The sequence below is a fragment of the Acinetobacter sp. WCHAc060033 genome (genome assembly GCF_004209125.1).
Taxonomy (GTDB): Bacteria; Pseudomonadota; Gammaproteobacteria; order Pseudomonadales; family Moraxellaceae; genus Acinetobacter; species Acinetobacter wuhouensis.
Window position 1 is genome coordinate 1 of sequence record NZ_SGSW01000016.1, and the last position, 57671, is coordinate 57671.

General features: G+C 37.4%; 52 protein-coding genes, 3 tRNA genes and 1 pseudogene. 19 read left to right on the plus strand and 37 right to left on the minus strand.

Annotated elements, in window-relative coordinates:
- Nucleotides 1-583 (plus strand): sensor histidine kinase (locus EXE10_RS08895; protein ID WP_130113119.1); only part of this gene is annotated, 583 nt, incomplete at its 5' end.
- Nucleotides 584-1324: 741 nt separating this feature from the next.
- On the opposite strand, the gene EXE10_RS08900 is transcribed toward EXE10_RS08895, so the two are convergent.
- From EXE10_RS08900 to EXE10_RS08930, 7 genes are all read right to left on the minus strand, one after another.
- Nucleotides 1325-2203: a SphA family protein gene (locus EXE10_RS08900; RefSeq protein ID WP_130113120.1), complete on the minus strand. Its 879-nt coding sequence runs from the start codon at nucleotides 2201-2203 to the stop codon at nucleotides 1325-1327.
- A gap of 191 nt (nucleotides 2204-2394) precedes the next feature.
- Nucleotides 2395-3456, minus strand: coding sequence for an NADH:ubiquinone reductase (Na(+)-transporting) subunit F (locus tag EXE10_RS08905; protein WP_130113121.1), 1062 nt, complete (start codon nucleotides 3454-3456; stop codon nucleotides 2395-2397).
- Between the two features lie 12 nt (nucleotides 3457-3468).
- Nucleotides 3469-3831, minus strand: a complete 363-nt coding sequence (locus EXE10_RS08910; RefSeq protein WP_130113122.1) for a phenol hydroxylase subunit P4 — start codon at nucleotides 3829-3831, stop codon at nucleotides 3469-3471.
- 98 nt (nucleotides 3832-3929) lie between these two features.
- Nucleotides 3930-5471 (minus strand): aromatic/alkene/methane monooxygenase hydroxylase/oxygenase subunit alpha, encoded by a 1542-nt coding sequence (locus EXE10_RS08915; RefSeq protein WP_087549520.1) that lies wholly within the window; start codon nucleotides 5469-5471, stop codon nucleotides 3930-3932.
- A 44-nt stretch (nucleotides 5472-5515) separates the two neighbouring features.
- A complete protein-coding gene (locus tag EXE10_RS08920) occupies nucleotides 5516-5785 on the minus strand; it encodes an MmoB/DmpM family protein (RefSeq protein WP_087549519.1) in 270 nt (89 codons plus the stop codon).
- 21 nt (nucleotides 5786-5806) lie between these two features.
- Nucleotides 5807-6796: an aromatic/alkene monooxygenase hydroxylase subunit beta gene (locus tag EXE10_RS08925; protein ID WP_130113123.1), complete on the minus strand. Its 990-nt coding sequence runs from the start codon at nucleotides 6794-6796 to the stop codon at nucleotides 5807-5809.
- Nucleotides 6797-6814: 18 nt separating this feature from the next.
- Nucleotides 6815-7099, minus strand: coding sequence for a phenol hydroxylase subunit (locus EXE10_RS08930; protein ID WP_061524791.1), 285 nt, complete (start codon nucleotides 7097-7099; stop codon nucleotides 6815-6817).
- 425 nt (nucleotides 7100-7524) lie between these two features.
- Between EXE10_RS08930 and mobR the strand changes: the two genes are divergently transcribed.
- Entirely contained in the window at nucleotides 7525-9201 is a 1677-nt protein-coding gene (gene mobR, locus EXE10_RS08935) for a phenol degradation transcriptional regulator MobR (RefSeq protein ID WP_130113124.1), read from the plus strand.
- A 583-nt stretch (nucleotides 9202-9784) separates the two neighbouring features.
- Here mobR and EXE10_RS08940 read toward each other — a convergent pair.
- Complete coding sequence (locus tag EXE10_RS08940) at nucleotides 9785-11011, minus strand: pyridoxal phosphate-dependent aminotransferase (protein WP_130113125.1); 1227 nt, start codon at nucleotides 11009-11011, stop codon at nucleotides 9785-9787.
- A 221-nt stretch (nucleotides 11012-11232) separates the two neighbouring features.
- Here EXE10_RS08940 and EXE10_RS08945 point away from each other — a divergent pair, with 221 nt between their 5' ends.
- Nucleotides 11233-11415 (plus strand): hypothetical protein, encoded by a 183-nt coding sequence (locus EXE10_RS08945; protein WP_068974356.1) that lies wholly within the window; start codon nucleotides 11233-11235, stop codon nucleotides 11413-11415.
- A 301-nt stretch (nucleotides 11416-11716) separates the two neighbouring features.
- On the opposite strand, the gene EXE10_RS08950 is transcribed toward EXE10_RS08945, so the two are convergent.
- Together EXE10_RS08950 and EXE10_RS08955 are read right to left on the minus strand one after the other, a co-directional pair.
- Nucleotides 11717-13132, minus strand: a complete 1416-nt coding sequence (locus EXE10_RS08950; RefSeq protein WP_130113126.1) for a GGDEF domain-containing protein — start codon at nucleotides 13130-13132, stop codon at nucleotides 11717-11719.
- Nucleotides 13133-13195: 63 nt separating this feature from the next.
- On the minus strand, nucleotides 13196-13978 hold the full coding sequence (locus tag EXE10_RS08955; protein WP_130113127.1) for a hypothetical protein: 783 nt from the start codon (nucleotides 13976-13978) through the stop codon (nucleotides 13196-13198).
- Nucleotides 13979-14156: 178 nt separating this feature from the next.
- On the opposite strand from EXE10_RS08955, the gene uvrB reads away from it, so the two are divergent.
- From uvrB to EXE10_RS21715, 3 genes are all read left to right on the plus strand, one after another.
- On the plus strand, nucleotides 14157-16178 hold the full coding sequence (gene uvrB, locus EXE10_RS08960; protein ID WP_130113128.1) for an excinuclease ABC subunit UvrB: 2022 nt from the start codon (nucleotides 14157-14159) through the stop codon (nucleotides 16176-16178).
- 163 nt (nucleotides 16179-16341) lie between these two features.
- On the plus strand, nucleotides 16342-16896 hold the full coding sequence (locus EXE10_RS08965; RefSeq protein WP_228256806.1) for a lipocalin family protein: 555 nt from the start codon (nucleotides 16342-16344) through the stop codon (nucleotides 16894-16896).
- Nucleotides 16897-17123: 227 nt separating this feature from the next.
- A complete protein-coding gene (locus tag EXE10_RS21715) occupies nucleotides 17124-18035 on the plus strand; it encodes a hypothetical protein (RefSeq protein WP_171478498.1) in 912 nt (303 codons plus the stop codon).
- A 149-nt stretch (nucleotides 18036-18184) separates the two neighbouring features.
- Here EXE10_RS21715 and EXE10_RS08975 read toward each other — a convergent pair whose 3' ends face one another.
- Both EXE10_RS08975 and EXE10_RS08980 read right to left on the minus strand, forming a co-directional pair.
- The gene (locus EXE10_RS08975) at nucleotides 18185-18622 is read right to left on the minus strand and encodes a PaaI family thioesterase (RefSeq protein ID WP_130113130.1); all 438 of its coding nucleotides are present in this window, start codon (nucleotides 18620-18622) and stop codon (nucleotides 18185-18187) included.
- Nucleotides 18623-18767: 145 nt separating this feature from the next.
- Nucleotides 18768-19013, minus strand: coding sequence for a hypothetical protein (locus EXE10_RS08980; protein ID WP_087552777.1), 246 nt, complete (start codon nucleotides 19011-19013; stop codon nucleotides 18768-18770).
- A 175-nt stretch (nucleotides 19014-19188) separates the two neighbouring features.
- Between EXE10_RS08980 and EXE10_RS08985 the strand changes: the two genes are divergently transcribed.
- A complete protein-coding gene (locus EXE10_RS08985) occupies nucleotides 19189-19602 on the plus strand; it encodes a GFA family protein (RefSeq protein ID WP_130113131.1) in 414 nt (137 codons plus the stop codon).
- A gap of 204 nt (nucleotides 19603-19806) precedes the next feature.
- Nucleotides 19807-20637: a DMT family transporter gene (locus EXE10_RS08990; protein WP_130113132.1), complete on the plus strand. Its 831-nt coding sequence runs from the start codon at nucleotides 19807-19809 to the stop codon at nucleotides 20635-20637.
- A 90-nt stretch (nucleotides 20638-20727) separates the two neighbouring features.
- Here EXE10_RS08990 and EXE10_RS08995 read toward each other — a convergent pair whose 3' ends face one another.
- From EXE10_RS08995 to EXE10_RS09020, 6 genes are all read right to left on the minus strand, one after another.
- Nucleotides 20728-22737: a lipase family alpha/beta hydrolase gene (locus EXE10_RS08995; protein ID WP_130113133.1), complete on the minus strand. Its 2010-nt coding sequence runs from the start codon at nucleotides 22735-22737 to the stop codon at nucleotides 20728-20730.
- 120 nt (nucleotides 22738-22857) lie between these two features.
- Entirely contained in the window at nucleotides 22858-23784 is a 927-nt protein-coding gene (locus EXE10_RS09000) for an ABUW_2363 family tetratricopeptide repeat lipoprotein (protein ID WP_068974347.1), read from the minus strand.
- A 244-nt stretch (nucleotides 23785-24028) separates the two neighbouring features.
- Nucleotides 24029-24862: a serine O-acetyltransferase gene (gene cysE, locus EXE10_RS09005; protein ID WP_130113134.1), complete on the minus strand. Its 834-nt coding sequence runs from the start codon at nucleotides 24860-24862 to the stop codon at nucleotides 24029-24031.
- On the minus strand, nucleotides 24862-25695 hold the full coding sequence (locus EXE10_RS09010; protein WP_130113135.1) for an RNA methyltransferase: 834 nt from the start codon (nucleotides 25693-25695) through the stop codon (nucleotides 24862-24864). Before EXE10_RS09010 ends, cysE begins: the two co-directional genes overlap by 1 nt.
- Before the next feature lie 43 nt (nucleotides 25696-25738).
- A complete protein-coding gene (gene dnaE / locus EXE10_RS09015) occupies nucleotides 25739-29311 on the minus strand; it encodes a DNA polymerase III subunit alpha (RefSeq protein WP_130113136.1) in 3573 nt (1190 codons plus the stop codon).
- A 205-nt stretch (nucleotides 29312-29516) separates the two neighbouring features.
- Nucleotides 29517-30389, minus strand: coding sequence for an ATP-binding protein (locus EXE10_RS09020; protein WP_130113137.1), 873 nt, complete (start codon nucleotides 30387-30389; stop codon nucleotides 29517-29519).
- A 209-nt stretch (nucleotides 30390-30598) separates the two neighbouring features.
- Here EXE10_RS09020 and EXE10_RS09025 point away from each other — a divergent pair, with 209 nt between their 5' ends.
- The 6 genes from EXE10_RS09025 (at nucleotide 30599) to EXE10_RS09050 (ending at nucleotide 33946) form a co-directional block, all read left to right on the plus strand.
- A complete protein-coding gene (locus tag EXE10_RS09025) occupies nucleotides 30599-32110 on the plus strand; it encodes a DUF3336 domain-containing protein (protein ID WP_068974342.1) in 1512 nt (503 codons plus the stop codon).
- A complete protein-coding gene (locus tag EXE10_RS09030; protein ID WP_130113138.1) occupies nucleotides 32107-32919 on the plus strand; it encodes a protein kinase domain-containing protein in 813 nt (270 codons plus the stop codon). Before EXE10_RS09025 ends, EXE10_RS09030 begins: the two co-directional genes overlap by 4 nt.
- Nucleotides 32920-33027: 108 nt before the next feature.
- A tRNA-Leu gene (locus EXE10_RS09035) sits at nucleotides 33028-33112 on the plus strand.
- Nucleotides 33113-33153: 41 nt separating this feature from the next.
- Nucleotides 33154-33227 (plus strand) — tRNA-Trp (locus EXE10_RS09040).
- 37 nt (nucleotides 33228-33264) lie between these two features.
- Nucleotides 33265-33349 (plus strand) — tRNA-Leu (locus tag EXE10_RS09045).
- Nucleotides 33350-33523: 174 nt separating this feature from the next.
- Nucleotides 33524-33946 (plus strand): hypothetical protein, encoded by a 423-nt coding sequence (locus EXE10_RS09050; RefSeq protein ID WP_087552769.1) that lies wholly within the window; start codon nucleotides 33524-33526, stop codon nucleotides 33944-33946.
- A gap of 119 nt (nucleotides 33947-34065) precedes the next feature.
- Here the strand turns inward: EXE10_RS09050 and EXE10_RS09055 are convergent, their stop codons facing one another.
- From EXE10_RS09055 to gloB, 3 genes are all read right to left on the minus strand, one after another.
- Nucleotides 34066-34269: a hypothetical protein gene (locus tag EXE10_RS09055; protein ID WP_068974339.1), complete on the minus strand. Its 204-nt coding sequence runs from the start codon at nucleotides 34267-34269 to the stop codon at nucleotides 34066-34068.
- Between the two features lie 330 nt (nucleotides 34270-34599).
- Nucleotides 34600-35337 carry an alpha/beta hydrolase gene (locus EXE10_RS09060; protein WP_130113139.1) on the minus strand — a complete coding sequence of 246 codons (738 nt, stop codon included), beginning with the start codon at nucleotides 35335-35337 and terminating at the stop codon, nucleotides 34600-34602.
- A gap of 75 nt (nucleotides 35338-35412) precedes the next feature.
- Entirely contained in the window at nucleotides 35413-36144 is a 732-nt protein-coding gene (gene gloB / locus EXE10_RS09065) for a hydroxyacylglutathione hydrolase (protein ID WP_130113140.1), read from the minus strand.
- A 149-nt stretch (nucleotides 36145-36293) separates the two neighbouring features.
- Here gloB and EXE10_RS22140 point away from each other — a divergent pair.
- Nucleotides 36294-36386, plus strand: a pseudogene (locus EXE10_RS22140) (DUF4951 domain-containing protein); the annotation flags it as partial.
- A gap of 95 nt (nucleotides 36387-36481) precedes the next feature.
- Here EXE10_RS22140 and EXE10_RS09070 read toward each other — a convergent pair.
- The 6 genes from EXE10_RS09070 to EXE10_RS09095 all read right to left on the minus strand — a co-directional run bounded on the left by EXE10_RS09070 (nucleotide 36482) and on the right by EXE10_RS09095 (nucleotide 41981).
- Complete coding sequence (locus EXE10_RS09070; protein WP_130113141.1) at nucleotides 36482-37108, minus strand: hypothetical protein; 627 nt, start codon at nucleotides 37106-37108, stop codon at nucleotides 36482-36484.
- A 92-nt stretch (nucleotides 37109-37200) separates the two neighbouring features.
- The gene (locus EXE10_RS09075; protein ID WP_130113142.1) at nucleotides 37201-37779 is read right to left on the minus strand and encodes a hypothetical protein; all 579 of its coding nucleotides are present in this window, start codon (nucleotides 37777-37779) and stop codon (nucleotides 37201-37203) included.
- Between the two features lie 111 nt (nucleotides 37780-37890).
- A complete protein-coding gene (locus EXE10_RS09080; protein WP_068974334.1) occupies nucleotides 37891-38586 on the minus strand; it encodes a methionine ABC transporter permease in 696 nt (231 codons plus the stop codon).
- On the minus strand, nucleotides 38583-39608 hold the full coding sequence (locus EXE10_RS09085; protein ID WP_068974333.1) for a methionine ABC transporter ATP-binding protein: 1026 nt from the start codon (nucleotides 39606-39608) through the stop codon (nucleotides 38583-38585). Before EXE10_RS09085 ends, EXE10_RS09080 begins: the two co-directional genes overlap by 4 nt.
- 73 nt (nucleotides 39609-39681) lie before the next feature.
- Nucleotides 39682-40557, minus strand: a complete 876-nt coding sequence (locus EXE10_RS09090; protein WP_130113143.1) for a MetQ/NlpA family ABC transporter substrate-binding protein — start codon at nucleotides 40555-40557, stop codon at nucleotides 39682-39684.
- A 542-nt stretch (nucleotides 40558-41099) separates the two neighbouring features.
- Nucleotides 41100-41981, minus strand: coding sequence for a MetQ/NlpA family ABC transporter substrate-binding protein (locus EXE10_RS09095; RefSeq protein ID WP_130113144.1), 882 nt, complete (start codon nucleotides 41979-41981; stop codon nucleotides 41100-41102).
- A gap of 338 nt (nucleotides 41982-42319) precedes the next feature.
- On the opposite strand from EXE10_RS09095, the gene EXE10_RS09100 reads away from it, so the two are divergent.
- A complete protein-coding gene (locus tag EXE10_RS09100; protein WP_130113145.1) occupies nucleotides 42320-42799 on the plus strand; it encodes a hypothetical protein in 480 nt (159 codons plus the stop codon).
- 70 nt (nucleotides 42800-42869) lie between these two features.
- On the opposite strand, the gene EXE10_RS09105 is transcribed toward EXE10_RS09100, so the two are convergent.
- Nucleotides 42870-43427: a GNAT family N-acetyltransferase gene (locus EXE10_RS09105; protein ID WP_130113146.1), complete on the minus strand. Its 558-nt coding sequence runs from the start codon at nucleotides 43425-43427 to the stop codon at nucleotides 42870-42872.
- 124 nt (nucleotides 43428-43551) lie between these two features.
- Here EXE10_RS09105 and EXE10_RS09110 point away from each other — a divergent pair, with 124 nt between their 5' ends.
- Nucleotides 43552-44262: a hypothetical protein gene (locus tag EXE10_RS09110; protein WP_130113147.1), complete on the plus strand. Its 711-nt coding sequence runs from the start codon at nucleotides 43552-43554 to the stop codon at nucleotides 44260-44262.
- A gap of 24 nt (nucleotides 44263-44286) precedes the next feature.
- On the opposite strand, the gene purD is transcribed toward EXE10_RS09110, so the two are convergent.
- The 7 genes from purD to EXE10_RS09145 form a co-directional block, all read right to left on the minus strand.
- Nucleotides 44287-45570: a phosphoribosylamine--glycine ligase gene (purD, locus tag EXE10_RS09115; RefSeq protein WP_130113148.1), complete on the minus strand. Its 1284-nt coding sequence runs from the start codon at nucleotides 45568-45570 to the stop codon at nucleotides 44287-44289.
- A gap of 178 nt (nucleotides 45571-45748) precedes the next feature.
- Nucleotides 45749-47323: a bifunctional phosphoribosylaminoimidazolecarboxamide formyltransferase/IMP cyclohydrolase gene (gene purH, locus EXE10_RS09120; RefSeq protein WP_130113149.1), complete on the minus strand. Its 1575-nt coding sequence runs from the start codon at nucleotides 47321-47323 to the stop codon at nucleotides 45749-45751.
- Nucleotides 47324-47418: 95 nt separating this feature from the next.
- Nucleotides 47419-47688, minus strand: a complete 270-nt coding sequence (gene fis, locus EXE10_RS09125; RefSeq protein WP_001086304.1) for a DNA-binding transcriptional regulator Fis — start codon at nucleotides 47686-47688, stop codon at nucleotides 47419-47421.
- Nucleotides 47689-48063: 375 nt separating this feature from the next.
- Nucleotides 48064-48924: a DUF3426 domain-containing protein gene (locus EXE10_RS09130; protein WP_130113150.1), complete on the minus strand. Its 861-nt coding sequence runs from the start codon at nucleotides 48922-48924 to the stop codon at nucleotides 48064-48066.
- A gap of 21 nt (nucleotides 48925-48945) precedes the next feature.
- Entirely contained in the window at nucleotides 48946-49848 is a 903-nt protein-coding gene (gene prmA, locus EXE10_RS09135) for a 50S ribosomal protein L11 methyltransferase (RefSeq protein ID WP_130113151.1), read from the minus strand.
- Between the two features lie 160 nt (nucleotides 49849-50008).
- Entirely contained in the window at nucleotides 50009-50887 is an 879-nt protein-coding gene (locus EXE10_RS09140; RefSeq protein WP_130113152.1) for a bile acid:sodium symporter family protein, read from the minus strand.
- 244 nt (nucleotides 50888-51131) lie between these two features.
- The gene (locus EXE10_RS09145; RefSeq protein WP_130113153.1) at nucleotides 51132-51557 is read right to left on the minus strand and encodes a hypothetical protein; all 426 of its coding nucleotides are present in this window, start codon (nucleotides 51555-51557) and stop codon (nucleotides 51132-51134) included.
- A 252-nt stretch (nucleotides 51558-51809) separates the two neighbouring features.
- On the opposite strand from EXE10_RS09145, the gene mnmG reads away from it, so the two are divergent.
- The gene (mnmG, locus tag EXE10_RS09150; RefSeq protein WP_130113154.1) at nucleotides 51810-53690 is read left to right on the plus strand and encodes a tRNA uridine-5-carboxymethylaminomethyl(34) synthesis enzyme MnmG; all 1881 of its coding nucleotides are present in this window, start codon (nucleotides 51810-51812) and stop codon (nucleotides 53688-53690) included.
- Between the two features lie 41 nt (nucleotides 53691-53731).
- Here the strand turns inward: mnmG and EXE10_RS09155 are convergent, their stop codons facing one another.
- Entirely contained in the window at nucleotides 53732-55726 is a 1995-nt protein-coding gene (locus tag EXE10_RS09155; RefSeq protein WP_171478499.1) for a TPR end-of-group domain-containing protein, read from the minus strand.
- Nucleotides 55668-55940 carry a hypothetical protein gene (locus tag EXE10_RS21720; protein ID WP_171478497.1) on the minus strand — a complete coding sequence of 91 codons (273 nt, stop codon included), beginning with the start codon at nucleotides 55938-55940 and terminating at the stop codon, nucleotides 55668-55670. The genes EXE10_RS09155 and EXE10_RS21720 overlap by 59 nt, the downstream gene beginning before the upstream one ends.
- 431 nt (nucleotides 55941-56371) lie before the next feature.
- Here EXE10_RS21720 and mhpT point away from each other — a divergent pair, with 431 nt between their 5' ends.
- Nucleotides 56372-57571: a 3-(3-hydroxy-phenyl)propionate transporter MhpT gene (gene mhpT / locus EXE10_RS09160; protein WP_130113155.1), complete on the plus strand. Its 1200-nt coding sequence runs from the start codon at nucleotides 56372-56374 to the stop codon at nucleotides 57569-57571.
- Nucleotides 57572-57671: the final 100 nt, after the last annotated feature.

Sequence of the window (57671 nt, forward strand, 5' to 3'; positions counted from 1 at the left end):
TGCACGTTCTACAGAGGAGGCGCGAGAAGCAGCTGAGGACATTATGATTGGTATTGATAAAACCTCGCGAATGATTACACAGTTATTGACCTTAGCTCGGATTGAACCTAATGCTCATCAAATTCAAGGCTCAGTCGATCTCGTTAATATGATTCAAAGTACTCTTATGATGATGGATTTTCAGATTCGTCAAGCTAAGGTTGACTTACAGCTACAACTGGAGTCAGCCTTAGTTATGGCACAACCTGAGCAATTGGAAATTATGCTCCGTAATCTTTTAGAAAATGCCATCATCTATCGTAGTCATGAACGCCCATGTGTCATTAAAATCAGTTGTGGCTGTGTTGAAAATTATAGTTTTGTGCAGATTGAGGATAATGGAATTGGTTTGGATGAAGCACAAATACCTCTGATTTTCCAAAGATTTTATAGAGTGAATCAGAACAGTGTCATTATTGGCAGTGGCCTTGGCTTATCGATTGTTAAGCAAATTGTCGATTTATATCACGGAAAAGTTGAGTTACATCGGACAAATGCTATTGGTGGTCTAATTGTTAGGATTGAATTTAATCATCAGAACTAAATAATGGTGTTATTTAAAGGGCTGAGGAGTGATTTTAAAAAATTATAGATTGGGTTGTCACAACTACTTATGACTTTATAGCGACAGAGTTAAAAAACACAGCATAAGTCTGATAAAAGTAATAGTACAACTTATGTCACCTAAAGTGAGTGTGGTATTAAAGTTCATGTTAAGTCGTCTAAGGTTGAGTAATTAGGAATTCATAGTTACGCCTTGACACCCAACAGAGTAGTTGAGGCTTTATCGAATTTTCAAGTAATTTTGGATAAGCTAAAAACACTACAGGATTAAATTTAAGTATATTAGGGTGGCTTTAATATTTAAATTTGTGAGTAGCAAAACTCTTCCCAACTAAGTATACCTTTTAGTGTATTTTTTTATTTAAATAGTTATAAAAATATTAAATATCAATGTTAAAAAACCAATGCATCATTGGAGTATGGTTGGAGAGATCCGTCGTTAATTCATTGATCGACATAAAAAACCTTAATTTAACTATTCAAAACTCTGCATATAAGAAGAGCAGTTTATTGCAGAAAAAATGATTTTAACGGATATAGCATGTGGATGCAGTATTTTCATGTTGAAGAATTGCGCGATTCTAATTTTAAAAAAAGCTAAAGCCTCATAGAAGCTTTAACTTTAACAGTATTCGATTGAATAGCATCAAAAGAGTTGGGATTAAGAATTTGAAAGTACCATCGGGCTATTTAAATTTGTATTCATTCAATTATTTTAGACTCAGAATGCCCATACCAGTTTTAAATAACTGGTATGACCTTCAGGACGATTTTCAACATTGGTTTCTTTCAGATATTTTGCTTCAAGTGACCAATTTTTATCTTGATATTGAATTGCAGGACCTACGGCTAAAACCTGTCCACGCATGCCAATTTTATTTCCATTCACTTCATCTGATTCGGTTTGCTTAAAGGCGTAGCCTTCGACAGCAACTTTGACATGGTCATTGAGTTTATAGCCCACGCTGTAATCACCTGCAAAATATTCTCCAGACTTATACTCGGTGTCATCATTTTCAGTGTTGAAGCTATAAGACAGTTTGGTCGAAATATCTAAACCATTTTGAGGGGCATAGGTATAGGCAATGATCGGGCGCACGGTATTGTAATTTTTACCGATATTGGCAACCAAAGGCTGTGTTGGCGTTGCTGAGTCATATTTCCCCGTGTCTAAAACACCTTCAACAGCACCGATCCAGTGATGACTGCCATGATGCCAACCCAGCATTGAGCCGATAATTAAATCACCTAAGCCGCTGTTGCTGTCTGACATTCCTGCAGCTGAAAGCCGGATATCTACAAAAGGTTGAGCGGCATAGAAACCGAGTTGCCCACCCAGATAATTTTGCTTGGTCATCCAAACTAAACGGGGGATGATTGCATTGACATCGGCATGAAAGTTTGGTGGTCCATTATCAAAACTGCCTGCATGATAGTTTTGATAATAACTGAGTAGGTACACACCAGGCGGTGGTAATGCACCTGCCATCATGCCTTCCGCACCAAGTGCAAAAGAGTCACCGCCATTTTCTGTGGCATGTGCGGATGTGGTCAGGAAACCGATGATGAAAGGAAGCGTTAAACTTACGATTTTTTTCATGTGAAATCCTTTTATTACTGTTGTCGTCCAGTTTCTGGTTAATGAATCATGTCTTTACAGCCATGAATTCGCCTTGCCTGATGTTGCAATCTGCATCCTGAGATTGAAAAGGCAAGTATGAGTTTCATGTGATCTGCAATGCATGCAGATCACACAAGTTTTGAGCTAAGTTTTAAATATCTAAGATGCGGTTAGATATGTTTAAACAATGCCGAACGTGACTGTCCGTTTGCGCCATCAGCAGCACTTAAGAAGCGTTCAGTATGAATGTCTTTTTCAAATAAACGGCTCTGCATCAGGGTTGAAATGGCTGCATCAATCATCGGTGGTGGACCACACAAATAAGCTTTATGCCCACTGCATTTATTCTCAAAATGACTGGCAACCGCTTCATGCACAAAACCTGTAAAACCCGTCCAGGCATCTTCGGTCTTTGGTGCATTTAACGCAGGGATGTAGTGAAAGTTCGCATGCTCTTTGACAAGATTTTCGAAAATTTCACGGTTATACAGTTCTGAAACATCACGTGCACCCTGGAATAAATAGATATTCCTTGTTTCACCCGCTTCAAGTAAATCCAGAATCATGGATTGTGGGCTGGATAAACCCGAACCACCTGCAATGAAAATCACGCCACGATCATCAGACTTACGGACAAAGAATTGCCCATAAGGTCCTGAAATATCCAGTTCATCGCCTTGTTGTAAACTTTCATGTACATAAGTTGTGGCTGCACCACCTTCAACTTTACGGATATGTAATTCGACAATGCCTTCTTCATTCGGTGAATTGGCGATTGAAAATGCACGTGTACCTTCAATATTTGGCAATTGAATATTTACATATTGACCCGCCTGGAATTGCATCGCACGATCAATCTGCAGGCGGATGCCTTTGATTGTGGGTGACAGGTCTTTAATTTCAATTACTTTTGCCTGGTAGTCTTCAACCAGATAGCCTAAGAAATCCTCATCTTCATCGACATCCGCTTCAATGACCATGTCAGATTCAGGTTTACAGCAACACGCCAAAACCTTATTTTCTTCACGCTCAATATCCATCAGCGCAAAAGGAGAAGCTTCACCGACATCGTAAAAACCATCAGTCACTTGTACTTTACACGTACCGCATGTGCCATGTCCGCAAGCGAATGGGAGCCAGACCCCTTGACGCAAAGCTGCATCAAGGATGGTTTGATCTTCTTCGACTTCAATCGTGGTACCGATTGGTTCAATGGTAACTTGATAACTCATCCGCGTACTCCCTTAAACATGACTGCCTTTGTAGCCCGTTAAATTTGGCGTGACAAAGCGTAAAAGAGATTTATGATCGAAGCCTTGTTCTGCCAATGTTTTTGAGAAATCAGCATTCAGCGCTTCACGGTTTAAGGTAAATTGCACAGTTGACCAATCAATTTCTGTAAATTCAGGGTGTTGGCTGAATCCACCAGCGATTTGTTGATCAATTAATTCTTGCAAAGTTTGTTGTGGTGATACCACAAAAGCATGCGCTGAACAAAAAAGATTGTGTTGATCCCAACCAATAAATAACAGCATGTTATCGCCATAATTTTTTTGTAGATCAAGAGCTTCAAATTGATAATTGTCTTGGATTGCTTGTACTGGCATGAGAATACTCCTAAATTCCTTGAGCGAAGTGCATGCTGTGCGTGGCGTTGAAAATGGCTGACACAGCAATGAACTTCATCTTTTATTCCTTATGATGCTTATGCACCTTTCCATTTTTTCCAGCGTTCTTGGTCTGGTGAACCTTCAATATCTAAGTTGTCCGCGCCAACATTAAAGTTGTAATAGTCACGTAAAATCGTTTCTAAATCTGGACCACCACAGTTGCCTTGCAGGATTTGGTTCACTGGTAACCATGCTTGGATGTATTTCTCAGGTTCACGTTCGAAAATGTCATGACAACCATCTGAACAGGTGTGATAACGCTCGCCTTTATAAATGCTGTCACGGTAACTAAACATGGTTGGGTCACCATCCATTTCCGTAAAGGTCATTGGAATCTGACAGATCTGGCACAATTGTGGTAAGCCGTTGCTATAGAAACGTTTGCCTTCAGCTTCTAATTTACGTGCCAGTTCCCATTTTGGACGATAGTATTTATCGAAGGTGTCAGGGTATTTCGCAGATAACCAATCCATTTCTTCATCAGTTGGAATCCAGGTATGGAAGCCTGCTGCATGACCGAAGTTATAGAAAATCCACCATGCTTGATGCGAAACGTGTTCTTTTTCTTTTTCAATCACTTCTGAGTATTTCGGCATACGAATACCGTAACGGCTCAAGTCTTTGAATAATGCACCGCCTGCTTCTTCAAAATAAGTTTCCCATGCTTCTTTCCAGGACATGACTTTATTTGGCAACATGTAATCCATCATCATGCCGACGATAGAGAGTAGGCGAGTACCACGCCAGAACCATTTATCAATCCATTCCTGTACGATTGGCACGTTGTCTTCATGCTGTTCAAGTAAGAATTTTACAATTTCCAGACCGAGTGTCATGTGGCGTGCTTCATCAGACTGTGCTGAGAAACCAAAAGTCACCGTCGCCATATCGCCGTTATAAGCCGCACCAGACATGAAAGGAACGAACAATAAGTTGGTGAGTACATATTCAAAGGCAAAGCTGATCGCCAGTAAAAACTCAAATGGACCTGCAGAACGTGCATCTTCAAAGAATGATTTAGGTACAGACAAATACCACACACGGTCATGCATGTGCGACCAGTCCTGGAAGCCATCAAAGAACTTGTTGTAATGGCTCATGGCATGAATCTGGGTTTGCACATGACGCAATTCATCAATGGATTGCATCTGTGATGCAATACGTGCACCGATCCCGCTAAACTGACGACCTACATGGGCATAGCCTTGATAAGCCTGATATTCCAAAGGTGTAACTGCAGTTAAAAACAGTTTAATGGCATTTAAATAGCGTTCATTGGAAACATTCATTTGCCCATTGTTTTGTGCAAAAGCATCGAAAATGGCATAGAGTTTTTTCTCTTTCTCTGCCTGATATTTCCAGTATGAATCCATGGTTAAACGGAACGGATCTTCCCATTTAGACCAATCGGTGATTTTAATGCCTTCAAATTCTTCATAAGGAAAGGCATCTTTACGATCTGCATAGGAAAAGTCCCAATCCAGATCACGGGTCAGCATGCGGTAGCGGTCTTTGGCATTCAGCTTTTTAGTTGCGGTTTTAGTCGCTGTTTTTGTATTTTTAACATCAGTATTCATTTTTGATCATCCTGTTCAATCTTTAAATGCAGTTGTGCAATGACTTAATTCCATTTCAGGGTAAAGGTGTCATCGTCTTCATCGACATTGCCACCCAGCGTGATCATATTCAGTTGTAACTCTTGAATATCCCAGTCCTGTCCGAGTTTTTCAGACACCGTTTCTGCACGAATGATCAAGCCAGTTGTGCTTTCAACACGGATCATGGCTGGTAAATACTGAATCGTGGCATCGGGATTATCCTGTTCAATCGCTTCGATGATGTAGCGAGAGGTATCGTTGTCCTGTAGCGCTAAATAAACTTTTGAAGTCATGGTGCAATTCCTTATGCAATATTAAATGTCAGCTAAACCTGCTTTTTTGCTACGCTCTGCGATCAGTGCAACGGCTTGTTCGATATTGCGATCACCCAATGCAAGACCTGCCCATGCGCTAAACGCTTCCTGAACTTGTGGTAACAGTTCAGCAATCCAGCCTTGAATCAGGGCTTTGTTTTCCTCAGATTCTGCAATGGAAAGTTTGAATACTGGGTCAGACCATTTACGTAAATCGGTTAAACAGTCCTGCATAAATTCAGTCAGCATTGCCACATCACGTGCGCCATTTTCCACTAAATATTGATCAAACTGCCCATAGACAAGGCTTTGGATACAGCTATCAATTAACAGGTTTTGCAGTACATAGAGTTTGAACCAGTCCTGTTCAGTCAGACTTTGTTCACAGAGTTTACGAAGTGGTTGCCAGGCTGCATCATTCATCCAGGCATCTTTGGCCTGTTGTAAAGATTCACCTGTATTGCCATCCAGTGCCAAACCAATACGTGAAATGTATTGCGCCATGCCGAGACGATCCATTGCCGCAAAAATACAGGCTTGGGTAATGACTGTGCCATAACCATAGGCACTGCCTGACATCATGTGAAGATTTGCCGTTTGTTCCACATAGCGAAATGGTAGTAAGCAGGTGATGATTTTTTGCTTCACGTCTTCGCTGATATTTTCAACCAGGAAACGCTTTTCAAAGAAGGCATAATTACTTTCAGCGGTATCCTGTAAACGTGCACGATGTTGTACATAAGCGCCGTAGTAGAACTGACGTGGATCTTTAAACACATACCAGTCCTGCATCTGCAAGGCAGTATGGGTTTTATCATTCAAAGTCTTATCAGGCTTCCATAAAGGGCGATAATGAAAGTTGGTGGTTGCCTGTACATCAAAACTGACTTCCTGGTAACGTGTTGCTGGCTTATTGCCAAAACGGCGTTCAATGTACGCGTAAGTTTGGCGAATTGGGGCTAGGCTCGATGTTTTAATTTCTAAAGTCATCTTGATCTCCGTATGGACTTAAGCGTGATCGTCTTGATCTATATGAGGTTGGGCTGGGTTGAGGACAGTAGGTTCAACGCCATAACGCCATTTGTCTTCCTGTGCGTCATTCCATGCTTGCTGTTCTTCTGTCATTTCTACGACCTGATTTATTTCACAAAAATGCTGAAAAGCTTCCTGAGGTAGAACCAGTTCGACAAATAAAGTTGGATCGTGAATCGCAAAATCGAATTCAACAAATCGGGCATCACGATCACCTGTAATACGAATGTATTTGGTGAGTTGCTGTTGTTGTTGGTTCATAACGAACGTCCTTCTGTTTTTGGCACTGACATCATGTCGGTGACGCAACCTTGCGTTTGTTATGTATATTCCAAAAAGCGTGCCATGTTTTTAATTTATATATTTTTCAAATACTTATTGTCTTTAAATAAAATCCTGATTAATTTGATCAGGCTAATTTCATCATTTGATGAATAGATATATTTGAGATTTTCATGTTTTGATGAAAATGAATGAATAAACTTTGAGTAGTGCTGTTTAAAAACATGGAATTTTTTTAATTTTTACTTAAAAATGTATATTTATAATGAATTGATTTATAAAGGTATAATTTTAATATACTTAAAAGGTATGTAAATATAAGAATAAGGTAGTCTACCCTGGGTTTGTGAATTAGGTAAGATCAATATTGCATTCACAAAGACATATAGCCAAGGACGGACAGTATGCCCAAAGCCAAAGATGTGAAGGTCTATAAGCAGATCCTGGAACAGAATAAAGATATTCAGGATTTACTCGATAAAATTATTTTTGATACTGAGCATGGACAGATATGGTTTGATGAAAACCGTATGTTGCTGATGCATACCAGTATTCTGGGTTATTTGCGCAAAGATCTTTTTAATATGCTTGGCTTGGAACGTACCAAACACTTTTTTATCCGTTGTGGTTACCAGGCGGGGATGCGAGATGCCGAGGTCACTTCAAAACTGCGTCCAAATCTCAATGAAGCAGAAGCCTTTATGGCAGGCCCTCAGATGCATGGCATTCGAGGTATGGTGCAAGTGGATGTGAATGAACTGCATTTAAGTCATGATCAAAAAGAGTTCTATGCAGATTTCAACTGGCTGAATTCTTTTGAAGCCGAAGTGCATTTAAGTGAATTTGGTGCATCGGAGGAACCAGCCTGTTGGATGCTTTTAGGCTATGCCTGTGGGTATAGCAGCTTTGTGATGGGACAGACCATTATTTATCAGGAGACCCACTGTGTTGCTAAAGGAGATGAGCATTGCCGAATTATTGGTAAGCCTTTAAGTGAATGGGAAAATTCAGATGAATTAATCCGCTTTATGTCACCAGATCCTGTGTCAGATGAAATTATTGCCTTACAGGCTGAGTTAAATGAATTAAAGAAAAATATTTATACCGAAGCTGAAAGTGACTACACCATGTTTGCTGCTATTGGGGAATCAGTGGCGTATCGAAAAGTGTGTGACCTGCTTAAAAAAGCCGCAGGCAGTAAAGTTGCTGTACTTTTACAGGGTGAAACTGGCGTTGGTAAAGAAGCTTTCGCACGTGGTGTACATGAAGGGAGCCAACGAAAGGCAGAACCATTTGTTGCAGTCAACTGCGCCTGTATTCCACCAGATCTGATTGAAGCCGAATTATTTGGGGTGGAAAAAGGGGCTTTTACAGGTGCATCACAGACTCGCATCGGTAAGTTTGAACGTGCGCATCGTGGCACGATTTTTCTTGATGAAGTGATAGAACTGTCACCACGTGCACAGGCAGCTTTGTTGCGAATGTTGCAGGAGGGGGAGTTTGAACGTGTCGGTGATCAACAGACACGGAAAGTTGATGTCCGGATTGTTGCTGCAACCAATGAAGACTTAGAACAAGCGGTTAAGAATGGTAAATTCCGTGCTGACTTGTATTATCGTTTAAATATTTTCCCAGTAATGATTCCGCCATTGCGTGAGCGACGTGAAGATATTCCTTTATTAATCAGCCATTTTTTAGCACGTTTTGAAAATATGTATGATAAAACCTTAAAAGGTTTGAGTGATAAAGCTAAAAATTTTGTGATGAAATATGAGTGGCCTGGGAATATTCGAGAGCTGGAAAACTTGCTGGAAAGGGCGACTTTACTGACGGATCATCAACAGGAAATCAAATTAGACAGTTTATTTCCTCAGCTTAAAGAACAGGATGTTGTCGTTCAGCCAGCGAATCGTTTTACCAATGTCGAAGATTTATTTACCGAAGATTTTTCTTTAGAACAACTTGAACAAAAAATTATTCGTACTGCAATGGATAAAAGTCGGCAAAATATTTCAGAAGCTGCAAGATTGCTTGGGCTTAGTCGAGCGACTTTGGATTATCGTTTGAAGAAACTAGCATAAATGAATTTAATCAATGGATGATTCGGTTTTTGAGTTTAATTTTTTATTGAGAATATATGAAAAACATGGTGCAGGAAATCGAGTTTTAGGATTTTAGTTATAATTAATTTGTAGTTTTTTAGTCTCGATAGAGTTAGTAGCATTTTTGATATATGCAAGGATAGCAATAAGAGTATTTGCTAATACACATCAGTTATTATTAAGTGAAAAATAATTGGAGATTTTGGCTAGTTGGTGAGTTTTTAAATTTAGATGAGTGCTTTCTAATCGCCAGAATATAAATTTGAACAGAAACAATTCATACATAGACAATGAAAATCATAATTTTGTATAATTCATCACAATTTTAAAAATTAATACAAAGACCTAGTAAAATGGCGATAAATATTTATTCTGCTTTAGAGCAACTTGGACTCTCACTTGAGAGATTTTAAGTAACTAATTTGCAAGAGTATTACGTTATTTTGTTTAACTATATCAACAGGTTGGGTTTTATTTTAAAACTTGCATACATCACCTAATGAAAGTCAGTTTATAATGCAATAAAAAAGGGCGTATAAAACGCCCTATTTTTTAATACAAATTATTTTTCAGTAGCAATTGAAGCAATCGCAGCATCAACGCCTTCGATTGAATCAGCAGCTTTCTTGATACGTGCAAGCGCATCAACTAATACTTCGTCAGCAGTTGCATAAGAAATACGCATATAACCGCCTAAGCCGAAAGCATCACCAGGCACAACAGCAACACCAGTTTCTTCCAATAACCATGCAGAGAACTCTGTGCAAGATTTTAAACCTTTCGCACGAATCAATGGACGGATGTTCGCATATGCATAGAATGCACCATCAGCAGGAAGACAAGTGATACCTTTAATGTCATTCAAGCCATTTACCACTAAGTCATGACGACGGTGGAACGCTTCGATCATTGGTTGAAGAACGTCTTGAGGACCATTCAATGCAGCTTCAGCAGCAACTTGTGAAATCGAAGTTGGGTTAGATGTAGATTGAGATTGGATTTTTTTCATCGCGCCAATCAATTTAGCAGGACCTGCTGCATAGCCAATACGCCAGCCAGTCATTGCATACGCTTTAGATACACCATTGAGCACGATTACACGGTCATAAAGGTCTGGTGCAACAGTTGCGATGTTATAGAATTCATCATCCCAACGGATTGGTTCATACATATCATCAGAAGCAACCAATACTTCAGGATATTTACGAAGAACTTCAGCCAAAGCTTCTAATTCAGCTTTTGTATAGATCATACCTGTAGGGTTAGAAGGGCTATTTAATACCACTAAACGCGTTTTGTCAGTGATTGCAGCTTCAAGTTGAGCAGGCGTGATTTTGAAACGTTGTTCTTCGCCACATTTCACAACAACTGGCACACCTTCAGCGATGATCACCATATCTGGGTAGCTTACCCAGTAAGGTGCAGGAATAATTACTTCATCACCTTTATTTAACAAAGCAAGTGCCAAGTTAAAGAAAGATTGTTTACCACCACAAGAAACCAAGATTTGGTTAGCAGCGTATTCAAGATTATTGTCACGTTTTAATTTTGCAATAATCGCTTTTTTTAGGCCTGGTGTACCATCAACAGCGGTATATTTTGTAAAACCGTTATTAATTGCAGCAATAGCAGCATCTTTGATGTGTTGTGGGGTGTCAAAATCTGGTTCGCCAGCACCGAGTCCAATTACATTTTTACCAGCAGCTTTTAATTCAGCAGCTTTGTTGGTAACAGCAAGCGTTGGAGACGGTTTGATGGCATTTACACGATCAGAGAGACGTACGTCCACGGCAGTATTCCTTCTTATAGGGATTAAAAAATAAAAAGCACACTATCATAGCTTAAAAATAGCAAGTTGGTCGTCCAAAAAATATGCAAATTCACTAAAAATGCACGAAAATTCAAAATATACTGTATCAAGAAAATACAAATGTAGACTGAATTGGGCAATCACTCGCATCGACGCAGAAATTTTCGTACAATATGCACAGTTAAAATTGAGTGAATCACATGAGCACCCAAAATACTCCCAAGAAAAAGCCAGTAGTAAAACTTCCATTTCCTGTTAAGCATGCAAATGATGCGAAACCTGCGGATGAAGATGTGGAAGACATGCGTCCAAAACCACAGCAATATGCAGATCGCACATGGATGCCACCACGTGGTACACGTCGTTCGATGGGTAAGCGTTAAGTTCAACATGAAATAAAAAAATAGGTGCTTTAAGCGCCTATTTTTTATTATAGCGTTTTTATATTTATTAGAATTTATTCTTCAATAATTTGTTCAAAATATTGATAATATTTTTCTTTTTTATACATGTTAATATCAGCGCGACATAACATATTTTCAACTTTTTCATGAGGTTGAGACGTTGCAAAACCCATAGCAGAGGTTAAGGGTTGCGAGGCATAATATTGATTATCAATATTTAATTTATATTTTTTAAATATTAAGTTTTATTAATTATTTAGTGTAGCTTATTGTTTTAATGTTAATCTTTGAGAGATGAATTATAAAAAGCTTGCTTATTGGAATACATAATTTCATCAGCTCTTTTAAGCAAGGCTTCAATGGTCTCATTTGACTGTGTCGTTGCATAACCAATTGCAACATGAATGGGGAAGTCTGGATGTTTGATTTGGTCAACTTCTAATTCATAACGAATTTTATCTAATAATCTATTGATATGAATTTGCTTTGCTTTCGGCATGAGAATGACAAATTCGTCTCCGCCAAGTCGAGAAGCTGAATAATGGGTTTGAGTAATACTTGTTTTTAAAATTTTGCCAAATCTTCTCAGAATTTGGTCACCTTGGTCATGCCCATAGATGTCATTAATTTCTTTTAAACCATTGAGGTCGAAAAATACACAGGATACCGGGTAAAAAATTGTAGATTGGAGTTTTAAAATCTCATCATTAAAAAAAGTACGGTTATAGAGTTGAGTGAGCTGATCGTGCTTACTGAGATGTAATAAATGATTTTCTAATTTTTTTCGCTCAGAAAAATCTGTAAATGCAATTTGCACTGTGTCCCAATTATTATGTGAATTTGGAAAGATCACCAATTGTTCACGTATATTGAGAATATCTCCATGAACAGTTTGATACTCACATTCTCTACTTTGTTGGTGTTCGTCATTCCATAAAGCTAATAATTGGGCATGGAAATTTTGCTGACTAGATTCCCGAAGAATTTGCCATAAATTGTCAAAGAACAATTGTCTATTACCAGCTTTAAAAAGGTCGAGTAAAGCTTGGTTAACGCCGATATTCTTTACACTTTCAAAGCATTTTTTGACAAACTCCGGATGTTTTGTCATGTGGCGGATGAGATCATTTACGCCTTGTTGTCTTAGTTGGTCAAATATTACTTTGATCTGGCTATAGTCTCTTACCCACAATGCAGTAGGGGAATGTAAAAATAAAGTTTCAGCAAATCGTCGCGCATTTTGGTAATCAGAAATATTTTCAGTTGTTAGTAACAAACGCTCCCAGCTGTCTTCATAGCCAGGCATAAAACTGGCTTTAAGTTGAATATCAATTTGTTTGCCTTTACAGGTATAGTTTACAGATGGACAAATGTATTGTGTTTTCTTATTCCATAAAGAAACAAAAAAATTGACCTTTTCTATACTGATTTTTTCTGAGTGTAAGTTTGCAAAGCTATGTAAGATTTCATTGAGATTGGATGCTTCATACATATCTAAAGTGCTTTGATTCACACGAATAGTGCGAATCATTACTAAGCAAGGTTGTAAGCGTTCAGGATCTTCTAGAAGGTATTGTTCTAGGTCTTCAACACCATCGTCTAGCCATTGCTGGAAAGTTTTTTTGACCGCACTAAAGTCTTGGATCCACATTGCCATGGGAGATAAGTTGAAAATAGATAGATCGACTTCCCCCATAATGATTCCTTGTTTTTATAAATGTTGTAAAAATTTTAAAACAAAACCTTAGTATAATATAGCTCATTTTTTAGCTTTATTTGCGGCTTTAGGTGGAGAAATTTCTTTTTGAGCATTCCACGCTTCTATAAAATCATGCTCGTTAATATTATACAACTCTAAAATTGCTAAAATTACCCCGCCAAGTGTTTTTGTTTCATCATGCTGAATATCAGCATCAATCACTTGCTTGCTCTTAAGCGTATTTAGAATATCACTGATTTCAAAGCTACGATCTCGCCCATTACTATCAGTAGGATACATTGGTGTATTAATCACGATTTGGGCTAAACTCTTTTCAGCTTCAGTTAAATCTAAATCTTGAACTTTTTGTTCTAAATTTGCGCTGAAAATAACATCTGCTGTGAGAAAACCGTGTAGCAATTTTTGTGTCAGTTTAGGCAGCGTTTTTTCTACAAATGGACGGAATGAAACAGGGAAAATAACATTGCGTGAAATGCCTTTAAACATTGGTGCAATTTCTTCGACTTTATAACCTGCGACACCACAACCCACTGAGGTAATGAAGTACTTCATTTTAAGGTGATTTTTAGTATAAATTTTAAAATCATCAATATAATGTTGGATTTGAGAAAGTGGCATTTGTTGTAAATGCTCATTCATGGTTGGAATCGCAAAACTTTGCCCCGCCCAGCCACGACCAACTCCTTTCGTTGCACCGAAGTATAATAATGCTGTTTTTGCAGCACCACCTTGATGAGTGCCCGCCATATTACTGCCAAAGACAAAAATTGTGTCTTCAGGTAACTCTTTGATTATGCTTTCATCATGGTAGTGATAAGTCATGTTTTTTCATCTTGTAATCGGCTTGTTTCCATGTTGCTATTGAAACCCAAAAGGGTCAAGGGTATTTGTTGAATATTGTGTAAAAAGCCCCATTTAAAATGAGATGAAACCGTTGTTTCAATCGCTTTCTGTTAAACTAGAAGCTGTGTCTTTCAAATTGGTCAAAGAGTGAATTATTGTGAGTGAAAATCAACCTTTTGAACTTGTGACAAATTATCAACCTGCAGGGGATCAACCGCAGGCGATTGCCAAATTGGTCGATGGGGTGAATAAGGGCTTTCACGATCAACTCTTATTAGGTGTAACGGGTTCAGGTAAAACCTATACCATGGCAAATGTCATTGCACAAACGCAACGACCAACCATTATCATGGCGCATAATAAAACCTTAGCGGCACAACTTTATGGCGAGTTTAAAGCATTTTTCCCCAATAATGCGGTTGAATATTTCGTCAGTTATTATGACTACTATCAACCTGAAGCTTATGTACCATCTTCGGACACATTTATCGAGAAAGACTCCGCGATTAATGACCATATTGACCAAATGCGCCTTTCTGCGACACGGGCATTATTAGAACGCCGTGATGCGATTATTGTGGCTTCTGTATCTGCCATTTATGGTTTGGGTGATCCAAATGCCTATATGAGTATGTTGTTGCATATCGTGCAAGGTGACCGAATTAGTCGTGATGACATCATTCGACGCTTAGTTGAAATGCAATATACGCGGAATGAATTAGAATTCTTACGTGGTACTTATCGTATTCGTGGGGAAATTATTGATATTTTCCCTGCGGAATCTGATCAGCATGCAGTGCGTGTAGAGTTATTTGATGATGAAGTGGATTCGATTCGTTGGTTTGATCCAATTACTGGAAAATTGGTACGCAAAGCACCGCGTGTGACGATTTATCCAAAAAGTCACTATGTCACACCGAAAGATAATTTAGAACGTGCGATTGGTACGATCAAAGAAGAACTCAAAGAGCGTCAAGTTTATTTTAAAGAACATGACAAACTGATTGAATTACAGCGGATTGAGCAACGTACCCGTTATGATTTAGAAATGATGCAACAATTGGGCTATACCAACGGTATCGAAAACTATTCTCGTCATTTATCTGGACGACCAGCAGGTGAAGCACCGCCGACTTTGTTCGATTATATCCCAGACGATGCTTTGTTGATTATCGACGAATCTCACGTGACTGTTCCACAAATTGGTGCAATGTATAAAGGTGACCGTTCACGTAAGGAAAACTTAGTCAATTATGGTTTTCGTTTACCGAGTGCTTTAGACAATCGTCCGATGAAATTTGAAGAATGGGAACGTATTGTTCCTGCAACGATTTATGTCAGTGCAACGCCTGCAAAATACGAACTAGAAAAATCTGAACAAGTGGCAGAGCAGGTAGTACGACCTACAGGATTGGTCGATCCTACCATTGAAATACGTCCAGTATTGACCCAAGTCGATGATGTTTTATCTGAAATTAATATTCGTAAAGAATTGGATGAGCGCGTACTTGTCACAACTTTGACTAAGCGTATGGCTGAAGATTTAACTTCTTATTTAAAAGAATATGGGGTTAAAGTTGCTTATTTGCACTCTGATATTGATACTGTAGAACGTGTGAAAATTATTCATGAACTTCGTACAGGTGTGCATGATGTCTTGGTTGGAATCAACTTATTACGTGAAGGTTTGGACATGCCAGAAGTGTCTTTGGTTGCTATCCTCGATGCAGATAAAGAAGGTTTTTTACGTTCTGAACGCTCTTTAATTCAAACCATTGGTCGTGCTGCTCGTCATGTGAAAGGTAAAGCAATTTTATATGCGGATCGTATAACGGATTCGATGCAAAAAGCGATCGATGAAACTGATCGCCGTAGAACCAAACAGATTCAATTCAATGAAGAACATGGCATTACACCACGTAGTGCAGTACGCCAAGTGATCAAAGAGATTGATACAGGTGAAGTGCTAAAAGATGAAGAAATTGAAGCGGGGATTGCAGAGCAGCATCAAGCATTGACTGCTGATGAACAACATTTATTGTCTGATCCTAAATTATTTATCAAGCACATTACCAAGCTGGAAAAAGAGATGTTAAAAGCGTCGAAAGAATTGCAGTTTGAACAAGCCGCGCGATTACGGGATGAAATTGTGCGTCTGAAAGCCAGATTATTGCAGTAATAATTTGGGTGAATAAAACTTAAGGCTGTCGTATTTTGTATCGTGGAGGATACATAATGCTACAGTCGTTTGTTTAATTTATGATTATTTTATTATAAATATTAGAAAGTCGTTTTGAGGGGATAAGGTGCAATTATTTAAAACATTACCCAATATTGATAATATGAAGAAAGTAATAATAATTGGCGGAATTTTTTTTGTGGCTGGAATTTTTCCTAAAGCTTATGCCGAAAATACAACTTTAGCTGCTGTTCCGAAATTAGAGTTAAGCCAATACCTTGGATTATGGTATGAAGTTGCACGAAAACCGATGTATTTTCAAAAAGAATGTAAATCTGATGTAACAGCACGCTATACGGTAAATGAGTATGGAAATGTTGCGGTAGATAACCGTTGTATGACCCATGATGGAAAAGAACTACGCTCATTAGGTGAGGCTTTTATTAGCAATGAGCCATTTAATTCGAAATTTAAAGTCAGTTTTATTCCTGAAGCGATTCGTTGGTTGCCCGTTGCTCGTGGTGATTATTGGGTGCTCAAAATAGATCCACAATATCAGATGGCTTTGGTTGGAGAGCCAAAACGTAAGTATTTATGGTTACTATCTCGAAATCCTCACCCAGATGAAGCACAGGTGACAGAGTTTTTGCGCTATGCGCAAAGTGTAGGATTTAGTGTTAAAGATTTGATTAGAACAAAGCAAAATGTGACTGAGTAATTTTTAGTGATTTAGAGATTGAATGTGTATTTTATCAATAGACTGAAGCCTTTTCTTTCATATATAGCATAGCTAATTTATGGAGTGTTTTTTGCTTTAAATTTTTTTATATCATGGCTTCTCGATTCGTAAATTTTGTTATTTTATACCTCATTTGGGGTATAGAAATATTCTTTGAAAAAACATAATTTAATAGAACAATAAACGAAAAATTGTTGGGGAATAATATGAAAAAAATTATTTTGGGAATTGCTATAGCTAGTTCACTACTACTCAGTGCATGTGGAGGCGATAGTGATGATACTACTTCAGGCACAGGCACAGGCACAGGCACAGGCACAGGCACAGGCACAGGCACAGGCACAGGCACAGGCACAGGCACAGGCACAGGCACAACAAACAGTTTTGAAAGTTTAGATTTAGTGCATACAATGACAAGTATTGCGTTTGGAGAGGCTACTGGTTCTGGTGTAGCTGATGCATTAGTTTACGGTTCAGATGAAGCAAAGACAGGAGCTAAATGTAAGTCAGGTTCTTATACTATTTCAAACAATGTAATTACATTTAAAGATTGTGTAGGATTATTTGATGAAGACGGAGCAGCTTCTGGTGTTATCGATGTCACGGATGATAATGTAGAAGCGAAAGATTTAGTCATTAAATATTCTAATGGTGAAAGTGACAAAGTAAATGGTAAATTGGTGATCAGCGAGTCAGCAACTGTGGTAACATTCACTTCAACTGGGTTAAGCGTAGTGACTCAGGAGCTATCTTCGAGTAATAAATTAATCCCTGTAAATTATAATCTAACAGACTATAAATTTGTCTGGTCACCACAAGATGCAACGACTGCCAAACTTCAAGTCAGTGGTAAACTCTCTTCAACAGGTAATGAAGGTGGTGATTACAAAGTTGCATTTGATAGTATGGCAACCCCATTCTTTGCTAAAATGGATGAGGAAGAAGAGTTATTGAATTATCCATATTCTGGAACATTAAATATTAATGATTTGAACAATAACACAAATTCTATTGTACTCTCAGCCATTAACGATCAAACAGCCCAGTATAAAGCAATAAGTGCTGGCAAAGTGTTATTTGATAAAGTAGCAAATTGGTTAGAAATAGATGATTATTAAAATAATCATTCACTAAGTAAGTTATATAGACCGCATTATGAAAATAGTGTGGTCTTTTTTATGAAGTGCAAATTCAACTGAATGCCAGTGCTAACTCATCAGCAGAGTAAGTGCTATTCGTGGAAATAGCACTCGGCACTGATTCGAAATTATGGACGAATAATCATACAGGTGGCAGTTGCATGTGCATAAAGTTTTCCATCTTCATCAAGCAATTTACCTTCTGAAATTGCAAGATTTTTACTCAGATTAATTACTGAACCAATTGCCAGTAATTCTTTGTCTTTAGGCACAGGGCGACACATTTTTACATTCAAATCGATGGTGCCATAACCAACACCTGCTTCAAGTGTGGTATGTACAGCGCAGCCCGTTGCAGAATCAAGCGCTGTCGCAGCGAAACCACCATGCACACCACCCAAAGGATTCAAATGACGGCTATCTGCTTTGACTTTAAAGCTAGCGTGACCATGAGATATCTCATCTAAATCCATAGGAATGGTTTCAGAGATGGAAGCTCTAGGGATCTGCCCATCTACCATTGCTTGTAAAAACTCGAGTCCAGTCATTTCTCTAGGGTGTTTCATACTTTTATCCTTAGGTTTTTAAGTTCTAATTTAATTGAAGTTCTAAAAAGGAACTTAATCGATAAAATAAAGGCTTTGAATAGATAGTGTCAAATTTTTTAACGAATTTTGAATTGTATAGTCAATTATTTTGTCTAAGAAAAATTTAATGATCAATGTTGTAGAATTTTTCTATATGATCTGATTTATGAATGATTTTTAAAGCTATTTTTTCACCCGTTGCCCATGTTGCTATAGACTTTTTTAAGTCTACATCAATAATATCGAGCTCTTTACATAGCGTACGATGGCTTTCAATTACAATGAATTGAGGTGATTGCGTTTTTAAACATTTAGCGATATACCGTTGAATATCTTGAAGTTTATAAACATCAATAATTTTATAACGCATATTTATCCATATATTATATTTAAGTTGTTGTATTTAATAATTTAAAACTAATTATTTTAAATTACAATTAGAAATTCATGATTTAATTAAGCTTGATTAAAAAATGTATGATTTAACTAGAATTAGATATAACACACATAGTATTTTATATAAATAAATTGATAAGGATGAAGTTATGAAAGGACAGTGTGTTTGTGGTGCAACCACTTTCTCAGTAATGCTAAAAAATCATGACGTACATGTGTGCCATTGTTCAATTTGTCGTCGACAAACCAGTGGTGTGATTATGACGATTGATACAGAGCAAGGTAGTTTGGTCTTTGATCAGCAAGCGCATTTAACGGTCTATAACTCTTCTGAATGGGGGGAACGTGGCTTTTGTAATGTTTGTGGAACAAATCTTTTTTGGCGAACTAAAGACCAAAGCTATTGCAATATTAATGCTTTTGCTTTGAATGATTCACCTGAAGACTTAAAGCTTAATCTAGAGATTTATATCGACAATAAACCGCAATTTTACAGTTTCGACAATGAAACCAAGAAAATGACGGAAGCTGATGTGATCGCCTTATTTAATCCTACAGAATAAGGGCTTAATTTAGCTCAAGGATGATTATTTATAGTTGTTTTATATTTAAGCATTACGCTATCGCATTGTTAAATGTGTAGGTGAACGCAATGAAGTTAATGCTATATCAGAGATGTTGATAGTTTTAATAAAAAATTACTTATAGCTTAATAAGTAATTTTTTTATATACATAGGTCTACATTGTTGAAAATGGATGCTCAACTATGCTGTTACGCTTGTGTATTGCCATGTTGGCTTTTGCTGCAAATTCAGTCCTATGCCGTCTCGCTTTAGTCAATACTTCAATTGATCCTGTGTCATTTAGTGTGGTTCGGGTAACGAGTGGTGCAGTCACGTTATTGTTTTTATTTCTGCTTTCTAAAGAAAGAGTTCCTTTGAAATGGAACATTAAGCAAGCATTTTTCCTTGCTGTTTATGTACTCGCATTTTCATTGGCATATATACATATCGAAGCGGGTACAGGCGCATTACTTTTATTTGGTATCGTACAACTGAGTATGGTGTTATACGGCGTTTTTCATGGCGAAAGGCTTAATTTTAAACGCCTCTTGGGGCTGATTCTTGCTTTGGCTGGGATTGTGATTTTACTATTACCAAATTCAAAAGCACCACCTTTTAATTCTGCATTGTTGATGATTGTTTCTGGCATTGCTTGGGCTTGCTATAGCATCAGTGGAAAACAGATTACCAACCCTTTGGCGAGTACCTTTACAAACTTTGTACTTGCAGTACCGATCGTAATTGTGATGGGGTTGTTTTTTATTGAAAATATCAACCTAGATATACATGGTGTCATGTTTGCAATGCTTTCTGGTGGCTTGGCATCAAGTGGAGCGTATGTTCTGTGGTATGCGATTGTCCGTAAAATTGACAGTATTACAGCAAGTACCGTGCAACTCAGTGTTCCGTGTTTGGCAATTTTAGGCGGTTCATTATTTGTCGGGGAAAGTATAAGTCTGCGGATGATTGTTTCAACACTCATCGTATTGGCAGGCATTTTCTTGGTGATCAATGCTACGCCCAAAAAAGCATAGCCTATTAAAATATAAGCACGTCATTTGATGGTTTAAGATTTATAAAAATGCCAGCTGTGATTAAGCTGGCATTTTTGACTCAACTAGAATTTAAGGCTTGTATAAACCGTGTTCCGTTAAATGTAATCTTAAAATACGGCGAAGTTCGAGTACGGCTTCAGGTGTTTCTTGAATGGAATGTCCACCTTTCAGTACTTTTTCAGAAATAGCGCCATCTAAATGTGAGCTGGTATATGGCACGATGCCGTCCGTCATGACATTTGGATCAGAGCTATCTGTAACATTCCCCATAATTGAATGATAAATCATGCCTTTTTTAGGCATTACATCTTTGGTTAATAGGGTAAATTTAGAATTATGGCTCAGATCACTTGGTCCATTTTGAATCAAACCATGCCCAACATCTTTTAAGAAGTTTTTCGCATTCAAATCACGGTCATCTATCGAATCTGCTAAAGCTCCTAAGAACGCACCTGGAAGCTTAATAATCCGACGAGCAGCTAGGGTAAACCAACGATCCGCAAATGCTGTACCACGATGTGGTGCTGAAATAAAAATAGCACGGTCAAAGTTTGGTACAGGTTTCATCTGTAAACGTGCTTGGAAAATATGATCATTTTTAAACTTATCGTATTTCCGATTATTTAACATCTTTAATGCAGGTTGAGTTAAATCAGAATCGCTGACCAATAGCCGTGCAATAATTCCACCCATACTATGTCCAATCAAAACAGAGTCTTTTGCAGAAGAGGAATTTGGATCAATAGTTTTAAAAGTTTGATTGATAATGGCATTAATTTGGAAACGGCTTTCTAAAATCGGCATATTGGTTGAATAGAATACTTGCCAAACTTGATAGTTTTCGCGCAGTACATTATCGCCCATAATATCATTGGTTAAACGAATCCACGCTTCAGGGCTACTCGCCAAACCATGAACCAATACAATCACTTTTTTATTTGGGTTATAAGGTTCAAGCATGTATAAATGTGGCATGGTTAAACGCTGATCGCGGTCGATTAAGCTGAGATAAGCTGCGATCCCTAGATTATTTTCAGCCAACCACAAACCGTAGGGGGCAGAGAAATTAGCAGCAAGAGGATATTCTTTACCACCCACTTTGACTTTTTCAATGCTATACGGGTCATAAACTTTCAACTGAAAATTTGGGTCATGCAAGATGCTTTGTATACTTTCAGAGGATTGCGGTTGAGCTGCAATGCTGACAGATAAATAGCGTGGTTGGTGGATATTTGGATTCACACCACCTTTATAAGCATAATGTTCAGGATCAACAATATATTTATTTTCTTCGGATTTTTTAGTTTCAGGTAGAATGGCGACAAACTCAGCACCGAAACCATCTCGACGGTTGATGGAACGTAAACCTGAAAAGTTGAGATTATAACTTGAGAGTAAATTTTCAATATCTAACTGAGCTAGTTGCGGATAACCATCAAAGTTGATGCTATAGCGACTTTCACCAATTTGAATCTGTTTCGAAACTTTTTGATTTTTATGGCGTAATGAATAGGTGGTAATCATTTTTGCCAAAGACTGATTGTAAAAATCTCGGATTTGAACTTGTCTATTATTGAAAATACGATCTTGTGGTTGACGTTCAGTATTAAATAAATAGGCATAACTATAACGGATACTTTTGTCTAGCATCGCCATTTGTTGATCTAAACATTGATCGTAATTTTGCTGATTAATTTTTTGTTTTTCTTCAGACTGATGCTTTGCAAATAGACTAATTTTACAGTTGGATGAGTCACCTAATGAAATCGCTTTGGTTAAATAGATTTCACTAATTGTAGAAAGGAGTTGCTCATCCTGAATTTGCGGGATTTTTTCTAAATCAGCAACACATTTTTCGGGTTCTTCAGCACAAGACTTGGCTTCACGTCCTGTCATTGAAAGGACATTTAAACTGGCTTCACTCATTTTAGAACGCGTTAAAATACTGTCACGTTCATTGGCTATGGTGACATTCACTTTTTGGTTTTTTACGCTAACGACCTGACAGCCTGAAAAAAACAGGGGACTGAAGGCTAAAGCATAGAGCAAAATATTTTTTTTAGAGTTTTGCATAATCATTAACTGGTTCAAGCTATTTCTGAATAATACGACAATTTTGTTTTAATTCAATTTGAAATCAAAAAAAATAGACTGAATGATCAGTCTATTTTTTAAATTCTAAATTGCCATTTTAACTTATTACTTCGCGAGAGCTGGATTCTTCAGTGTTTGCCATACATTATAGCGTCCTTGTTTTTCAACTTCAGGAATCAAGCGATCGACAACAGAAGCTTCTTCTGGGTATTTTACTTTATAATTTTTTAGCATTTGCACTGCATTTTTCTTCTGTTCCATACCTAAATAATTATTCACAGAAGATAAATAAGCTTCTTGGACACCCGCTTTCATTGCTTTATCTAAATATGGTAGTGCTTCTTTTTGACCACCACCTTCAGATAAAGAGAAGCCAAACCATAAGTTAGCTTCTGGATCTTCTTTATTGATTTTGAGAATACGTTGTGCGTAATCAAGAGATTTGGTGGTATATGATGAACCCAAATCCAAGTTACGACCTAGAATACTCGCTTTAAATGCACGAATAAGAACATCAAATGATGCATTTGGTGCAGCTGCTAATTGGTCAAGCTGTGTAGATACTTCTTTTAATTTTGATACAAAACCACTTTTTTCTTTGCGATCAGAAAATTGGGGTGGGTAATGGCGCGCTTTACCTTCCACCATTTGTAAGAAGTCATCAATTGCAGTGATGTCGATTTCATTTTCACCTGCAAGCACAGCATACTTCATGGTGCGCTGAGTATTATTTACAGTTGGAATGATCAGTTTGTTGGTATCTAAAATAAGCTTTTTAGTTGGGTTAGCAGGGTCAGTTACTTCAAGTTTGTTTACAGGGGCTGCTGCTGCTTTTTTTAACTCTAATTCAAAAACCGGTGGTTTAGTATAATCAAACGGATTAAGCGCATAAAATGGAGGTGAAATCTCTGGTTCAGTGTAGATAAAAGGCTCATTCGCAGCAATTTTATTTTCATGCTTAGTTGGTGTTGTTGAACAAGCTGTAAGTACTGAAGTTGCCAGTAATGCGTATGCCAAAGGCTTAATCGTCATGAGGATCTTCCATTAATTTATATTAAAAAATTTACATGTGCATCAGTCTATGAAAACGGACTAGAACATGCAACTTTAAAAGCATTATGTTATTAAAAATAATACATAAAGATTGAAAATTGATAACTCAGATTTGAAAAAATACTCAGATTTTTATTGTTTTTTATTTTGATCAGAAAAATAATTATATGTTGAAAAGTATGAAGTTATTTAGCAATAACTTCATACCATAAAAACTGTGCTTTTAGGTCTTAGATTGTTGCTTTTGCGCTTCACATTCACGACGAACATCATCAATGATTTTGATTTCTTCATCACTTAATGGTTGTTCTAAGTTTTGTTGCACATTAAAGTTTGGATCAAGCTGTGATAAACGGTGACATAAATCATTCATGCGCTTTTCATTTTGTTCTAGACGATTAAGTAGGACACGCATGCCTTCGAGCATTGGATCAGTTTGTTCTTGCGTTGCAGCATAAGCCTGAAATTCAGGATTTGGATTTAAACTGTCAATCGCTTTTTCTGGACACGGTGCTTCTTGTACAGCACTTGGCTTGCTATCTTTATCTTTAATGATAAAGCGGGCAGGGTTACCAACAGCTGTTGCACCTTCTGGGACAGCTTTGGTCACGACCGCATTTGAACCGACTTTGGCATTTTTACCCACGATAAAAGGACCAAGAATCTTTGCACCCGCGCCAACCACGACACCATCAGCCAATGTTGGATGTCGCTTTCCGGTATTCCACGTTGTGCCACCTAAAGTCACACCATGGTATAAGGTCACATCATCGCCAATTTCGGCGGTTTCACCAATCACAACGCCCATGCCATGGTCGATAAAAAAACGTTTACCGATTTTCGCACCAGGATGGATTTCAATACCCGTAGTAAAACGACTGAAAGAAGACAAGATTCGTGCTGAAGTTTTACAATCCTTTACCCATAGTTCGTGTGCGACTCTATGCATCATCAGTGCATGAATGCCAGGATAGGTGGTCAGTACTTCAAAGGTATTGCGCGCAGCAGGATCACGCGCAAATACAGCTTGGATGTCTTCTTTAAGCTGTTTTAGCATTAGTTTTGATCCTCAGTTTTTGACTTTTTCCATGTACCATTATTCAAGGCTTGTACTCGGCTAAACACGCCTCTTAATAAATGATATTCCATCTTATCTAATTGTATACGTCCAAAAAGTCGACGCAAGCGTAAAGGCAATAATCTTGGATTTTTTGGATCCATAAATTCGATTTCAGCCAACATTTTTTCAAAATGTGGATAAAATTGCTCCATTTGCTCATGGGTCACCAAAGGCTCGTCCCAATGCATATCATCAGCATCAGTCACATGCATCACAGCTTCGGTATCGACTTGTTTATCTGCTAATTCTAGTGTTGCCATACGCATTTCATAGCAAATGACTTGAATTGCCTGTGCAACATTCAAAACGCCATAATCGCTATTGACAGGAATGGTGACATGATAATTTGCCAATGCCAGTTCTTCATTGGTCAGTCCACGGTCTTCACGTCCAAAGACAATCGCAGTTTCCTGTTGTTCTTGAATCACGGCTTGCATCGTTTTTTGTGCAGCAGGGCGTGCTTCAAGCAATGGCCAAGGAATAGTACGACTACGCGCACTCGTACCAAAAACAAGGTGACAATCTTTAATCGCATCTTCTAAAGTTTCGACAATTTCGATCTGTTCAATCAAATCAGAAGCGCCTGCAGAAAGTGCATCAATATCAGGGTGCGGATAAGTTTTAGGTGAAACTAAGACCAGTTTAGATAGTCCCATTGTTTTCATCGCACGCAAAGCACTACCAATATTGGCTGGCAGAGTAGTATTGACCATGACGATACGTACATGACTTAAATGCTGTGAAATCACAGCATTGTCGAAGATATCCATGAATATTCCAACATATAAAAATTAAAAAATTAGGGAGAACAATTTAGGAAAATTGACCTGCATCAGCCATATATTCATCCATGGCATCATCCATACTCATGTTCTCAGGTGGCGGAGCAACTTGAGTTGTTTGAGCGAGTTCACGATGATCTACGGCTTTGGCTGCTTTAGATTTGACATGGTACTCAAGATGAATAGATTCTTTGCCAAAATAATCACGTAATTTTGACAGTAAATCATCCAAAGGCGCGACTTTCCATTGTTGTCCTAAATGCAAATCAGCAGTTGCGTAGTCATAGTCCATCTGGATTTGCATCGGAATGTGCTGACACATATCGACATTACAGAAAGGTAATAGAATCTTTTGCAGATCAGAAACTAAAGTTTTACTAATAACTTCAGGTTGAAGTTTAAGTTCGATGTGATTGACACGTTTTTGACGGATTTCATTTAAGGTGAATGCTTTGGTTAAGCGTCCCATTGGGCGATCAAAACCTTCACGTTCATAAATTTCACCTTCGATGACCACCACTTTTTCATTTTGAATAATATCTTTGAAGCGTTGGAAACGTTCGTGATTCGCTGAGACTTCGATACGCGCAGTACCATCATCTAGGGTGATCATCATACGGTTCGGGAAGTTGGCTACATCGACCACTAAACCTGCAAAAACAGTCGTTACACCACGGCGTGTAGGCGTGAGTTCATTGATTTTATGTGGAATAAATGCTTTTAATTCTGCACGATAAACATCAATCGGGTGACCTGTTAAATATAAACCTAAGGTATCTTTTTCACCTTTGAGGCGAACTTCATCTGACCATGGTTTTACAGGTTTTGCTGGTTTACGTTGAACTTCTTCAACTTCACCAAATAAATCCATGATGCCTGTTTCACGGTTTGAACGTGCTTGCTCCGCCGCTTGTACAGCTTCTGGTAATTGCGCCATTAAGCTTGAACGTTCAATACCTAAACAGTCTAAAGCACCTGCACGAATCAAAGCCTCTAAAGTTCGTTTATTAATTTTCTTCAAATCTACACGATGGCAGAAATCAAAGAGGTCTTTAAATTCTCCATCTTGTTCACGTGAATCAATCACCGACTGCATTGCAGCTTCACCGACACCTTTGATCGCACCTAAACCATAGATAATGGTTTCTGCATCACTGGCATGGAACTGATAGAACGACATATTCACAGAAGGCGGTAAAACTTTTAAATTGTTGATCCGACAGTCGTCGATCAAGAAGACAATATTGTCTGTATTCTGCATTTCCGAAGACATGACCGCAGCCATAAATTCAGAAGGGTAGTGCGCTTTCAGCCAAGCGGTTTGATAGGCAACGAGGGCATACGCGGCAGCATGTGATTTGTTAAAACCATAGCCTGCGAATTTTTCCATATAGTCAAAGATATGGTTGGCTGTGCCTTCATCAATATCTTTTTTCGCAGCACCTTCAATAAAGGTGGCACGCTGTTTGACCATTTCCTCGACTTTCTTTTTACCCATGGCACGACGCAGTAAATCTGCACCACCGAGGGTATAGCCCGCACAGAACTGTGCCGCTTGCATCACCTGTTCTTGGTACACCATGATGCCGTATGTTGGTTCAAGTACACTTTCAAGTAATGGATGTAGATATTCAAACTCACCACCATGCATACGATGGATAAAGTCAGGAATAAGATCCATTGGACCAGGACGGTATAAAGATACGAAGGCGATAATTTCTTCAAATTTACTTGGGCGTGCTTCTTTGAGCATTTTTTTCATGCCCACGGATTCAAACTGGAATACCGCAGTAGTATTTGCATCAGCAAATACAGCATAAGATTCAGGGTCATCTAATGGAATATGCGCAATATCAAGCGGTGTTTCAGATTTGACACGCTTATTAATATTTTGAACAGCATCTTCAATTACAGTTAAGTTACGTAGACCCAAGAAGTCGAATTTAACTAAACCAGCAGCTTCAACGTCATCTTTATCGAATTGAGCAACACGACCTGTACCATCGGCTTCACATAATACAGCGGAATAATCGGTAATCTTCGTAGGGGCAATAACCACACCGCCCGCATGTTTACCTGTGTTACGAGTAATCCCTTCTAGTTTAAGCGCCATTTCCCAAATTTCGGCTGCATCATCGTTATCTGGGTTGGATGGATTGGTGACGATGTCTTTGAGTTGTGGTTCAGCTTCCAATGATTCTTCCAAACTTAAACCTAAAGGTTTGGTTGGAATCATTTTTGAAATACGGTCTGCCAAACCATAGGATTTACCCAATACGCGGGCAACATCTCGAATTGCACCTTTAGCTGCCATCGTACCAAATGTTGCAATCTGCGAAACGGCATCACGTCCATAGTGACGTGCTACATAGTCGATGACTTTATCACGACCTGCGATACAGAAATCGACGTCAAAGTCGGGCATGGATACACGTTCTGGGTTTAAGAAACGTTCGAACAGGAGGTCATAACGTAGCGGGTCTAAATCGGTAATTTTTAAACTATATGCAACGAGTGAGCCTGCACCAGAACCACGACCAGGTCCAACTGGAACGCCATTGTTTTTCGACCATCCAATAAAGTCCATTACGATCAGGAAGTAGCCAGGGAAATCCATTTTATTGATGATGCCAAGCTCATAGGCAAGACGTTCATCATAAGGTTTACGAATTTCAGCCCAGTCTTCATCACGTTTTTCTACAGGGTAGAGTACATCCAGGCGTTCTTCTAAACCGACCTCGGACAAGTGCTCGAAGTAGGAGTGAATGGTGTGACCTTCAGGAATAGGATAGTCGGGAAGATCATGGAAACCTAAACGTAATGACACGGTACAACGTTTCGCGATCTGTAACGTGTTTTCAATCGCACTTGGTATATCCGCAAATAATTCAATCATTTCAGCGGAGGTTTTGAAGTATTGTTCAGGGCTATAATTTTTTGGACGTTTATCGTCACCCAGTACATAACCATCTGCGATACAAACGCGTGCTTCGTGTGCTTCAAAATCTTCCGCGGTGATGAAGTGCACATCATTGTGTGCAACCACACCGATGCCATATTTAGAAGCCAATTTAACCGCTTCGATATTAAAACTTTCTTCTTGTGGGCGTCCTGTACGTGTTAATGCTAAATAGACCCGATTACCAAATTTTTCGATCCATTCTTCAAGTAGTGGTTCTGCTTTTTCAGGATAGGCTGAAAGTAGCATTTCACCGACATCACTATGTAAACCAAGCAGGACAATAATGTCTTGTGATTGTTCTAGTACCCAATCTTTTTGGATGCAAGGAATTGAGAGTTGTTGCCCTTCAATAAAACCACGTGAGACGATTTCAGTCAGTCCACGCCAGCCTTTATTGGTCATTGCGAGTAAAGTCGCTTTGTGATTGGCATCGTTTAAGCGAATAACACTACCAAAAATAGGTTTGATGCCTTTGCCCATTGCTTTGTTATAGAATTTGACTGCGGCATGTAGGTTGGATAGGTCTGTGATCGCTAATGCAGGCATTTCGTCTGATGCAGCAGCTTTTATCAGATCAGGTATACGTACGATCGATTCTGTAATCGAAAATTCGGTATGAATACCAAGATGAACAAACTGCATAGACCAATCCTATTTAAAACTGTTGAGCATTTTACCACGCTTGAACTATGATGTGCGTAATTTAGTATTTGAAATTAATTATTCAATGTATTGAATTTTAATGAAATAAATTTATTATTCATGATGTTTGTTTTAATTGAATCTAAATAAACCAGTTGTTATTGCAATGAATATTAGAATAACAACTGGTGAGGCAGTATTAAAATTAAAGTGCTTTTAAACGTTCTGAACCAATCCAATGTTTTGAAAATTGATAAGCAGCACGTCCTGAACGTTGTCCACGTGCTTGACACCATCTTAAAGCTTCGGCACGAACTTCGTCTGTAAATGAAATATTTTCTTTCGCCAAATAATGTTCCACAATTTCAAGATAAAGTTGCTGATCCATTGGATAGAACGACAGCCATAGACCAAAACGATCAGACAAAGAAATTTTTTCTTCAATCGCTTCTTGCGGGTGAAGTTCTTTATATTGCGGCACATCGACCTTGGTTACTGGGGTATTTTCGTGCATAAATTCAGGCAATAAATGACGGCGGTTACTGGTCGCATAAATCACAAAGTTGCTTGAACCTGATTGGAGTGAACCATCTAAAACACTTTTTAAACTACGATAATTTTCATCTTCTGCGTTAAACGCTAAATCATCACAATAGACAATAAACTTTTCAGGGCGATCTTTGATGATTTTTTGAATTTCAGGTAATTCTGATAAATCATCACGTTCAATTTCAATTAAACGTAAACCTTGATCTGCATACTTAGTCAATAGTGAACGAACAATGGAAGATTTACCCGTACCACGAGAACCTGTGAGTAAAATATCATTGGCAGGTAGACCATTTAAAAACTGTTCAGTATTTTGAATGATTTTAGCTGTTTGACGTTCAATTCCTTTGAGGTCTTCCAATAGAACCGCTTTAGGATTGTAAATCGCTTTGAGCTGTTTTTCATGCCATCTAAACGCGATTGCTTCAAAATCAGTGGGTTGTTTTGGTTCTGGTAAGACTTGCTGTAATTGGCTTAAAACAGTAGATAATTGTGCAATGATATTGTCAGGTAAATCGATAGTTGCCATGTCCGTTCGCTATATTTTGAAAATTACATTTGATGAGAGATTGCTCCAATATTAACACAGTATTTTTATTGATCTAATCTCAATAGGCGATAATTAAAAGGACGAGCAAGAATTAAATGACTGATGGTGATTGATTCTCTCGTGATTTTTAAGCATAGTTGAATGATGTGTGACTCATCCTCGGATTAAAATCAAAGGAATATTAGAAAATGTTATTAGAACTTACCCAAGATTTAAATCCACATCAGGCTTATCGTATAAAAAAACTAAAAAGAAATTTGGCACATGCTGAATGCTACGAGGAATGGAAGTCCATTGCTTTAAAGCTAGACTCTGAAACAGGTGCGCAAGAGTGGAAACTGGATAATAGCTCACCGTATTTTGATGCTGAGATTATTTCCCATCGTTTAAATTTATTACGTCGGTACCGTCAACAAGGTCGTACTCAAGATTTGATGTATATCCTACGTGAAGGATTTAGTCATGACGTTGCAAATATTGGGCATCCGATGTTGTTTGCACATGCCTATGTCGGTACCAAAAAACTGATTGAAGATTATATTGATGAAGTGAGCAAAAGCCTTGCTTTTATTGCTTCTGAAAGTTGCCAAGAATTGTGCTTAGACAGTAAGAAAAGCTTTTTTGAAAATTGTGAAAAAGCCTATGGTCAGCCTGCACTGATGTTTTCAGGTGGTGCAACCTTAGGCTTATTCCACAGTGGTGTGTGTAAGGCGCTGATGGAACAAGATTTAATGCCAAAAGTATTGTCTGGCTCAAGTGCGGGTGCAATCATGACAGCAATGTTAGGTGTCAATGAGCCGAGTGAAATTCCGAATCTTTTAACGGGTGATCAGTTCTATAGTGAAGCGTTTCATTTCCGTAGTGTAAAAGAATTACTCAAAGGTAATGGTGGTTTTGCGGATGTACGTTATCTCAAAAAATTTCTTGTTGAAAATTTGGGTGATGTGACTTTTGCCGAAGCTTTTGAAAAATCAGGTTTAGACATCAATGTAACCGTTGCACCGTATGATATTTCGCAAGAAGATGCGCGAATTATGAATAAATATACTTCACCTGATTTATTGGTGTGGAGTGCGGTCTTGGCATCTTGTGCAGTACCTATCTTATTTCCACCCGTGCGTTTGACCAGTAAGCGCTACGATGGATTACATACACCATATTTAGCCAATACGCGTTGGGTGGATGGCAGTGTGCGCAATGACTTCCCGCAAGAACGCATGTCACGTCTTTATAATTTGAATTACACCATTGCCAGTCAGGTAAATCCTCATATTGTGCCGTTTATGCAAGATGATGAGGATCGTTATCGTAAGGATTTATTGAGTTGGCCACAGCGTATTGTTCGTTCACAGGGCAAGATGGCAACGATGGGTGTTATGGACTTCGCGCGTGGGCGCATGGGGCGTGTACCTACGATTCGTCGTCTATTAGATCATGGCTATGGTGTTGTGGATCAGCGTTATTATGGTGATGTGAATATTATTGGTAATTATAGCTTGCGTCATTATAGTTATATGTTGCAAAACCCGCGTCCGCATTTATTTAAATTGTTGCAACGTGAGGGGGAGCGTGCAACTTGGCCGAAGATCTCCAATATTGAAACCCATGCACGTATTGGTAAAACCATTCAGCATTGTTTGGAAGTTTTGAATTTTCCAACTGAAAAGAAAACTTCCACAACACAATTATCAGAAGCATGAGTGAAATAGAGCTTCCTCAAGCGCTTAACTCATTACAAAGTCAAAAGTTTGGTCGCCGTGTTTATCAAATTCAACAGGGCGATCAAAGCTATTGGCTTAAGTTACAATTAAAACAATCGAATCAGGCGTATCAAGATAGTTTTTTACATGAGTTAGACATTTACCAACAATTAAATCGTTTTGAAAAAGTAGATCAAAGTTTTCTCTGCAACTTTTCTATTTTCAATCCCTATCAAAAATTCAATTTAAAAGAAGACGTATTTGATCAAGCCTTATGGATTGAAAACGTTCCTGCATTGTTCGCTACACATCCCAATCAACTTGAGCTAAGTGATATTTTTTCAACGTTAATGTTGAGCCTTGAAGTTTTAGAACAGTTGCATGATTTGGGTTATGTCCACGGTGATTTAAAAACTGAGCATTTTAGATGTTCGCATTTAAGACGTCCGCATCTAAGAGTAGCTTTAATTGATTATGAGCAATGTTTTCATGTTACGGATGTTGGAGTCATGCCGAATACAGCGACACCGCGTTATATGGCACCCGAATTGTTTCATGCAGCACCAAAGTCATTTGCAACAGATCTTTATGCTTTAGGAATAATTTGGTTGGAATGGCTGACTCAGCGCCGTTTAACTGCAAAAAGCTATCAAGATTGGGCAATTTTGCATTGCCAACAGCTTGAAGTGGACTTACCGAGTCGATTTAAAATATTTGAAGCGGTTTTAAAATCCATGCTAAAGAAAAAAGCAGGGCAACGTTGTACAAATATTTATCAAATAAAACAACAATTAAGCCAGATTGCTTAAACTAAAAGCACTATTCACTACTTTTGTTTTTTATTTAAACAAACGAGTGTCTTTTTATAAAAAAGGGCTTGTCATACCTAAGTGATCTCTATAATATACACAGCCATCGGGGACGTGGCGAAATTGGTAGACGCACTGGATTTAGGTTCCAGCGCCGCAAGGTGTGAGAGTTCGAGTCTCTCCGTCCCCACCAAGCAATTCATTTGGTGGTACGAAAGCCCGATGAAATGTTATAGAGGATTGGTGTAATGGTAGCATGACGGTCTCCAAAACCGTTCGTCAAGGTTCGAATCCTTGATCCTCTGCCACTTATTTTAAAGATTCCACTGATGTGGTTTTTTATTCGGGGACGTGGCGAAATTGGTAGACGCACTGGATTTAGGTTCCAGCGCCGCGAGGTGTGAGAGTTCGAGTCTCTCCGTCCCCACCATATTTGAAAAAGGCATGATGAAAATCATGCCTTTTTTATTGCCTAAAAATTAGAATTAAAAACATCAAAAATTATTATTTGCACGTACCCCTCGTTTGGGGAATATATTCTGTGGAAAAATAAGCATAGCCTATAAATCGAGTGTGAATGATTAAAAATAGAATAGGTAATTTTATGAATAAAATCTTAGTTGTGATTGGCTGTGTAGTCTCATTGAATTGTTTTGCAAATAATGATGCAGCGTTATTGCAACAGCAAATGAATGTTTTGAAAAATATGGGCGTAGATAATGCAGAATTGATGGATACTATGTCACGCATGCAAAAAGACTTTGCAGATGATGAGGAAAATGAGGGGAGTACTAAACAGCAAGCCAAGCCATCCCATTTTAAGACTTTGGGGCAATCAGATAAGGCGTCTTGTTCAACGGGTGAGGTACAGTTAGATACGATTTGCCAAGCTGCAATGTTGCGTTATCAGGCTTATCTTTCAGCGCTTGCAGCAAATGAATCTGAGAAGAATATAGAAACTTTATATTCGCAACATCAACAAGCGACAGAACATTATATTCAAGTATATCAAGCGCTGTCGCGTTAGTTAGCTTAGATAAATTTGGCTGAATTTAGATAAAATAAAAAGACCTCAGTGAATCACATGAGGTCTTTAACAGAGAGCTTCATTTTAAACATACGTTGATTATGTAAAATGGATCAACATTAGGCCTTTAAATGGTCTTCAAATTCTTCACCGAGTTGCATGGCTAAATTATTGCCTGATAAATCACACGTGACTAAACCATATTCTTTTTTAAAGCTGAAGGTAAATCCTTTATCATCAGCCAAAGTTTTTACAGAGTATCCCAGTTTTTCTAACCAGATACGGAAAGCGATCAAATTTTTTGCTTTAACAACCTTTTTCACAGAAGATCTCCTTAATTCCTGTCTATAAATTTAATAGGGATGACCACTAAATTTTTAAAGGGGGAAATTTGATGAAACTTATTTTTTATACCAATATTTGATCAGTTAGAGAAATGGGTCTTTTGTAGCAGAGCGTATTTTTTCTCTTTAAATGTGAAATGCAATTTAACAATTTTTAAAAATAAATAGGTAAAACAATGAATTATTATAATATTTTAAATCAATCTGTAATATTTTGATGCAAAAATAGGGAATAAAAAACCAAGACTGAATCAGTGAAAATATTTTTATAAATGTAAGAAATAATTTCAAAAATAATGATCTTCCAATTTATGCATTGGATAGGTGTAAATTTAGAAAGTTCAAGATATCTTTAAATAAAATCGACTGATCTTGCCCTAAGGTCATCAAGTGCCCAGAATGAGGATAAGCTTTGATCATTTTTTCGGAACTTGAGATTTGTTCAAAAATATAATGCGCAGACTGTTCATATAATGCTTCATCCAGTTTGCCAAAAAGAGTAGCTGTAGGCGCATGGATTTTATTTAAGTTTTGCATTGTTGAAACCACAAAGTTTTCAAACTGTTCGAGTTGTGGTTGAGCCTTGATATATAACTGGGCAATGTTCAAGACCTGCTGATCAGTTTCAAATTGTTGTAAGTATTCAGCGTATTTACTTAAGCGTTGAAATAAATCTTCGACAGAGCGAGTTTGTGGCGCTGACATACTGATACAAGCACTAATAGGAAAGCTTTCAGCGAGTTTTAGGGAAAGCAAAGCACCTAATGAAATGCCAATCACCGCAATTTCACGATAACCCTGCTCAATAAAAAAATTGTAAGCTTGGATGACTTCTTGCCACCAATCATTAGGATTAAATTTTAGAAACTCATCCATCATTAGCCCATGTCCTGCATAGCTAAAACTATAGCAAGTGTATTGATGTTGATTTAAAAATACAGCTAATGGTTTTACATCACGATAGGTACTGGTATAGGAATGCAATAAAAGCACAGCTTGCGCTGAACCTTTTAAAAACATCGGCTTTGGATGAATTAGTTTAGGCATGGATTGAAAAGATATTGTCTATTGAGTAACTCATTTGCAGAAGCGAACAAGCTTTAGCAGAAACAATCAATGTGTTTAAAAGTTATCTTTCAAGGCGCGAATGCGTGCAAACTCCTCGGAACTTTCAACACGTAAGAACGGGTTAGTTTCTAGTTCTAACTCGATGGTACTTGGTAGGGTAATCTCACCACGTTCACGTAATTGTTTAACTTCTTCAGCACGTTGTTGAATAGCGCGATTTTCAGGTTCTATATGCAAGGCAAACTGAGCATTCGACAGTGTATATTCATGGGTGCAATATACTTTGGTGCGTGGTGGAAGTGCAGCTAGACGATTCAGTGAATGATAAAATTGTTCTGCGGTACCCTCAAACATTCGACCACAGCCCATTGCAAATAACGTATCACCACAGAACACCATGTCCAATGCATCGATAAAATAAACAATATGACCTAAGGTATGTCCAGGCACTGCAATGATGTCAATGTTTAAACCATGAAATTCAAAATGATCATCATGTTGAAGTGGGTGAGTAATAAACGGAATGTGACTCAGTTCAGCACGAGGGCCATAAACAGGAATATTTTGATCGGCAATGAGTTCGGGAACGCCACCAATATGGTCTTTATGCCAATGTGTGAGCCAAATTTGCTTTAGATTTAAATGATGATCAGCACAATATTGCTCAACTAACGCTGATTCAGTAGGGTCTACGACAATAACATCATGACTCGATGTTTCCTCAAGTAACCAGATATAGTTTTGTAATTGGTTTTTGACATCGATCACGTGAATTTTAAATTGCATCTTTGAATTCCATTGTTAGCGCTGCTTTTATTTAATCTAAAATAGGTTGTTTAAACAAGTTTAACATTTTGAACACTCATTTTTGTGTCAAAGCATTAACTTTAAGTTTTAAGACCCAAAAATGAAGTTTCAACGAATTAAATTGCAAACAAGCTGTTTATGGGAATGAAGTGCGCCGTAATCCATGTAATCCTACTGCACCATATCGTGCTGAATTAATGAAGAAAATTGCGTGGGTGTGGATTGAGACAATCAGTTTGAGTGATAGTTATCCAATGCTATTTAACAGTGCATTTACAATTCAAAATGCGCTTTTATATTCAGTATTTACCTGACCTTAACAAGCAATTGCTTGATTGATGGCTAATGTATTGAGTTTTCCATTTTTAAAAGCAAAATGAACAGAAGCGGTATAACCGATTTCAAAATCAGCAGGATTCTTTAAGAACTGTTTCACTTCAGATGGATCGAGCATAAGAACACTGACGGAGTTTGTTCCAGTTTTGGCACTGTTTGGAAAGTCTTTTTTAAACTGGTTCGGTGTATATTGCTTATTGATTACTTTTGAATTAATCAGGATGGTATCCGTCATAGATTGAGCATTTGCCCAACTCAACCAAACCATGCCTTTGGTTGTACCAAGTTGTTGAAAATTATTTTTAGTTTTATAGAAATTTTCAGACTTTACTTGAGGATTATCCTCACTATAAATTTCGAATTTTAGGTTTTTTCCAGTTGATGTCGACGTGGAATATTCATAATTTCCTGTACATTCTGAAAATTGTTTATTGATTTTTTTAGAGGGTTGACCAATCAATTTTTCAACTTGAGTTGATGGAATTGCATTGATGAGTTCAATACCATTTACTTTTACCGAAGTGGTGTAATCAATAGAGCTTTGTGCAAACGTGGATGAAGTTGTTGTTAAGCATAGCGTTGTTAAAATAAATGATAAGATTTTCATTGTTACCGTCAGTGTATTTGTAGGAATATTTTCATTTGTAATTATGCATGAATTCTTTATGCATAAAAGCGTGCGTAAAAATAATACATAATTTACAGACCTTTTTCTTCATTTTTTAGATGATATTGATCTGCATAGTTTTGAATTTCCTTAAAAATAAGATCAGCTTCTGGTTTGTCTAAAGTGATCCCAAAAGAGAGGGTATTTGATTTGTGTTTTAAATGAAGATTGCCTTTTTTAGGGCGAGGTAATTGGCTTTTGTTGGCATAGTATTCTGAATAGTACATTTTCTCGAAGTTTTCAAATAAAACGGTTTGAGTTTCTTCACAGTTTTTTTTAAGAAAATACAAGGGCATATATTTAGTAATCGTGATTTTATTCTGATTGATATAAATTTTTTCAGTGCCTTTGGAGAGCCATAAAATATTTTCAATTGTAAGATAAGTGAATGTACAAACAAAAGCAGCCCACAACATCAAAAAGCCACTCGCATTTGTATCGTCACCAAAAAAGACATCATACATGTCTGAAATTCCTACAATCCAAAAAAAACTTAACACAAGAATATTTATAAAAATATCAAGAAAATATTTTGATTTATCAAATTGAATATCAATCTCAGTGTGATCATTTAGATGATTGATTTGAAACGTATTATTTTTATTATCCATGGTTTTAAAGTGTTAGATCATAATTTTATCTTATTCTATATTGTTAGATAATTAAGTAAATAAAGCAAAGCCCTCAGAAGAGGGCTAAACTTAAAAATCTTGATGATGTGTCTATCGTAATTTAGACAACCAATCACCAAGGCTTTGCACGATTTGTACCAAGATTAATAGTACAATCACGGTTAAGATCACGACACTGGTGTCAAAACGCTGATAACCATAAGAAATGGCCAAGTCACCAATACCGCCTGCACCAACAGCACCAGCCATTGCAGTTGCACCGATCAAGCTAATCGTTGCAGTTGTTAAATTTAAAATCAAAGAACTACGTGCTTCAGGAATAATAAATTTAAAAATAATCTGGCTAGGTGAAGCGCCCATTGCTTGTGCAGATTCAACAATCCCTTCATTGACCTCAAGTAAAGACGTTTCAATCAAACGACCAATATAAGGACCGACATAGATGGTCAAAGGAACAATTGCAGCCCAAGTCCCGATTGAAGTCCCAACCAATAATTTAGTCAGTGGAATAACAGCAATCAATAGAATAATGAAGGGAAGGGAGCGTAAGGCATTCACAATCGGGTTCATCACATGATAAACCGCACGATTCGGCATGATACCGTTTGGGCGTGTTACCAATAAAATGATTGCTTGAATAAAGCCCCAAATCGTTCCAAATAACATTGCAAAGAATACCATGTGACAGGTTTCTTGCATGGCAGTAACAAATTGATCAATAGATAACGAGCTTTTCCAGTAAGGCGCAGTCAGTTCTGTGAGCCACTGTACGATTAAATCTCTCATACGGTTACTCCTGATTGGGTCACTTTCACACCTTGTGCTTCGAAGAAGTTGATGACTTGTTGAATAATCGCAGGATCACCCAATAATTGAATAAACATCTGTCCGATCACTGAACCATTAATTTCAGTCATGTTGGCAAATAAAATATTCAAACTAATATCAAATTGTTTAATCGCAGCTTGAACTACAGTTTCCTGAGCAGAAGTGCCTAAGAATTGCAGACTATAAATACTCTTATGATTTTGATTTTCTAAATTGTTGAGAATATTTACAGGAAGCTGTTGTTGTAGAACTGTTTGAATAAAATTCTTGGTTGTAGGATGCTGTGGTTGACTAAAGATTTCTAGGGTTGAACCTGTTTCAATCACTTTACCTTGTTCCATCACTGCAACATAGTCACATACAGATTCAATCACATCCATTTCATGAGTGACCATGACGATGGTAATACCTTGCTCTTTATTGATTTTTTTCAATAATTCCAAGACGGATTTAGTCGTTTGCGGATCAAGTGCAGAAGTCGCTTCATCACAAAGCAAGATTTTAGGATGATTTGCCAGTGCACGAGCAATCCCGACACGTTGCTTTTGACCACCTGAAAGTTCATCTGGATAAGCATCTTTTTTATGCTTTAAATCAATAAATTCAAGTAACTCATTTAAACGTTTTTCACGTTTGTCTTTACTTACACCGAGCAATTTCAACGGCATTTCAATATTATCTGCTACAGTTTTGGTTTGTAGTAGGTTGAAATGCTGAAAGATCATGCCGATATTGGCACGTTCTTGACGAAGTGAGCGAGCATCCAAAGCAGTAAAATCTTTTTCATTGATGATAATCTGACCTTGAGACGGACGTTCAAGCAAATTAATCAAGCGGATTAAGGTACTTTTACCTGCACCACTATAGCCAATAATGCCAAAAATACTGCCTGCTGGAATGGTTAAATTAATTTCATCCAGAGCAAGTAAGGTTTGACCTTTGAGATCATAGTGTTTGGAAATATTTTTAAATTCAATCATATCGTCAAAAAAATGTACAAAAAAGAAAAACAGGCAAAGTCACTTTGCCTGTTTAATGAAAGTCATTATAAGACTATTTTGATTCTGTAAGATAGCTTACAGGTTTATTTACATCAACTTTCGTACCTTGGAAATGATCTTGGATGTATTTTTCTACAGCAGCAGTATGGTAAAGCGTACCTAATTTTTGCAATGTAGGATCATTCTTACGCGCATCGGCAACAGCGACGATGTTGACATTCATTTTAGTTGATTGATCGATAGGCTCATGGTAGATCGAGTCTTTAATCACGTTAAGACCACCTTCCATTGCCAAAACGTTACCTAGAACAATTGCATCAACTTCATCTTTGGCACGTACAGCAGTTGCCATTTGAATTGGTTTAATCACAATTTTTTTCGCGTTTTCAGTGATATCTGCTGGTGTACCTTTAACATCATCAAAACCAGCTTTAAGTTTAATCAAACCTGCTGATTGTAATAATAACAACGCACGAGATTCATTTGCACCATCATTTGGAATGGCAATGGTTGCACCATTGGCAAATTCTTCAACTTTTTTCACTTTGCTTGAATAGATACCCATAGGCTCTAGATAAGTCGTTGCAATCGGTGCAACTTTTGCTTTGTTGTTGTCATTATAAGCGACCATATATGCATACGATTGGAATGCATTTGCATCGATTTCATTGTTTGCTACAGCCGTGTTCATAGAAACATAATCAGTAAAGTTTTTAACTTTTAACTCAATTCCAGCCTGTTTAGTTTCTGGCAATGTCGCAATATAGTTCCAAATGTCTGTGTCTGAACCGCTTGAAGCAAGTGTAACTGTCGTTAATTCACCAGCAGGTGCTTTACCTGCTTGTTCTGCTTTTGGAGCGTCTTGTTTACCACAAGCAGCAAGAGTTAGCACAGAAGCACTCAGTAAAACGCCAAACAACTTATTCATGGATAATTCCTAACAAGGAAATGCAGAAGTAATTCTTATGCATTCTCGATGGTTGAGATCAATTTTTAACATTTTTGAAAATAAATCATGCTTTTGACCATTCGTCTTTTGGCATGCTTTATATTTCGTACATTTGAGGATTAGAGTACAGATTTAATGAATTAGATTTTTTAAAACTGATTCTAAAGATTTGTTTATCATATCAATAAATTTATATTATACATAGGGGCTGATTTTTTAAATCATATACCTTGAGAGCGATTTGAATTCTATAATTTGAGTCAATTTAATAATAAAAACAAAAACTTTTGTTTATTCTTTGGGGGATCCGTTCATGCAATGGTAATTCACTAGATATAATTTTTTTTCAATTTTATATATGATTTTTGAATATCAATGAAAGCATAGCGCAGTTTTTCTTGAAAGCTTTGATCGATTGATTCTATTTATAAGCTGTGGGATGTGAGCTAAGTATTTGAGCAAAGTCGAATCAATAAAATATCCAACTTTGCTCGATATATGATTTGGGGTGATGCTAAATCCTATTTAGTGTCAGTAAATTCACTAACAGGTTGATTGACTTCGACTTTGGTTCCAGCAAATTTGTCACTAATGAATTTTTGTACTTGTGGTAAATGATAGAGATTTCCTAATTTTGTATAAATTGGATCATCTTTATGAGCTTCTGCAACACCCAATAAATTGACATAAATTTTGGTGGTTTCATCTACAGGCTCATGAAATATAGAGTCTTTTAATACATTTAATCCACCTTCAAGTGCTAGGGTATTGCCCAAGACAATTGCATCCACATCTTTTTTCACTCGAACGGCAGTGGTCATTTGTATTGGACGGAGCTTTAATTTTTTAGGGTTTTCAATAATATCGTTAACAGTGCCTTTACCTAAGTCAAAATTGGGCTTAAGTTTGAGTAAACCTGCTGATTGTAATAACGACAGGGCGCGTGCTTCATTTGCTGTATCGTTTGGAATGGCAATAGTTGCACCTTGCGGAAATTGCTCTACAGCCTTCACTGTATTGGCATAGATTCCCATTGGTTCAAAATAGGTTGTTGCAACAGCAGCAATTTTTTCTTTATTTGAAGCATTGTAAGCTGCGAGATAGTTGAATGATTGGAAGGCATTTACATCTTGCTCGCCACTTGCAACTGAGGTGTTTAATACCACATAGTCGGTTAGGTTTGTGACTTTTAAGTCGATCCCTGCTTGTTTTGTTTCAGGAAGATCGGAAATATATTTCCAAATGTCTGTATCTGCGCCAGTTGATACGAGTTTAATTGTTTGTAGTGTTTGAGTTGAACCTTGATCATTTTCTTTTGATGTTTGATTTTGCTCGGGTTTGTTACCACATGCGGATAAAGTCAGTACAGATGCACTTAGTAGAATGCCAAACAGTTTATTCATGGATACTCCAAGGATTTGAATATATTATCTTGAATTTTTAAACAGCGTTTTTTAAAGCATAACAATAAATTTAGAGCTTTCAATGGGTAGCGTAGGCTTAGGATATTTGGATGAAATTGACAGTTAAGATGCATATTTTTATAAAGTAATACAAATCAAGCAATTATGTGTTTTAAAAAGGGTGTATTGGTCAAATGATATACTTATTTGTAATATATAATATTTATTAGCTTTGTTATGAATTTATTGTATATGGGTTTTTACTAGATGAGTAAGCGGTATAGAGATGTATCTATGATATTTAGAGAATAGAAGAGTTATAGATCAAGGATTAAAAAATGAATGAAAATACTCTTTTACTTGCGGAGTGTGGACGAGGAGAGTTTAGTAAAGAGAATAATTTGATCAGTTATGATCGTATAAACTCTAAATTAATTGATCGACGCTGTGTTAAAGACAGTGAAAATAGCCGTGCAGAATTTCAAGCGACGACAGGTTTCTTTTATCGCTTTTTAGATTGGAATAAAAATATAAGGTTTGCGGCACTTTTTTTGGAAAATGATCAGCTCATTTTTAATTTTGAGAAGCAAGAATACATTATTAAAACAGTCCGTACGACACGTTTTCTTTTATGGAAAAAGATTATAATTAATAACTTAACGCTTAAGGTTTATTCACCTATTAAAACTATTTTTATAGCGACTGATATGTTTCCAGAAGATGTTGAGCCAATTTATGGTCGGTTTTCAAATTTATTAAGTACGAGTCAGATTCAAGAATTCATAGCATTTTTAAAAGTAAGAAAGGATAAAATTTAAAAAACCCACCTAAGCGGGTTTCATGACTTAAATGAATTATGCATTAGTACCCGTATGAAGCACTTTAGCATCAACAAAATGTGTGATGTAAAAAATCACCACGATGCATTTCGTATAGTATATGACGATGTAACGGATGATCAGCAGGAACAAAAGGATGATTAAACTCCCTTACTTTATCCATACCAAGTCTTTGCATGACACCTTCAGACGGTGTGTTGATACAGGCAGTCAATGAAATCACGCGATCTATACGTAAGTTTCTAAAAGCATGCTTTAACACAGCTTTAACGCCTTCGGTTGCATAACCTTGATGCCAGTATTGGGGCAGTAAACGCCAACCAATTTCAGGGGCATCGGCGATTTCAAACTCAGGTGGATGCACGTGTAAGCCGATGAATCCAATAAATTCCCCTGTAGCTTTGAGTTCTACAGCAAATAAGCCCCAACCACGTTTTTCAATGTCAGCTTTGATATGCTCAAGAAAGGCAGTTGCCTCAATTGCATCAAGTTTTTTAGGAAAATAGCGCATGACATCGTCATCTGCACTCATTTGGATAAATGGGGCAGTGTCGGAGTCTTGCCATTGGCGAAGGATTAGGCGAGGGGTTTGGATAGGAATAGTCATGATAGAAAGACTTTGAATTGATTGCTTGAGGAAAGTGGATTTAGTATGGTTCTATTCCATTATATTCTTTTTAATTGCACTTCAATTGAATTAATTACTCACGTATAGGATGAAGGTCATTACAATGACATATAATCAAAAAATTAACATTTATAGCTTAAAATTTGAAGATTTTTGTTTGCTGAGCAATCCTAGATATTTGGGGTGTAAGCAAACTGAGAAAGCTTTTTATGATGTGCAAATGTTACTTAAAAGTAGAAATTGGAGCGATTTGGTAGGAAGCCGATTCAGTTGGTACTTTATAAATGGTTTAATTGATTTGAAATTAAAGAAGGAGTTTATTGCTGAAGTGATCAATGAGGTTGAACATTTAGAAAATCCAAATCTATATAGGTCTATTACTGAGGCTCAAACATTATTTAAGTATGATCCATTAAAAGGGCTTTGGCATAAACATTATCATTTAGGGAACTTAAAGAATATAAGATTTACATTTCTGGATAAACTAATTAAAAATAAAAAATGGGAACAAATAAAACAAGAAGTCAGAGCAGTAGAAAAGAAACGGAAGAAAGGTGACAGTAATTTAAGTTTAGTACTTAGGGTGCTTAAAAAACATACCATTGATGTTTATCAATCAGGATTCGACAATGGCACACTAACAGGTGAATGGATTATTTATCATGAAGTTAAAGGTAAAAAATATTATTTAGGGCTATGGAAGCATGAGGATGGGGATGTAGAAATAGCAAAGCAAATTAACCAAATTTTCCAGAGAGAATTTCCTGAATTTGAGAATCAATTGCCTATTTTTACTGAAAAAAAACCCGCCTAGGCGGGTTTCATGGCTTAAATAGATTTAAGCATTTTCACGTGCAATTGCACGGTAACCAATATCTTTACGGTATTGAACGCCGTCAAAAGTTACTTTTTGGCAAAGTTCTAAAGCTTTCGCTTGAGCTTCACCAATGGTATTGCCTAGCGCAGTCACACAAAGTACACGACCACCAGCAGTTACGATGTCACCATTTTCATTGGCTTTCGTACCTGCATGGAAAACTTTAGCATCTGCCATTTCAGTGTCTAAACCTGAAATCACATCGCCATTGCTTGAGGTTTCAGGGTAGCCTTTAGATGCTAAAACGATACCAACAGTTTTACGCTCATCCCATTCAGCTTCCGCAGGTAAATTACCCGCAATGCCTGCTTCCACCAAATCAACAAGTGATGATTTTAAACGCATCATGATTGGTTGCGTTTCAGGATCACCAAAACGACAGTTGAACTCGATCACTTTAGGCTGACCTTGTTCATCAATCATTAAACCTGCATATAAGAAACCTGTGTAAACGTGACCATCAGCTTTCATACCATCAACAGTTGGACGCATCACTTCACGCATGGTTTTTTCAAATACATCCGCAGTCACAACAGGCGCAGGAGAGTAAGCACCCATACCACCCGTGTTTGGACCTTGGTCGCCCTCAAAAATACGTTTGTGATCTTGTGAAGTTGCCATTGGTAAGATGTTGTCGCCATCAATCATACAAATGAAAGATGCTTCTTCACCTGCAAGAAACTCTTCGATGACGACACGAGAACCTGCATTACCAAATTTGTTGCCTGCCAGCATGTCATCAATTGCATCAAATGCTTCTTGATTGGTCATCGCAACAATCACACCTTTACCCGCAGCAAGACCGTCAGCCTTGATCACGATCGGCGCACCATTTTTTTCTACAAATGCTTTAGCCGCATCTACTTCTGTAAATACATCGTAAAAAGCTGTAGGGATGTTATGGCGTTTCAGGAAGTGTTTCGCAAATGCTTTAGAGCCTTCAAGCTGTGCAGCAAACTGAGTTGGACCCCAGATTTTAACGCCAGCTTCATGGCAAGCATCAACTACACCATTTACAAGCGGAGCTTCAGGACCCACGATCACTAAATCAACCGCATTGTTTTTTGCAAAGTCGATGATCGCAGCATTGTCTAAAATATTTAAGGCAACATTTTCGCATTTATTTTCAGTTGCAGAACCTGCATTACCCGGTGCTACAAATACTTTTGCGACTTTGTCATCTTGTGCGATTTTCCATGCAAGTGCATGTTCACGACCGCCATTACCCAAAACTAAAATATTCATCTAAAAATCCCTCAAAAGAATAGAATCCCACCTTGCGAACTCAGAATATATTCTGAGGATTCTCACCCTTTAAAAAGGGGAAGGGCATCGCAAATAAAACACAGTTTTATGATGCGAAAAGTCCCCCTTTTTACAAAGGGGGATTTAGGGGGATTAATAAATACGACTTATATATTAATTAGTGACGGAAATGACGCATACCTGTGAACACCATTGCGATACCAGCTTCATCAGCTGCAGCAATGGTTTCTTCATCACGCATAGAACCACCCGGTTGGATAATGCATTTGATACCTGCTTTCGCAGCATTATCAATACCATCACGGAATGGGAAGAATGCATCTGATGCCATAACAGCACCTTCAACCACTAAGCCAGCATGTTCAGCTTTGATCGCAGCAATACGCGCAGAGTTTACGCGGCTCATTTGACCAGCGCCTACACCAATCGTTTGACGACCTTTTGCATAAACGATTGCATTTGATTTCACGTATTTCGCAACTTTCCAAGCAAAGATTAAGTCATCAATTTCTGCTTCAGTTGGCGCACGCTTTGTCACAACTTTAAGGTCATCTTTAGTGATCATGCCCAAGTCTTGATCTTGAACCAGTAAACCACCGTTTACACGTTTATAGTCAAGTTGAGCCTGACGTGCATCAATCGCAGGAAGTTCGCCACATACAAGTACACGGACATTTTTCTTCGCGCCAGTCACTTCAAGTACACCATCAGCAATACTTGGAGCAATGATCACTTCAACGAACTGACGGTCTACAATCGCTTGCGCAGTTGCAACATCTAATTCACGGTTGAATGCAATGATGCCACCAAATGCAGATTCAGGATCGGTTGCATAAGCAAGATCATAAGCAGCTTGAATACCATCTAAAGAAACTGCAACACCACAAGGGTTTGCATGTTTAACGATCACACAAGCAGGTTTAGCAAATGATTTCACACATTCAAGTGCTGCATCTGTGTCTGCGATGTTGTTATAAGACAGCTCTTTACCTTGAAGTTGTTTCGCTGTAGAAACTGATGCTTCAGTCGCAGTATCTTCTACATAGAATGCAGCAGACTGATGTGGATTCTCACCATAACGAAGGTCTTGAACTTTGTTTAATTGGGTATTGAAAGTACGCGCAAATTTGTCTGCTTCGCCTTCTGCTTTACCTACGCGAGCGCCTAAGTAAGAAGTAATCATACCGTCATACTGTGCAGTATGTTCAAATGCTTTAACAGCTAAGTCAAAACGTGTTGCATGAGATAAAGCACCGTTTGCTTTTAACTCTTCAACTACAGTTGCATAGTCAGATGCATTGACAACAATACCTACAGAGGCATGGTTTTTCGCAGCAGCACGAACCATGGTCGGACCACCAATGTCGATATTTTCAATCGCATCTGCAAGTGAACAGTTTGGTTTTGCCACAGTTGCAGCAAATGGATATAAGTTCACAACAACAAGGTCAATCGCATCAATGTTGTGTTCAGCCATGACAGCTTCGTCTAGACCACGGCGAGCCAAGATACCGCCATGAATTTTCGGATGTAATGTTTTTACACGACCATCCATCATTTCTGGGAAGCCTGTGTGCTCTGAAACTTCAACTACGGCAACATTGTTGTCTTTAAGCAACTTATATGTACCACCAGTAGATAAAATTTCCACCCCAAGAGCAGCAAGGTTCTGGGCAAATTCAACGATTCCGGTTTTATCAGAAACAGAGATTAAAGCGCGTTTAATAGTCATGATCTTCGTCAACAGTGTTTAAGTCTAGAGATTTAACAAATAGCTAATGCATAGGTAAAAAAAAATGCCCACGCAAGCCGTGAGCATTTTATCATTTATTCACTCATTAAACCGTGAGCTTTTAACTTTTTACGTAAAGTTCCGCGGTTTAGTCCGAGAATTTCAGCAGCGCGAGTCTGGTTACCACGCGTATATTCTAGAACGACAGATAAAAGAGGTTTCTCCATTTCTGCTAGCACCATGTCGTACACTTGAGATGGTTGCTCACCTTGCAATTGTGCAAAATAGTGACGAACTGCGCGATCTACGTGAATACGAAGAGCGACATCAGATTGTGCAGTAAAAATAGGAGATTTGCTATTCATGCGAGTTAATCCGAAAAATCAAAATATTGCTAGGGTAAAGCAATATATAAATGTGGTCTAAAAAATCTGAGTTCCGTTTTAGATCCTAAAACGGTTGGCTCTAAAACAAGAACAATTAGCTTGCCACAAATCATCGTATTGAGTGAAAAATAAGCGTAACAATAGATTAATATTTGTTACAACACTCTTTTAAACAAAAAACGTTCTACTTGCGCGATATTGAAATTATAAAGCACATAATAAAACTATATTTTTTTGAAAAAATGCGAGGAGTTTGCAGGACAAAGCTTTCGTGGCGCGTATGATACCATTGTCTAAGAAAAAATGAGCAAGAAAACTACATTTTTTTTCATTTTTTTATAGTTTTTTTCAATCTTAAGGGTGAATGATTACGAATTCATACTCATCAAAACTATTTCTCGGTTGTTTGATTACAAATTTGAACGGATAAGGGCTATTTTGCGGAATCCGTTTTATGCCTTGCAAACTATCAATCAAATATTCATCAGAGGTTATGATCGAGGTATTAACAACGTTTCCTTTATCTTTAAGCGTTAACTTTAATATCGGAAGTTCTAAGCTTTTAGAATACTGATTGTTAATTTGTCCTATAAATTGGGTTTGCTGATGGTTGAGCGAAATAACTTTAATATTTTGAACCATGACTTTTTTATAACGTTGATCAATGGTGTCACAACGTAATATAGCGCATGTTTTTGTGAAAACTGAATTAACGATCGGATACTGGTCTGTTAGTTTTGGGTTGAACCATACGATTTGAAATAACAGTACGCTGAACAGCGCAAGATTGATCAGGCTCCAAACTGCATAATAGAGTACGCTTTTAGACGAAGAACTATCTTGTTTGGGCTTATGCATGCCTTGTGCAAGATTTAAGCTTGGTATGACATTGATTGGTTCATTATTAAAGTAATTTAAGTTATTCAAATATGTTTTTAAATCAATATTTGAATTTTCAACTTTACGTTTAAAAATATCGTAAATAGTGAATTCAGCTTCTTTATTCTTAAAGAAAAAATCTTGGGGTTCTTCAAAATAAGTGATTGTGTGATCAATATTAGTATCAATAGGCGGTGTTTTTTGTAAATGCAGTAGGGCATTAAAATCATGTGAACATTTTGGGCAACAAACCATTCCCTGCGCAACAGTAAGCTGAGTTACTGATACTTTATAAATAGATGCACAATTTGGGCAAATGGTTTGTTTTTCAGCCATAGATATGATTATTTCATAGGATTAAAATTTTTTACGTGATCCTGAAATTCGACACCAAGTTTCGTCACGTTTCTCAACTTCTACTATATCAAAAAATTCAGAATAAACACTAGATACATCAGCTACTTGCTCTTCAATTACACCAGCGAGTGCGAATTCTCCCTCAGATTTAATTAAAGTTGAGAATTCTTCTGCAAGTGACATCAGTGGTCCTGCAAGAATATTGGCAACTAAAATATCTGCTTGTTTGCCTTTAAACTCAGCATTGAATTCTTCTGGCAGACCAACGTATAGATTTTCAAGTACGCCATTGAGTTCAGCATTTTGTTGGGTTGCTAAAACTGCTTGCGGATCAATATCCGTTGCATAGACTTTTTTAGCACCGAGAAGCAGTGCAGCAACACCTAAAATACCCGAACCACAACCATAGTCGATCACGATTTTATCTTTAACATCTGTTTTGCCTAACCATTGTAAGCAAAGGAAAGTTGACGCGTGGTTTCCTGTACCGAAAGCTAAACCTGGATCAAGTTTAATATTGACTGCATCTGCTTCAGGTGCTTCCATCCATTCTGGAACAATCCAATATTTTTCAGCAATCTGAATGGGTTCATAGGCATCCATCCAAGTGCGTTCCCATTCTTGGTCTTCTAAGAATTCACTACGCATTGGTTCAGTTGGAAGTTGAGTGCGAATAAAAGTTTCTAAAGCAGCGACATCAATCGTTTCATCATCTTCTTGGGCATAAATGCCAGTGACAATAACTTTATTCCAAAGTGGCGTTTCACCAGGAAGCGGTTCAAGTAAATCTTGATTCTCGGCATCATCTAGAGTCACACTGACTGCACCTAAAGAGCTTAACAATGTTTCTGTAAAATCAACTTGAGCTTGTTCTACTGTAATATGGATTTGTAACCACTTCACGGGAAAGACCTAAATCATTTTCTTAAAAACGCATATTGTAGCCGAAACAGGCAAGTTACGCCTATATTCCAGTAGAAATAAAAAATGGACGTTGAAACGTCCATTTTAAACCAGTGCTGCTTTTGATGCTGAATTTGTACAATGCTTTATTATCACTAAGCTATGCCATTTTTTGTACGGTTTCTTTGTCGGCAAGTTTGGAGATGAGGAATCCAAATAGGGCAGCGAAAATGTACATAAAAATAGAATAGACTGCGGCAGGCATCGCTACCGTACTATTGGCGATCACAGTTAATGCAATCGTCATCGCTAAAGTACTGTTGTGAATGCCAATTTCAAAGGCACAAGCACGTGCTTGCGCACTATTAATCCCCATGAGTCGTGGTACAAAATAACCAATCACTAAACTACAAATACAGAAAATGACTGTAGCGAAACCGACTTGGGTGAGGTATTGCAAAATATTTGCACGTTCTTTTGCGATTGCTCCGATGATAATTAAAACTAAAAATAGGACGGAAAATATACGCAAAGGTTTATTTAATTTCTCACTGAAATGAGGTGCAAAGTGGCGTATTAACATGCCAATACACACTGGAATTAGAATAATCGCAAAAACTTGAATGATCTTGCTGAATTGCATACTAATTTGTTGACCATCATTCATAAAATATTGAATCGAGAAATTTACAATCAACGGTAAAGTAAATGCTGCAATCACTGAATTAATGGCTGTGAGTGTAATATTGAGCGCAATATCGCCCTTAAATAAATAGCTAAATAAATTTGCAGTACTTCCCCCTGGTGATGCTGCGAGTAGCATTAAGCCGACTGCAAGTAGTGGAGGCAATGCCAATACTTTACAAATAATAAAGGCAATTCCAACAAGCAGAACCAATTGACAGAATAGCGCAATCAATACTGCTTTGGGATGTTTGGAAACTCGGGCGAAATCTTTGGGTGTAAGTTCAAGACCTAAGCCAATCATGATGATAGCTAAGGCAAGCGGAAGCATGATCGTAATAATCCCTGAATCCATATTTTCATCCTTAATTTGTTATTTTATATAGGTTAAAGTTGTTTGAAGAATCATCCAGATTCACTTTGAGTGTAATAGAAATAATTGAATTAGAAAATAAAAAATAATTAGAAAATTTGAGTACAGATGAACTTCACTTTTTAAAGCATAAAATTTAAAGTATAAAAAAGGACTCATCAATGTGAGTCCTTCCATTTTTAGGTCAGTAAAAACGATGAATAAATTCTACAACGTTGAAATGATCTTATTGAGCTGACGGCGGGGCAGGTGCATCTGTTGCAGGTTGTTCACTTGCTTGAGGTGCAGACTGCTCAACAGGTGCTTCTGGTGCAGCCGCAGGAGCAGGTTGCGTCGCAGGCACAGCTTCTACAGCGGGCTTATTGGCAATGGCATCATCTGCGGCTGGAGGTGCAACAGCTGCTGAAGAACCGCCCGCAGGTGCAGGGAAGCTAAATTGAAGTTTGCCACTTTCATTTGGTAAGCATGCACCATTATAAGTGACACCTTTATTGGCATAAGTGACCCAATCGCCCTCTTTTTTCTTAGCACAGACTTGGATTTGCTTTTTTACTTCAGCTTTACTGGCATTTTCTTCCTCAGCATGTGCCGTAGATAAAGCAACACAAGTCAGTAATGAGCTAACCATCAGCTTAGACACTATATTTTTCATATTCCTAATCCTTATATTCATTGAAAATTTATTTGTCTGAGTGGTTTTTATCCTAAAGCTGTTTTATGTTCAGTTAAATTTGATTTGTGAAGACTTACTGCAACGGTCTGTTTGTCTTATGTAGTCTCTGTAAAGTATTGTTTGTTGGATTAGTTTGGCGATTTAGCCCAATAAATTTGTAAAACTGCCTAAAACTTAAATCAAAATTTTGTTATAATTTTCTGTCATTCTTTTTCTCCTAATATTACCACTATGCATTATCCTAAAGTTTACGATGTCATTGTTATCGGCGGCGGTCACGCAGGTACGGAAGCGGCACTTGCTGCGGCACGTATGGGTCGACAGACTTTACTACTTACTCATAATATTGAGACTTTAGGGCAGATGAGCTGTAACCCAGCGATTGGTGGTATTGGTAAATCACACTTAGTGCGTGAAATTGATGCTTTGGGCGGTGCAATGGCACTTGCAGCCGACAAAGGCGGTATTCAATTCCGTATTCTCAACTCCCGCAAAGGTGCGGCAGTTCGTGCTACACGTGCGCAAGCAGACCGTATTCGTTATAAAGCAGCGATTCGTCATACTTTAGAAAATCAAGCCAATTTGGACATTTTCCAACAAGCAGCGGATGATTTGATCGTTGAAGGCGACACCGTTAAAGGTGTTGTCACTCAAATGGGGATTCGCTTTGATGCGAAAACGGTTGTCTTAACAACGGGTACATTCCTCGGTGGTGTGATTCACGTCGGTTTAAACAATTCATCAGGTGGTCGTGCGGGTGATCCTCCTTCAATTTCACTTGCGGCACGTTTACGTGAATTAAAACTTCCAGTTGGTCGTTTAAAAACGGGTACACCACCACGTATTGATGCACGTTCAGTCGATTTCTCTGTGATGACACCGCAACCAGGTGATTTTCCATCACCAACCATGTCGTTCATGGGTGATGTGTCAATGCATCCTGAACAAGTGAATTGCTATATCACGCATACTAATGAACGCACCCACGACATTATCCGTGGTGGTTTAGATCGTTCACCAATGTATACCGGTGTGATCGAAGGCGTAGGCCCACGTTATTGCCCATCAATAGAAGATAAAATTCATAAATTTGCTGATAAAAACTCACACCAAGTATTCTTAGAACCTGAAGGTTTGGATACGCATGAGCTTTATCCAAATGGTATTTCGACTTCTTTGCCATTTGATGTACAGTTTGAATTGGTTCGTTCGATTCGTGGTATGGAGAATGCGCACATTCTTCGTCCAGGTTATGCAATTGAATATGATTATTTCAACCCGCAATCGTTGAAATTCTCTTTAGAAACAAAATCAATCAATAATTTGTACTTTGCGGGTCAGATCAACGGTACCACAGGTTATGAGGAAGCAGGCGCACAAGGTTTATTGGCAGGTTTAAATGCTGCTCGCCGTGCATGGGATCAAGAGCAATGGACACCAAAACGTGATGAAGCGTACATGGGCGTACTTGTTGACGATCTTATTACTTTGGGTACCAAAGAACCGTACCGTATGTTCACTTCACGTGCGGAATATCGTTTGATGTTGCGTGAAGACAATGCTGATCAGCGTTTAACAGCCATTGGTCGTGAAATGGGCTTAGTAGATGATGCGCGTTGGGATTCTTACTGCCAAAAAATGGAAGCAGTAGAGAAAGAAACAGGTCGTTTACAGCATCTTTGGGCTGCGCCAAATAATCCATTGGGTAAAAAATTCGTTGATTTGACAGGGGATGACTTGTCTAAGGAAACTAATGCGATCGATTTGTTGAAGCGTCCGAATATTAATTTCTCGCAAATTGCTGAAATCACAGGTTCTGAAGTTTCAGCATTTGTCGGTGAGCAAATTGAAATTGCGGTGAAATACGCGGGTTATATTAACCGTCAGCAAGAAGATGTTGCGCAAATGAAGCGTTTGGAAGACACTCGTATTCCTGCTGATTTTGATTATGATGTGGTTTCTGGGCTTTCGCGTGAAATTACCTTGAAATTGAAAGATGTTCGTCCTGAAACTTTAGGTCAAGCAAGCCGTATTCCAGGTGTAACACCTGCGGCTGTTCAGTTGGTGATGATTACGATTCGTAAGAATAATCAAACGAAAAAATCTGCTTAATTGTTAGATATAAAAAACCCGCTAAGTGCGGGTTTTTTTATTCAAGCTACTTTTTCTAATTCTTCTTTTGTTTTTAAGCGCTCTAAAAGTTCAATGAACCATTGTTCATTTCGAATATTGTCTAGGTCTTTATCTTCTGAAAGATGTTTGAACGGATTTTCAGGGAGAGTGTTGTGTTGTTCAGCATGTAAAAGATTGTTTTTAGCTAAATCTAAATTACCTTTGACTGCATAATAACATGCGACGTTATAAGTCTCATTTGGTTTAAATTTTAAAAATTTTTCGTATAGCTCAAAAGCTTTATTGAATAAATCCTCATCTTCTTTTAATTTTGCTAAGCTTGAAAGAGCAGTAGCATAATTGCCAAGATTATTAACACGATCAGGTTGAACTTTTAAAGCTTTTTCGTATTGATTAAAGGCTTTATTGAATAAATCCTCATCTTCTTTTAATTTTGCTAAGCTTGAAAGAGCATTAGCATAATTTCCAAGAATATCAGCATCATCAGGTTGAACTTTTAAAGCTTTTTCATATTGATTAAAGGCTTTATTGAATAAATCCTCTTCTTCTTTTAATTTTCCAAGTGAATAAAGAGAAGTAGCATAATTTCCAAGAATATCAGCATCATCAGGTTGAATTTTTAAAGCTTTTTCATATTGATTAAAGGCTTTATTGAATAAATCCTCATCTTCTTTTAATTTTGCTAAGTTTGAAAGAGCATTACCATAATTGCCAAGATGTTTAACATGATCAGGTTGAATTTTTAAAGTTTTTTCGTATTGTTCAAAAGCTTTATTAAATAAATCTTCATCTTCTTTTAATTTGCCAAGTGAATAAAGAGAAGTAGCATAATTTCCAAGATGATCAGCATCATCAGGTTGAATTTTTAAAGTTTTTTTGTATTGTTCAAATGAGTGATAAAAGGTAGTATCTTTCTTCTCTAAAATTGCTAACTTAGTTAATACAACTGCATAGTTTCCAATAATAGAGTCATCTTTCAGATTAGGTCTTAGTGCAAAACACTTCTCAAAGTAACTAATAGCTAATTCTAAATTTTGTTTTTGTGAATGAGATGTTAGTTTATTTCCAGCTTCAGCATATGCTTGATAAAAATTTGGTTCTAATTCTATAGCTTTGTCAAAGTTTTTTTGAAATTGGCTCTCATCCTTTGTTAGAAAGGTTAATGCTTTCCCTAAATAAGCTGATGCTAATATTTTAGATATAGGTTTAATATTTAAATCTAATTTTTCTTTTTGATTTATGATGGTGTCAAATTTTTTGCCATTTAAATATTCTGCTAATTTAATGACTTTAATAGCTGGGCTACTTGCATGTGCAATATCTAAGGTTTTCTTTGTATCTTCAAGAATATCTATTTGGCTATCTATTGTAGCTAATGGGAACTCATTAATTAATTCGCATATTTCTTTCATGTGTTTTATAGGATCTTTAAACATATTTGTTGGGAAACAATTCAGTTCGATTGCGAGCTCTAACAGAAATTTATCAGCATCTTGTTCACCGATAAAATTTCGATGATTTGAATTAGCATCAATGAATTTTTTAACATTTGCATTAGGTTCTTTTGAATAGTCTACCCAAAAGAGACGGTGTTGCCCCAAAAAATTTTCTTCTACTAGTTTAAAAAAAGCATCTGCACCACCGCTGTAGCCAATAAATATACTTGGCGCGGTGTTTATTGTATCTTTTATATAGCTTTTTAATTTATCAGCTTGTTTAGCAGTATCTTTATCTCCATTCGCGAGCTCAAAGCCACTCCATTGTCCATGTAAATGGATAATAGAACGGTTCGGAATCGCACTAAAATACTCCTCAGAAAGCACATGTAAATCGTAAATTGGTGGAAAAAAATTATCAAGGCTACAAGCACGATTTAAAATATTATCAAAATTAAATGTGAGAACTTTCGCAATATAGTCACTTTTTAATAAACATGCTAATGCAATATGAGCCCAATTAATTTTTGATTTTTCTATATATTTTATTAAAAGTTTTTTTTTGCTCGCTTGGTACAAGTTTAGTCATACATTGACCATAATCTTGACGTTGTTCTGTAGATAATTCTTTTAAATTATTTTTATATTTTTTATTAATTTCTTGAATGAGTTCACCAGCAAGAGGCATACCAGCACTTTTAGAACAGCCAGCACCAGTAAAAATTACAGCAGGTGTTTTAGAGCGTTTATTTTCTCTAAGAGTTCTGGCTATATCTTTAACGTTGTAACTCATGTAATCATCAATAGTTAAAATAAATATTTAATTATACAGAGGTTTTGTATTTTTGTATCCATGATCAAAAGAAATTATTCTAATAGACTTAGAGGAGAGTTATTACAAGTTAAACATGACTGTATAAAACAATTTTCAAAAATTGAAAAAAGAATGCCTTCTAATAAATTTTGATTGTATAGATTTAAGTGATTATATGATCATTATTAGCTTCTATTGAATTAAGTATTTGAATTAAAAAAATAAATAATAAATTAATCTATTAAAACTATCAATAAACTCGCTTTGAAGTCTTATTTCGCTAAGAAATTACGGTATTTATTTGCAGAAACCCGACCTTTGTCGTGCTATTTCTCCTCGGTATTTGATTTCACAATAGTCGAGCAAATTACTCGGTCATGTAATTTGTTCACTATTGATGGAGATCAATCATGGCACATGAACAGTCAACAAAGGTGCAAAAAATACTCACAGTATTTTTATGTTTCTGGGTCGCATTCTTTGAAGGATTCGATTTACAAGCACCTGGAATCGCAGCAAAAGGAATCGCAGCGACATTTGGTTTAGACCAAGTGCAAATGGGCTATGTCTTTAGTTTAGGCGTATTTGGAATGCTTTTCGGCGCATTCTTCGGTGGGCGTATTGCAGATTATTTAGGGCAAAAGAAAGTTTTGATGCTATCTATCGCCATCTTCGGTGTCTTTATGACACTGACAGCAATTGCCTCAAGTGTAGAAATTTTATATGCAGCACGTTTCTTTACAGGCTTAGGTTTAGGTGCTGCTATGCCAACCATGATTTCAGTGGTAGGTGATGAAGCAACTGAAGAGAATCGCGGTAAATTAAACAGCTTGATGTACTGCGGTTTACCTGTAGGCGCAATTTTCGTCGCGGGATTAGGTATTTTATTCAAAGATATTTCTTGGCATACCTTATTCTTGATAGGTGGGATTACACCATTGCTACTCATTCCATTTATGGCAATGATTTTAAAAGACAAACGAAAAGAACAAGTGGTTGCAGTGGATGAACATGTTCCTGCAATGACAGAAATTTTATTTAAAAATAATACCTATAAACAAACGTTACCACTCTGGGTGAGTTTCTTTTTCACTCTAATGGTGAATTATATTCTGATCAGTTGGTTGCCAAACCTACTCATGGAACAAGGCTTAGAAAAACAACAAGCATTTATGATTATGTTGATTTTCCAAGTCGGTGCTGTGATTGGAACTTTAGGACTCGGTTATTTATTAGATCGTCTTAAATTGTGGCAAATGGCGGTAATTATCTATACAGGTCTATTTATTGCGATATTGATTCTATTCACAACAAAGTCAATTCCATTGCTGATTTTCGCAGGGCTGATCGGTGGTATTTTCTCTACGGGTGGTCAATCTATTCTTTATGGTATTTCCCCAATTTTCTATACACCTGCAGGAAAAGTCACAGGCGTGGGGAGTGCGATTTCACTTGGACGCTTAGGTGCAATGACTGGTCCTTTATTAACAGGGAAAATCCTTGCCTTAGGTTTAGGGACTACAGGTATTCTCGTGGCAAGTGCGCCAGGGATTGTGTTGTCTGCAATTGCAGTTACAGCATTATCGACATATAAAGCGAATAAGAAATAATCTTATATTGGATGATGTCATTGAATTGATAATATTGGCGATCATTTAAATGGTCGCTTTTTTATTTATAAGATAAAAATATCAGGATAATTGTTTAACA

What these genes read in the sequence shown, in the direction of transcription:
- EXE10_RS08950 (WP_130113126.1), bottom strand. Translation starts at nt 13,132, where the DNA reads ATGGGGGAAGTCGATCTATCTATTTTCAACTTATCTCCCATGGCAATG.
- EXE10_RS08915 (WP_087549520.1), bottom strand. Translation starts at nt 5,471, where the DNA reads ATGAATACTGATGTTAAAAATACAAAAACAGCGACTAAAACCGCAACT.
- EXE10_RS09105 (WP_130113146.1), bottom strand. Translation starts at nt 43,427, where the DNA reads ATGACTATTCCTATCCAAACCCCTCGCCTAATCCTTCGCCAATGGCAA.
- EXE10_RS09050 (WP_087552769.1), top strand. Translation starts at nt 33,524, where the DNA reads ATGAATAAAATCTTAGTTGTGATTGGCTGTGTAGTCTCATTGAATTGT.
- EXE10_RS08930 (WP_061524791.1), bottom strand. Translation starts at nt 7,099, where the DNA reads ATGAACCAACAACAACAGCAACTCACCAAATACATTCGTATTACAGGT.
- EXE10_RS09025 (WP_068974342.1), top strand. Translation starts at nt 30,599, where the DNA reads ATGTTATTAGAACTTACCCAAGATTTAAATCCACATCAGGCTTATCGT.
- dnaE (WP_130113136.1), bottom strand. Translation starts at nt 29,311, where the DNA reads ATGCAGTTTGTTCATCTTGGTATTCATACCGAATTTTCGATTACAGAA.
- EXE10_RS09070 (WP_130113141.1), bottom strand. Translation starts at nt 37,108, where the DNA reads ATGAAAATCTTATCATTTATTTTAACAACGCTATGCTTAACAACAACT.
- EXE10_RS09010 (WP_130113135.1), bottom strand. Translation starts at nt 25,695, where the DNA reads ATGGATATCTTCGACAATGCTGTGATTTCACAGCATTTAAGTCATGTA.
- fis (WP_001086304.1), bottom strand. Translation starts at nt 47,688, where the DNA reads ATGAATAGCAAATCTCCTATTTTTACTGCACAATCTGATGTCGCTCTT.
- EXE10_RS09080 (WP_068974334.1), bottom strand. Translation starts at nt 38,586, where the DNA reads ATGAGAGATTTAATCGTACAGTGGCTCACAGAACTGACTGCGCCTTAC.
- EXE10_RS08925 (WP_130113123.1), bottom strand. Translation starts at nt 6,796, where the DNA reads ATGACTTTAGAAATTAAAACATCGAGCCTAGCCCCAATTCGCCAAACT.
- EXE10_RS09095 (WP_130113144.1), bottom strand. Translation starts at nt 41,981, where the DNA reads ATGAATAAACTGTTTGGCATTCTACTAAGTGCATCTGTACTGACTTTA.
- EXE10_RS09090 (WP_130113143.1), bottom strand. Translation starts at nt 40,557, where the DNA reads ATGAATAAGTTGTTTGGCGTTTTACTGAGTGCTTCTGTGCTAACTCTT.
- mhpT (WP_130113155.1), top strand. Translation starts at nt 56,372, where the DNA reads ATGGCACATGAACAGTCAACAAAGGTGCAAAAAATACTCACAGTATTT.
- EXE10_RS08955 (WP_130113127.1), bottom strand. Translation starts at nt 13,978, where the DNA reads ATGACTTATCACTACCATGATGAAAGCATAATCAAAGAGTTACCTGAA.
- EXE10_RS08975 (WP_130113130.1), bottom strand. Translation starts at nt 18,622, where the DNA reads ATGAAACACCCTAGAGAAATGACTGGACTCGAGTTTTTACAAGCAATG.
- EXE10_RS08920 (WP_087549519.1), bottom strand. Translation starts at nt 5,785, where the DNA reads ATGACTTCAAAAGTTTATTTAGCGCTACAGGACAACGATACCTCTCGC.
- EXE10_RS09000 (WP_068974347.1), bottom strand. Translation starts at nt 23,784, where the DNA reads ATGACGATTAAGCCTTTGGCATACGCATTACTGGCAACTTCAGTACTT.
- EXE10_RS08900 (WP_130113120.1), bottom strand. Translation starts at nt 2,203, where the DNA reads ATGAAAAAAATCGTAAGTTTAACGCTTCCTTTCATCATCGGTTTCCTG.
- EXE10_RS21715 (WP_171478498.1), top strand. Translation starts at nt 17,124, where the DNA reads ATGAAAAAAATTATTTTGGGAATTGCTATAGCTAGTTCACTACTACTC.
- EXE10_RS08910 (WP_130113122.1), bottom strand. Translation starts at nt 3,831, where the DNA reads ATGCCAGTACAAGCAATCCAAGACAATTATCAATTTGAAGCTCTTGAT.
- EXE10_RS09020 (WP_130113137.1), bottom strand. Translation starts at nt 30,389, where the DNA reads ATGGCAACTATCGATTTACCTGACAATATCATTGCACAATTATCTACT.
- EXE10_RS09085 (WP_068974333.1), bottom strand. Translation starts at nt 39,608, where the DNA reads ATGATTGAATTTAAAAATATTTCCAAACACTATGATCTCAAAGGTCAA.
- EXE10_RS09110 (WP_130113147.1), top strand. Translation starts at nt 43,552, where the DNA reads ATGACATATAATCAAAAAATTAACATTTATAGCTTAAAATTTGAAGAT.
- EXE10_RS09140 (WP_130113152.1), bottom strand. Translation starts at nt 50,887, where the DNA reads ATGGATTCAGGGATTATTACGATCATGCTTCCGCTTGCCTTAGCTATC.
- mobR (WP_130113124.1), top strand. Translation starts at nt 7,525, where the DNA reads ATGCCCAAAGCCAAAGATGTGAAGGTCTATAAGCAGATCCTGGAACAG.
- EXE10_RS09100 (WP_130113145.1), top strand. Translation starts at nt 42,320, where the DNA reads ATGAATGAAAATACTCTTTTACTTGCGGAGTGTGGACGAGGAGAGTTT.
- EXE10_RS09075 (WP_130113142.1), bottom strand. Translation starts at nt 37,779, where the DNA reads ATGGATAATAAAAATAATACGTTTCAAATCAATCATCTAAATGATCAC.
- EXE10_RS09130 (WP_130113150.1), bottom strand. Translation starts at nt 48,924, where the DNA reads ATGGCTGAAAAACAAACCATTTGCCCAAATTGTGCATCTATTTATAAA.
- EXE10_RS08965 (WP_228256806.1), top strand. Translation starts at nt 16,342, where the DNA reads ATGAAGAAAGTAATAATAATTGGCGGAATTTTTTTTGTGGCTGGAATT.
- EXE10_RS08990 (WP_130113132.1), top strand. Translation starts at nt 19,807, where the DNA reads ATGCTGTTACGCTTGTGTATTGCCATGTTGGCTTTTGCTGCAAATTCA.
- EXE10_RS08945 (WP_068974356.1), top strand. Translation starts at nt 11,233, where the DNA reads ATGAGCACCCAAAATACTCCCAAGAAAAAGCCAGTAGTAAAACTTCCA.
- mnmG (WP_130113154.1), top strand. Translation starts at nt 51,810, where the DNA reads ATGCATTATCCTAAAGTTTACGATGTCATTGTTATCGGCGGCGGTCAC.
- EXE10_RS08980 (WP_087552777.1), bottom strand. Translation starts at nt 19,013, where the DNA reads ATGCGTTATAAAATTATTGATGTTTATAAACTTCAAGATATTCAACGG.
- gloB (WP_130113140.1), bottom strand. Translation starts at nt 36,144, where the DNA reads ATGCAATTTAAAATTCACGTGATCGATGTCAAAAACCAATTACAAAAC.
- EXE10_RS08985 (WP_130113131.1), top strand. Translation starts at nt 19,189, where the DNA reads ATGAAAGGACAGTGTGTTTGTGGTGCAACCACTTTCTCAGTAATGCTA.
- cysE (WP_130113134.1), bottom strand. Translation starts at nt 24,862, where the DNA reads ATGCTAAAACAGCTTAAAGAAGACATCCAAGCTGTATTTGCGCGTGAT.
- purD (WP_130113148.1), bottom strand. Translation starts at nt 45,570, where the DNA reads ATGAATATTTTAGTTTTGGGTAATGGCGGTCGTGAACATGCACTTGCA.
- EXE10_RS09030 (WP_130113138.1), top strand. Translation starts at nt 32,107, where the DNA reads ATGAGTGAAATAGAGCTTCCTCAAGCGCTTAACTCATTACAAAGTCAA.
- EXE10_RS08995 (WP_130113133.1), bottom strand. Translation starts at nt 22,737, where the DNA reads ATGATTATGCAAAACTCTAAAAAAAATATTTTGCTCTATGCTTTAGCC.
- purH (WP_130113149.1), bottom strand. Translation starts at nt 47,323, where the DNA reads ATGACTATTAAACGCGCTTTAATCTCTGTTTCTGATAAAACCGGAATC.
- EXE10_RS09060 (WP_130113139.1), bottom strand. Translation starts at nt 35,337, where the DNA reads ATGCCTAAACTAATTCATCCAAAGCCGATGTTTTTAAAAGGTTCAGCG.
- EXE10_RS09145 (WP_130113153.1), bottom strand. Translation starts at nt 51,557, where the DNA reads ATGAAAAATATAGTGTCTAAGCTGATGGTTAGCTCATTACTGACTTGT.
- EXE10_RS21720 (WP_171478497.1), bottom strand. Translation starts at nt 55,940, where the DNA reads ATGAGTTACAACGTTAAAGATATAGCCAGAACTCTTAGAGAAAATAAA.
- EXE10_RS08905 (WP_130113121.1), bottom strand. Translation starts at nt 3,456, where the DNA reads ATGAGTTATCAAGTTACCATTGAACCAATCGGTACCACGATTGAAGTC.